This window comes from Lactiplantibacillus plantarum (assembly GCF_014131735.1).
Lineage (GTDB): Bacteria > Bacillota > Bacilli > Lactobacillales > Lactobacillaceae > Lactiplantibacillus > Lactiplantibacillus plantarum.
This window is the reverse complement of sequence record NZ_CP039121.1, coordinates 2998914-3056584: the sequence shown is the minus strand read 5'-3', so window position 1 is coordinate 3056584 and position 57671 is coordinate 2998914. Positions and strand designations below refer to the sequence as shown.

The 57671-nt window shown below is 43.9% G+C and carries 58 protein-coding genes and 1 riboswitch (1 of these 59 only partly in view); of the genes, 31 read left to right on the top strand and 27 right to left on the bottom strand.

Translation table 11 applies throughout. From position 1 onward, the window contains the following. Nucleotides 1-382: 382 nt before the first annotated feature. From E5260_RS14445 to E5260_RS14435, 3 genes are all read left to right on the top strand, one after another. Nucleotides 383-1006 (top strand): histidine phosphatase family protein, encoded by a 624-nt coding sequence (locus tag E5260_RS14445; protein ID WP_003641797.1) that lies wholly within the window; start codon nt 383-385, stop codon nt 1004-1006. A 260-nt stretch (nt 1007-1266) separates the two neighbouring features. Then, nucleotides 1267-2256 (top strand): aldo/keto reductase, encoded by a 990-nt coding sequence (locus E5260_RS14440; RefSeq protein ID WP_025015646.1) that lies wholly within the window; start codon nt 1267-1269, stop codon nt 2254-2256. A gap of 501 nt (nt 2257-2757) precedes the next feature. Next, nucleotides 2758-2979, top strand: a complete 222-nt coding sequence (locus E5260_RS14435; protein ID WP_003641799.1) for a hypothetical protein — start codon at nt 2758-2760, stop codon at nt 2977-2979. Between the two features lie 2 nt (nt 2980-2981). Here E5260_RS14435 and E5260_RS14430 read toward each other — a convergent pair whose 3' ends face one another. Then, nucleotides 2982-3332, bottom strand: coding sequence for an iron chaperone (locus E5260_RS14430; RefSeq protein ID WP_003641800.1), 351 nt, complete (start codon nt 3330-3332; stop codon nt 2982-2984). Continuing rightward, nucleotides 3319-4191 (bottom strand): NFACT RNA binding domain-containing protein, encoded by an 873-nt coding sequence (locus tag E5260_RS14425; protein ID WP_003641801.1) that lies wholly within the window; start codon nt 4189-4191, stop codon nt 3319-3321. Before E5260_RS14425 ends, E5260_RS14430 begins: the two co-directional genes overlap by 14 nt. 176 nt (nt 4192-4367) lie before the next feature. Here E5260_RS14425 and E5260_RS14420 point away from each other — a divergent pair, with 176 nt between their 5' ends. Beyond that, nucleotides 4368-5555, top strand: a complete 1188-nt coding sequence (locus E5260_RS14420) for an acetate/propionate family kinase (protein ID WP_003641803.1) — start codon at nt 4368-4370, stop codon at nt 5553-5555. A 118-nt stretch (nt 5556-5673) separates the two neighbouring features. Beyond that, the gene (locus E5260_RS14415) at nt 5674-5865 is read left to right on the top strand and encodes a hypothetical protein (protein WP_003641804.1); all 192 of its coding nucleotides are present in this window, start codon (nt 5674-5676) and stop codon (nt 5863-5865) included. A 138-nt stretch (nt 5866-6003) separates the two neighbouring features. On the opposite strand, the gene E5260_RS14410 is transcribed toward E5260_RS14415, so the two are convergent. After that, entirely contained in the window at nt 6004-6354 is a 351-nt protein-coding gene (locus tag E5260_RS14410) for a fluoride efflux transporter FluC (RefSeq protein WP_003641805.1), read from the bottom strand. Then, on the bottom strand, nt 6354-6737 hold the full coding sequence (locus E5260_RS14405) for a CrcB family protein (RefSeq protein WP_003641806.1): 384 nt from the start codon (nt 6735-6737) through the stop codon (nt 6354-6356). Before E5260_RS14405 ends, E5260_RS14410 begins: the two co-directional genes overlap by 1 nt. A 299-nt stretch (nt 6738-7036) precedes the next feature. On the opposite strand from E5260_RS14405, the gene E5260_RS14400 reads away from it, so the two are divergent. Together E5260_RS14400 and E5260_RS14395 are read left to right on the top strand one after the other, a co-directional pair. Further along, nucleotides 7037-8557: an ABC-F family ATP-binding cassette domain-containing protein gene (locus E5260_RS14400; RefSeq protein ID WP_003641807.1), complete on the top strand. Its 1521-nt coding sequence runs from the start codon at nt 7037-7039 to the stop codon at nt 8555-8557. Between the two features lie 415 nt (nt 8558-8972). After that, complete coding sequence (locus E5260_RS14395; RefSeq protein ID WP_229103143.1) at nt 8973-11108, top strand: tetratricopeptide repeat protein; 2136 nt, start codon at nt 8973-8975, stop codon at nt 11106-11108. Between the two features lie 152 nt (nt 11109-11260). Here the strand turns inward: E5260_RS14395 and E5260_RS14390 are convergent, their stop codons facing one another. Genes E5260_RS14390 through E5260_RS14380 form a run of 3 tightly spaced genes read right to left on the bottom strand, consistent with a single transcriptional unit; the run spans nt 11261 to nt 13922 of the window. Continuing rightward, complete coding sequence (locus E5260_RS14390; RefSeq protein ID WP_003641809.1) at nt 11261-11920, bottom strand: energy-coupling factor transporter transmembrane component T family protein; 660 nt, start codon at nt 11918-11920, stop codon at nt 11261-11263. Then, a complete protein-coding gene (locus tag E5260_RS14385) occupies nt 11917-13323 on the bottom strand; it encodes an ABC transporter ATP-binding protein (RefSeq protein WP_003641810.1) in 1407 nt (468 codons plus the stop codon). Before E5260_RS14385 ends, E5260_RS14390 begins: the two co-directional genes overlap by 4 nt. Before the next feature lie 29 nt (nt 13324-13352). After that, complete coding sequence (locus tag E5260_RS14380; protein WP_003643692.1) at nt 13353-13922, bottom strand: ECF transporter S component; 570 nt, start codon at nt 13920-13922, stop codon at nt 13353-13355. Between the two features lie 102 nt (nt 13923-14024). Then, a riboswitch (TPP riboswitch) is annotated at nt 14025-14118 on the bottom strand. Between the two features lie 144 nt (nt 14119-14262). On the opposite strand from E5260_RS14380, the gene E5260_RS14375 reads away from it, so the two are divergent. Both E5260_RS14375 and E5260_RS14370 read left to right on the top strand, forming a co-directional pair. Continuing rightward, entirely contained in the window at nt 14263-14748 is a 486-nt protein-coding gene (locus E5260_RS14375) for a glutathione peroxidase (protein WP_003643693.1), read from the top strand. A gap of 50 nt (nt 14749-14798) precedes the next feature. Next, nucleotides 14799-15629: an aldo/keto reductase gene (locus E5260_RS14370; protein WP_003641813.1), complete on the top strand. Its 831-nt coding sequence runs from the start codon at nt 14799-14801 to the stop codon at nt 15627-15629. A gap of 502 nt (nt 15630-16131) precedes the next feature. Here the strand turns inward: E5260_RS14370 and greA are convergent. The 3 genes from greA to E5260_RS14355 form a co-directional block, all read right to left on the bottom strand. Beyond that, nucleotides 16132-16602 (bottom strand): transcription elongation factor GreA, encoded by a 471-nt coding sequence (greA, locus tag E5260_RS14365; RefSeq protein ID WP_003643694.1) that lies wholly within the window; start codon nt 16600-16602, stop codon nt 16132-16134. Between the two features lie 85 nt (nt 16603-16687). Continuing rightward, a complete protein-coding gene (locus E5260_RS14360) occupies nt 16688-17101 on the bottom strand; it encodes a hypothetical protein (RefSeq protein ID WP_003641815.1) in 414 nt (137 codons plus the stop codon). A gap of 12 nt (nt 17102-17113) precedes the next feature. Next, nucleotides 17114-17317 carry a helix-turn-helix transcriptional regulator gene (locus E5260_RS14355; protein WP_003641816.1) on the bottom strand — a complete coding sequence of 68 codons (204 nt, stop codon included), beginning with the start codon at nt 17315-17317 and terminating at the stop codon, nt 17114-17116. A gap of 379 nt (nt 17318-17696) precedes the next feature. Between E5260_RS14355 and E5260_RS14350 the strand changes: the two genes are divergently transcribed. Then, nucleotides 17697-18410, top strand: coding sequence for a glucosamine-6-phosphate deaminase (locus tag E5260_RS14350; protein WP_003641817.1), 714 nt, complete (start codon nt 17697-17699; stop codon nt 18408-18410). An 89-nt stretch (nt 18411-18499) separates the two neighbouring features. Here the strand turns inward: E5260_RS14350 and E5260_RS14345 are convergent, their stop codons facing one another. Next, nucleotides 18500-19708, bottom strand: coding sequence for an MFS transporter (locus E5260_RS14345; protein ID WP_003641818.1), 1209 nt, complete (start codon nt 19706-19708; stop codon nt 18500-18502). Between the two features lie 45 nt (nt 19709-19753). Further along, the gene (locus E5260_RS14340) at nt 19754-21259 is read right to left on the bottom strand and encodes an FAD-dependent oxidoreductase (protein ID WP_003641819.1); all 1506 of its coding nucleotides are present in this window, start codon (nt 21257-21259) and stop codon (nt 19754-19756) included. A gap of 249 nt (nt 21260-21508) precedes the next feature. Between E5260_RS14340 and E5260_RS14335 the strand changes: the two genes are divergently transcribed. After that, the gene (locus E5260_RS14335; protein ID WP_225443018.1) at nt 21509-22306 is read left to right on the top strand and encodes a helix-turn-helix domain-containing protein; all 798 of its coding nucleotides are present in this window, start codon (nt 21509-21511) and stop codon (nt 22304-22306) included. Between the two features lie 56 nt (nt 22307-22362). Here E5260_RS14335 and E5260_RS14330 read toward each other — a convergent pair whose 3' ends face one another. Beyond that, nucleotides 22363-23778, bottom strand: a complete 1416-nt coding sequence (locus E5260_RS14330) for a C69 family dipeptidase (RefSeq protein ID WP_003641821.1) — start codon at nt 23776-23778, stop codon at nt 22363-22365. Nucleotides 23779-24139: 361 nt separating this feature from the next. Here E5260_RS14330 and E5260_RS14325 point away from each other — a divergent pair, with 361 nt between their 5' ends. The 4 genes from E5260_RS14325 to E5260_RS14310 are packed head-to-tail and all read left to right on the top strand — an operon-like array spanning nt 24140 to nt 29713. Beyond that, on the top strand, nt 24140-25978 hold the full coding sequence (locus E5260_RS14325) for a PTS mannitol-specific transporter subunit IIBC (protein ID WP_013355133.1): 1839 nt from the start codon (nt 24140-24142) through the stop codon (nt 25976-25978). Nucleotides 25979-26014: 36 nt separating this feature from the next. Then, nucleotides 26015-28090 carry a BglG family transcription antiterminator gene (locus tag E5260_RS14320; protein ID WP_003641823.1) on the top strand — a complete coding sequence of 692 codons (2076 nt, stop codon included), beginning with the start codon at nt 26015-26017 and terminating at the stop codon, nt 28088-28090. Between the two features lie 14 nt (nt 28091-28104). Next, nucleotides 28105-28554 (top strand): PTS sugar transporter subunit IIA, encoded by a 450-nt coding sequence (locus E5260_RS14315; RefSeq protein ID WP_003641824.1) that lies wholly within the window; start codon nt 28105-28107, stop codon nt 28552-28554. 1 nt (nt 28555) lies between these two features. Next, nucleotides 28556-29713, top strand: coding sequence for a mannitol-1-phosphate 5-dehydrogenase (locus E5260_RS14310; protein ID WP_003641825.1), 1158 nt, complete (start codon nt 28556-28558; stop codon nt 29711-29713). A 262-nt stretch (nt 29714-29975) separates the two neighbouring features. Here E5260_RS14310 and E5260_RS14305 read toward each other — a convergent pair whose 3' ends face one another. Then, nucleotides 29976-30527 (bottom strand): MerR family transcriptional regulator, encoded by a 552-nt coding sequence (locus E5260_RS14305; protein ID WP_003641826.1) that lies wholly within the window; start codon nt 30525-30527, stop codon nt 29976-29978. A 180-nt stretch (nt 30528-30707) separates the two neighbouring features. Between E5260_RS14305 and trxA the strand changes: the two genes are divergently transcribed. After that, nucleotides 30708-31040 carry a thioredoxin gene (gene trxA / locus E5260_RS14300; protein WP_003641827.1) on the top strand — a complete coding sequence of 111 codons (333 nt, stop codon included), beginning with the start codon at nt 30708-30710 and terminating at the stop codon, nt 31038-31040. A gap of 94 nt (nt 31041-31134) precedes the next feature. Here trxA and E5260_RS14295 read toward each other — a convergent pair whose 3' ends face one another. After that, nucleotides 31135-31461: a hypothetical protein gene (locus E5260_RS14295; RefSeq protein ID WP_003641828.1), complete on the bottom strand. Its 327-nt coding sequence runs from the start codon at nt 31459-31461 to the stop codon at nt 31135-31137. A 290-nt stretch (nt 31462-31751) separates the two neighbouring features. Here E5260_RS14295 and E5260_RS14290 point away from each other — a divergent pair, with 290 nt between their 5' ends. Next, nucleotides 31752-32306 (top strand): hypothetical protein, encoded by a 555-nt coding sequence (locus tag E5260_RS14290; protein ID WP_003641829.1) that lies wholly within the window; start codon nt 31752-31754, stop codon nt 32304-32306. Between the two features lie 64 nt (nt 32307-32370). On the opposite strand, the gene E5260_RS14285 is transcribed toward E5260_RS14290, so the two are convergent. Both E5260_RS14285 and ndk read right to left on the bottom strand, forming a co-directional pair. Next, a complete protein-coding gene (locus tag E5260_RS14285) occupies nt 32371-32772 on the bottom strand; it encodes a hypothetical protein (protein WP_003641830.1) in 402 nt (133 codons plus the stop codon). 241 nt (nt 32773-33013) lie between these two features. Next, nucleotides 33014-33478: a nucleoside-diphosphate kinase gene (gene ndk, locus E5260_RS14280; RefSeq protein WP_003641831.1), complete on the bottom strand. Its 465-nt coding sequence runs from the start codon at nt 33476-33478 to the stop codon at nt 33014-33016. A gap of 234 nt (nt 33479-33712) precedes the next feature. On the opposite strand from ndk, the gene E5260_RS14275 reads away from it, so the two are divergent. Together E5260_RS14275 and E5260_RS14270 are read left to right on the top strand one after the other, a co-directional pair. Then, nucleotides 33713-35059, top strand: a complete 1347-nt coding sequence (locus E5260_RS14275) for a DUF2252 domain-containing protein (protein ID WP_003641832.1) — start codon at nt 33713-33715, stop codon at nt 35057-35059. Between the two features lie 299 nt (nt 35060-35358). Beyond that, entirely contained in the window at nt 35359-35907 is a 549-nt protein-coding gene (locus tag E5260_RS14270; protein ID WP_003643701.1) for an NADPH-dependent FMN reductase, read from the top strand. A gap of 139 nt (nt 35908-36046) precedes the next feature. On the opposite strand, the gene epsC is transcribed toward E5260_RS14270, so the two are convergent. The 4 genes from epsC to map form a co-directional block, all read right to left on the bottom strand. Then, nucleotides 36047-36589, bottom strand: a complete 543-nt coding sequence (gene epsC / locus E5260_RS14265; protein WP_003641834.1) for a serine O-acetyltransferase EpsC — start codon at nt 36587-36589, stop codon at nt 36047-36049. A 4-nt stretch (nt 36590-36593) separates the two neighbouring features. Then, nucleotides 36594-37739, bottom strand: coding sequence for a trans-sulfuration enzyme family protein (locus E5260_RS14260; protein WP_003643702.1), 1146 nt, complete (start codon nt 37737-37739; stop codon nt 36594-36596). Between the two features lie 11 nt (nt 37740-37750). Next, nucleotides 37751-38662 carry a PLP-dependent cysteine synthase family protein gene (locus E5260_RS14255; protein WP_003641836.1) on the bottom strand — a complete coding sequence of 304 codons (912 nt, stop codon included), beginning with the start codon at nt 38660-38662 and terminating at the stop codon, nt 37751-37753. A 612-nt stretch (nt 38663-39274) separates the two neighbouring features. Continuing rightward, a complete protein-coding gene (gene map / locus E5260_RS14250) occupies nt 39275-40066 on the bottom strand; it encodes a type I methionyl aminopeptidase (protein WP_003641837.1) in 792 nt (263 codons plus the stop codon). Between the two features lie 361 nt (nt 40067-40427). Here map and pnuC point away from each other — a divergent pair, with 361 nt between their 5' ends. The 7 genes from pnuC to E5260_RS14215 all read left to right on the top strand — a co-directional run bounded on the left by pnuC (nt 40428) and on the right by E5260_RS14215 (nt 48880). Continuing rightward, nucleotides 40428-41216, top strand: a complete 789-nt coding sequence (gene pnuC, locus E5260_RS14245; RefSeq protein WP_003641839.1) for a nicotinamide riboside transporter PnuC — start codon at nt 40428-40430, stop codon at nt 41214-41216. Nucleotides 41217-41414: 198 nt separating this feature from the next. Then, entirely contained in the window at nt 41415-41693 is a 279-nt protein-coding gene (locus E5260_RS14240; protein ID WP_003641840.1) for a DUF2089 family protein, read from the top strand. After that, nucleotides 41686-41973, top strand: a complete 288-nt coding sequence (locus E5260_RS14235; RefSeq protein WP_003641841.1) for a hypothetical protein — start codon at nt 41686-41688, stop codon at nt 41971-41973. The genes E5260_RS14240 and E5260_RS14235 overlap by 8 nt, the downstream gene beginning before the upstream one ends. A gap of 315 nt (nt 41974-42288) precedes the next feature. Continuing rightward, nucleotides 42289-43008, top strand: a complete 720-nt coding sequence (treR, locus tag E5260_RS14230) for a trehalose operon repressor (protein ID WP_003643703.1) — start codon at nt 42289-42291, stop codon at nt 43006-43008. 24 nt (nt 43009-43032) lie between these two features. Next, entirely contained in the window at nt 43033-44676 is a 1644-nt protein-coding gene (gene treC, locus E5260_RS14225) for an alpha,alpha-phosphotrehalase (RefSeq protein ID WP_003641843.1), read from the top strand. Between the two features lie 16 nt (nt 44677-44692). Continuing rightward, nucleotides 44693-46690 (top strand): glucose PTS transporter subunit IIA, encoded by a 1998-nt coding sequence (locus E5260_RS14220; RefSeq protein WP_003643705.1) that lies wholly within the window; start codon nt 44693-44695, stop codon nt 46688-46690. Nucleotides 46691-46909: 219 nt separating this feature from the next. Further along, nucleotides 46910-48880, top strand: coding sequence for a glucose PTS transporter subunit IIA (locus E5260_RS14215; RefSeq protein WP_003641845.1), 1971 nt, complete (start codon nt 46910-46912; stop codon nt 48878-48880). A gap of 41 nt (nt 48881-48921) precedes the next feature. Here E5260_RS14215 and E5260_RS14210 read toward each other — a convergent pair whose 3' ends face one another. Next, on the bottom strand, nt 48922-49704 hold the full coding sequence (locus tag E5260_RS14210) for a hypothetical protein (RefSeq protein WP_003641846.1): 783 nt from the start codon (nt 49702-49704) through the stop codon (nt 48922-48924). Nucleotides 49705-49950: 246 nt separating this feature from the next. On the opposite strand from E5260_RS14210, the gene E5260_RS14205 reads away from it, so the two are divergent. Both E5260_RS14205 and lpdD read left to right on the top strand, forming a co-directional pair. Further along, a complete protein-coding gene (locus E5260_RS14205; RefSeq protein ID WP_003643707.1) occupies nt 49951-50514 on the top strand; it encodes a UbiX family flavin prenyltransferase in 564 nt (187 codons plus the stop codon). A gap of 2 nt (nt 50515-50516) precedes the next feature. Next, the gene (lpdD, locus tag E5260_RS14200) at nt 50517-50927 is read left to right on the top strand and encodes a gallate decarboxylase subunit LpdD (protein WP_003641848.1); all 411 of its coding nucleotides are present in this window, start codon (nt 50517-50519) and stop codon (nt 50925-50927) included. Between the two features lie 294 nt (nt 50928-51221). Here lpdD and E5260_RS14195 read toward each other — a convergent pair whose 3' ends face one another. Then, complete coding sequence (locus E5260_RS14195; protein ID WP_003641849.1) at nt 51222-51662, bottom strand: Rrf2 family transcriptional regulator; 441 nt, start codon at nt 51660-51662, stop codon at nt 51222-51224. A gap of 184 nt (nt 51663-51846) precedes the next feature. Here E5260_RS14195 and E5260_RS14190 point away from each other — a divergent pair, with 184 nt between their 5' ends. Together E5260_RS14190 and E5260_RS14185 are read left to right on the top strand one after the other, a co-directional pair. Then, nucleotides 51847-52536 (top strand): TetR/AcrR family transcriptional regulator, encoded by a 690-nt coding sequence (locus tag E5260_RS14190; protein ID WP_003641850.1) that lies wholly within the window; start codon nt 51847-51849, stop codon nt 52534-52536. A 203-nt stretch (nt 52537-52739) separates the two neighbouring features. Beyond that, on the top strand, nt 52740-54101 hold the full coding sequence (locus E5260_RS14185) for an Nramp family divalent metal transporter (protein ID WP_033608073.1): 1362 nt from the start codon (nt 52740-52742) through the stop codon (nt 54099-54101). A 131-nt stretch (nt 54102-54232) separates the two neighbouring features. Here the strand turns inward: E5260_RS14185 and E5260_RS14180 are convergent, their stop codons facing one another. The 4 genes from E5260_RS14180 to E5260_RS14165 form a co-directional block, all read right to left on the bottom strand. Further along, nucleotides 54233-54880: a hypothetical protein gene (locus E5260_RS14180; protein ID WP_003641852.1), complete on the bottom strand. Its 648-nt coding sequence runs from the start codon at nt 54878-54880 to the stop codon at nt 54233-54235. A gap of 55 nt (nt 54881-54935) precedes the next feature. Further along, nucleotides 54936-55241, bottom strand: coding sequence for a hypothetical protein (locus tag E5260_RS14175; RefSeq protein ID WP_003641853.1), 306 nt, complete (start codon nt 55239-55241; stop codon nt 54936-54938). Between the two features lie 40 nt (nt 55242-55281). Beyond that, nucleotides 55282-55533, bottom strand: a complete 252-nt coding sequence (locus E5260_RS14170) for a hypothetical protein (RefSeq protein ID WP_003641854.1) — start codon at nt 55531-55533, stop codon at nt 55282-55284. 300 nt (nt 55534-55833) lie between these two features. Beyond that, complete coding sequence (locus tag E5260_RS14165; RefSeq protein ID WP_003641855.1) at nt 55834-57234, bottom strand: MFS transporter; 1401 nt, start codon at nt 57232-57234, stop codon at nt 55834-55836. Between the two features lie 91 nt (nt 57235-57325). Here E5260_RS14165 and E5260_RS14160 point away from each other — a divergent pair, with 91 nt between their 5' ends. Continuing rightward, nucleotides 57326-57671 carry the 5' portion of a MerR family transcriptional regulator gene (locus E5260_RS14160; RefSeq protein ID WP_003641856.1) on the top strand. Its footprint extends 47 nt past the window's final position, so only the first 346 of its 393 coding nucleotides appear in the window; the start codon lies at nt 57326-57328; the stop codon falls past the right edge of the window.

Genomic DNA, 57671 nt, shown 5'->3' with positions numbered 1-57671 from the left:
AAAAATCCTCGCTTTCAGTAGTTTAATCAAGGTAATAAAAAAGTCCTCGCAGTCGGTTTCGACTACCAGGACGGATAATAACGAGATTAAGCAATTCCACCTGGTAGCGAATGTCTTAGCATCCGTGCTCAGGCTGATTTGCGTACGCAAAATTAGGCCGACACAGATGGGTGTGTAGACCAGGAGGAACTGATATGATGATTGATAGGATTAGTTAGAACCATCAGTTGGACACTCCTTCGTTAAACTGGTGTTAGCACCAGTCGGTTAATTGCGTTGGTATTAATTTAGCAAGCACGTAACCATTTGTCAAGCTAGATAATGAGAAAAGGCTGTGGCACAATTAGTATTATTAATAATAATTTAATCTTGGAGGCGCACGATGACAACCTTTTACGTGGTACGACATGGACAAACAGCGGCCAACGCCCAAAATTTAAAACAAGGCACGATTAATACAGCTGTCACGCATTTGAATTCGGTTGGCAAGCAGCAAGCGCAAACGTTGCACGATACGTTTGATATTAGCTTCGCGGATCGGTTGATTTGTAGCCCGCTTGACCGGACCCAGGCCACGGCGGCGATTTTGAATCAAGGCCGGCAACTACCTGTTAGCCAGGACGAGCGGTTATTGGAAATTTCATACGGCCAGTGGGATGGACAGGATAATGATCAGTTGCTAGCGGCCTATCCGCAGTACTTTGATCCACTTTTACAGGACGTTTTGCCAAGCTACGTGGAGGTTGCGACGGATGGCGAGACTTTTGAGCACGTGCAACAACGAGTAGCAGCATTTTTGAAGACAACAGCACAAGCCCATCCAGACGAGCAGATCATTGTCGTGACCCATGGTTTTACCGTCAAAGCCATGGCCTTAGCGATACTAAAGCCGACCGATCCGATGAGCTTACCGGAGCCAGCTAATACGAGCGTCACTAAAGTAATGGTGGATGCTGTCCATGGTCGCCAATATTTAGCATATTATAACCGCCTACCTCAATTCTGACGCGCAATGACTTAACGAACGGGCGATTCCGGGCTACAATAGATGGTGGTTTGAAATAGCCACGCACTGTTGAACCTTATTTCAAATCAAAGTCTAATTAGGCAGCAACAGCAGACATCACATATAAACTCCTAAGTGAGGTGGTCCTAGCATTTGGCGAGGATCGCCCTTTTGTATCCGCTTAAGCGTTTGATCAGTACCAATATTACAGGCGCGGTATAATATAAATAGTATTCAAAAATTAGATGAGGTGAGTAATGATGACATATTCAGCAGCATCAACGCGCTATGACGAATTACCGATTCGACGCGTGGGTAAGACGGGGCTACAGTTACCCGTTGTCTCGTTAGGGCTATGGCGAAATTTTGGGGATGAAGCGCCGTTTGCCAATTCACGAAAAGTGGTTCTAGATGCCTTTGATCATGGCGTTTTTAGCTTTGATTTAGCAAATAATTATGGACCATCGAAGGGATCGGCAGAGCGGACGTTCGGACAAATTATGCAACGAGATTTAAAGCCGTATCGTGATGAGCTCGTCATTACGACTAAAGCCGGATATCCGGCCTGGTCAGGGCCGTATGGGGCTTTCGGCTCACGCAAAACGTTGATCAGTTCATTGGATCGTAGTCTTAAGCAAATGCATTTAGATTACGTCGACATTTTCTACTCACATCGTCCAGACCCTAACATCGATTTGTATGAAACTGCCGCGGCCCTTGACCAGTTGGTTCGTCAGGGGAAGGCGTTGTATGTCGGAATTTCAAATTATGATCGCGACCAAACGGCAACGATGGTTAAGTATTTTAATGAGATGCACACGCCGTTTACGGTTAATCAGTACTCATATAACATGTTGAATCAACAGGCTCAAACAACGGGCCTGATTGACTATCTCGGCCAGCATAATGCGGGCTTGGTGGTATATGGTCCATTAGCTGAAGGATTATTGACGCAGCGCTACTTACAAGGAATTCCAGCCGATTTTCCGATTCATCGAACGAATAAATATTTATTTGATCAGGGGACTGCAGCCGTTGTCAATCAGTTGAATGCCCTGAACAGAATCGCTGAGCAACGGGGACAAACCTTGGCCCAAATGGCTTTGGCTTGGCTACTACGGTCACAGGTCGTCACGAGCGTCATCATTGGTACGACCAATGTCGACCACTTGCACGCTAATCTTGAAGCAACGCACAATTTAACCTTTAGTGATGATGAAGTAAAAGCTATTACCGCGATTCTAAAGTAAATTGCATTAAAGGCCACTCCCCCAATATGCCGGGGAGTGGCCTTTTTATTAGCGCGTCCTGTTTATTAAGGTCAAAAATAGCTCACTCTTAGGCTCGTTAGGTAGACTCCTGTTCTTCAGCAATAATCGCCCTATTTCCGACCTCCGGGGCGGAGCGACAATTGCTGGAACGTAAACCGACATCGATTTGAGCCCGAACCCGCCCAGTCTCAAATACGAGACTTATTCTAAGCTGGCGGCTTTTGAATTTAATGACGGTCATGTTTTGAACTGAGCCATAGCCGTGCGCTAACTTCAACTGACCGAATCCGGGCAATTTTAAAATAATTTGGGCGAATGTTCGGTAACCTCGGTAGTTAACGGCATAATTAGTTAGCTGGTGAAATTACTGATTGGTACAAGTGACCGGCTTATCAACGTCATCAAAATGTAATAGTTTTTATCGAACGTACGTTCTAAAAATGTGCTATGATGGAGCTACTATTTCGATGAGGTGATCTAATGGAACAGCTGAAACCAATTGAAGCGTCGTTATTGCAAGCTTATGAGTTAAACTGCGTGGTTCGGTTAACTTTAAGTGATGGTCATCAGCCGAGTGGCTTAATTGCGGCTGTGGACGACCAGCAGCTTTTTTTGAATCAACAAGCGGGAGTCGTTAAGCCGATTGCGTTGAGTGACGTAACCGCCATTGATTTTCTTAAACAGTCTTGGTGGCAGCGGTAATCCTAAAGGTCGTATTTCGCTATGATTTCGTGACGACGGAATTCGGTAATAGCAGTAATCAATTCAAGTGGTAGGGGCTGATCCAGCGGAAACTGGATGGCCCCTTTGCTTGTTTTATAGGTGATTAATTGATCATGAAAAGTCTCAATTGCACTTGGCGTTGGGTACAAGCCAAAGTGATGTTTGAATAAAGCAAAATGGATGACGTTTTCGTGCCAATAGAAGGTCGGCATCTGGTACTTTAACTGCTCTTGCGCCTCTGGTAAGACCGTTGCAATGGTTTGCTGTAAGGCTATTAATTGCGATTGATAGGCTTGTGGTGTGTTAGCAATATAGGCCTCAATCGGTGTCATGGTGAATATCCTCCTGGTCACGTAATTCAGCGGCTAAAGTGGCATCCGGGATAACGGTGATCGTGCGTGCAGGACCACTAAAGGTGACAAGCCCAGCCTTAGCACCCTTGGGTTTACGCATCTGGCCAACGGTGAGCACATCAACAGGTACGCGGTTCATCTGACGACCCTTACTGTAATAGGCCGTCAGTACGGCCGCTTCCTGCAAGGTTTGTTCACTCGGATGATTACTGTGAATAACCACGTGTGAACCGGGAATTTCACCACCCGCGTGCATCCAGTAGTAATCTTTACGGGCCGTCAATGTTAGGTGGTCGTTTTGACGACTATTTTTACCAACTTCAACCAGCACGTGGTCGTGCGTGTAAAAGCGGCGGGGATGGGCGGGTGTTGGGGCCTTAGACGAGTGTAAAACGTGGGTATGAATCGCGCCCGCAGCAATCAGTGTTTGCTTAAGCGCGGCGACCGCTTGTGGATCATTAGGGTCGAAAGCTGCTTGAGTTGCTAATTGCTGGTATAGTTCGGTCTTGGCCGTCGCCAAATTTTGTTGAACGGTCGCTTGACCGCGTTTGCTTTTGTGATAACGATGAAAATAATCCTCGGCATTTTCAATAATTGATTTTTTAATATCGAGTTTAATACTGAGTTGGTGGCCTTGATAGTCGGGCAATTCGACGAAATGATGGTGCCCCTCGATCTGGCTAGCATACGTCTTCAATAACGTGCCCTTGAGTTGCAAATCACTGACATCAGGCAGGTGGTCTAATGCTTTAGTTAATGATTCGATTTGTTTACGCGTGTGGTGAATTAAGTGCGCTAATCCAGTTTGGACTAGGTCGACATCGGTTGTGGTCGTCATTAATTGGGTTCCTCTAATCTGTAAAAGTTAACGTCTTAATAATAACATGTTCTGGTTAGTTAACAGTGGAAGATTGGGACTAGCGAATGAATTAAGATGTCAAATGACACGATTGAAAAAAGTTGAGCAATTTTCAGAAAAGTTCGGTATTCTATTACATGGGAGTTGATTGAGAAATGCAAAAAACATTAATTATTAACGCAGGTAGTTCATCATTGAAATGGCAATTATTTGCTATGCCTGCTGAAACGGTGGTTGCTAGTGGTCTCGTTGAACGGATTAGTATGCCCGGTTCAATTTTCACCATCAAGTATGGTGACCATCAAAAGTTTGAAACGACAGTCGATAATTTAGATCAAAATCATGCGGCGCAGATGTTATTGGCTGAATTACAGCGATTAGCAATTATTGACTCATTAACGGAAATTACGGCAGTTGCTCACCGAGTCGTTGCGGGTGGCGAAACGTTCAAGCAAGCAGTTGAAGTGACGCCAGCGGTACTCGAGGCCATTAAGGGGCTTAGTGACTTTGCACCATTGCATAATCCGATGGAGGCACGTGGTATTGAGACGATGGCTCAGGCTTTACCGACCGTTAAACAGTACGCGGTATTTGATAGTCAATTCTTTACCGATTTACCAGAAATGAATGCAATTTACAGTTTGCCATATGAATTGACCCAAAAATACCATATTCGCCGTTACGGTGAACATGGTATCTCGCATGGTTACTTAACCGGTCGGGCTGCAGAACTGCTGGCTAAGCCGAAAGATGACCTCAACCTGGTGACGTTACACTTAGGTAGTGGCGCGTCATTAGCTGCCGTAAAAAATGGCCGGGCCTTCGACACATCGATGGGCTTTACGCCATTAACGGGTGTCACAATGGGAACGCGCGCGGGTGACGTTGATCCGGCCGTATTGCCATTCCTCATGAAAGCTTTAAAGATCGATGATCCGAATGAAATCATGATGATGCTTAACAATCAGTCTGGGTTGTTAGGAATCTCAGGAATTTCACCAGATATGCGTGAAATCCGTGCGCAAGAAGCCACGAATCCCCAAGCCCAACTAGCTGTTGAAATTTTTGTCAATCGGATTGTTAAGTATGCCGGTAGCTATTTGACAGAATTAAAACGGGCGGATGCGCTGATTTTTGCGGGCGGCATTGGCGAGCATAATGCGACCTTGCGCCAGCAAATTATTGATGAACTGAGCATCTTTGGTGTGACCCTGGATCCGAAATTAAATGAAGCGGGTCAAGAAGGACTCATCAGTGGCGCAGATTCCAAGATTAAAGTGATGTTGATCCCAACTAACGAAGAATTAGCGATGGTGCGACAAGTTGCGGCGTTGCAAAATTAAGCTTCTCTTAATTTACGACTGCAATCAGTCTGCCGCTGTATAGCGCGTGCTATACTAACTGGCAAGGTACCCATGATGGGACTTGTAAGGAGGGAAGCTCTCTTCGCAGAGCGCATAGATGATCGGTTTATTGATTGCTTTAGTAATTGGTTTATGGTTGCTCAAAGTTATCTTTAAAATTGGTTTTAAAATTATCGGTTGGGTGTTCATGATTGTGATTGGGTTGTTTTTATTTAAAATCGCATTATGGTTAGGCCTGATCGTCGTGGCGATTGCCGGCGTTGCATTATTCGGAAATGCCACCACGTAATTTGAAAGATAAAGATGAGCGTTGTTAAAACTAGTGTCATCGGCACGCTAGCCGTAAAGGCGGCTTGTTGGAACTAAATAGTCATTGAACAAAAACAGGAAATCTCAGTTAGTTTTGTGAGACTTCCTGTTTTTTGAGTTAGATTAAAGTTCCGAGATAAACCATGACTAGGCCACCGACGAGACTCAAGCCAAAGTATTCCCAGGCGACCCGTTGATGGTGGTTACGGCCGAGCAACACGAGTTCGTTGATCATTGTTGAAAAAGTCGTATAGCCACCCATAATCCCAGTTCCTAGAAAAATCTGCCAGTTGGGCGGTAATGAGCTGGTTAAAATCCAACCGAGCAATAAAGCGCCGGTTAGATTGATAAATAACGTGGCAATTGGTAACGGCCATCGATTGAGAGGTAGTGCTAAGCGCATGATGCCGTAACGACTTAAGGCCCCTACAGCTGCGCCGGCACCGGCCAATCCGACTAGGACTAACATTAAAATTCCTCCTTTGGTAGCCAATAGGTGCTAAGGAAGTTTCCAGCTAGCCCCGCTAGCAAACCCAACCCTAAGCTAGCAGCGACATAACTTAAAGCTAAAACGCTATGACCACTTTGAAACGATTGTAGCGTTTCAAAAGTGAAGGTGGAAAAAGTAGTAAAGCTACCAACGAACCCGACACTCATACCGATAACAATATCTTCAGAGACGGGTAACCGCGCTGGTAACAAGTTAGTAATCAGGCTAAGAACAAATGCTCCCACAATATTAATCAGACACGTTATCCAGAAATGCTGTGGCCAAGTGACGAGCAAACTAAGCCCCTCCCGGAGACCACCACCTAGCATTGCGAAGCCGGTAATTGCAATGATCTTTTTCAAGCTGACACCTGCTTTCTGAAAGTAATTTTAGTTTACTGAAAAAACTTTTAAAAAACAATGGTTCTTGCAAATTGAAATTAAACATGCTAATCTACAAAGTAACTTATAAAACACGAGGTATTCAGCCAATGCGCAACTAATTAATTCTAGTAACTGAACAGAGCCATGCCTAGCATAGGGGTGGACTGTCCGTTTTGGGATTAATTAGGGTGCTGGTGGAATCAATTGCCAGCGTTCTCATTTTGAGGACGCTTTTTTGTGCCATAAATTAGTCCCTGCAACTAAGGGGATGCTTATTAATGACAATGATTAATTTAAAAAATATTCAAAAAGATATGGCGGGACGGCCACTATTTACAATTGACCGATTAGTCGCCAATGCCGGGGATAAAATCGGCGTGGTTGGCCGGAACGGTGCTGGTAAATCAACACTGGCCCATTTACTGACGGGTACTGATCGTGATTATACGGGGCAAATTATGGTGGACGAGCCAGTCAGCTATGTTGCCCAAATCGCACCGACTTTTGACCAAAGTGGTGGTCAAGCTATGCTAACCAGAATTCGGCAGGCTTTGAGCGCCCGGCCAACAATTTTAATTCTAGATGAACCGTCATCTAATTTGGATGAAACACATCAGCAATGGCTTATTAATCAGTTACAACGTTTTCGTGGGTTGCTGTTGTTGATTTCACATGATCGGCAATTATTAAATGCTGTGACGACACAGACTTGGGCGGTTGAACACCAAAAATTCACCGCATATGCAGGCAATTACGCATATTATCAGACGGTAAAAGCGCAGCAACTCGCAACTCAGAAAGTCGCGTATCAGCGCCAAAACACTCATCAGCGTGAGTTACTAGCAGCGCAGCGTCAACGTAATGAAAAAGCCCAGCGGATTCGAAAAGGCAATCGGCGAATGTCGCAAGTAGAGCGTGCCAAGACGAAAGCGACTAGGGAAGCTACCGCGGCCAAGATGGAACGAACGGCTAAACGCATGGTCGCCCGAGGACAACGGGAACCGCAAGTTGCTAAGCCCTTTACGACTTCAGGCTTTAAGTTAGTCGCGACAGATTTTCCGACGTTTACAGGTAAGACCGTGGTAACTGGTCTTAATGTCACATTGGCTGAATATGGAAAAACGTTGTTAGCACACGCTGACTTTCAAATCAGGCCACATGATCGGGTCGCTATCGTGGGGCCCAACGGTAGCGGTAAGACCACATTACTGCGTGCAATTTTAGGTGGCCGGGTGTCAGGATTACGATTGGCTCCGGCGGCACGAGTCGGAGTATTCAACCAAGATATGACAGTGCTCGACGGTAAACAGTCAGTGTGGCAAACGGTGCGGCAAGTCAGTCAGCTACCGGATCAAACGATCCGTAACGTCATGGGCGCGTTGGGCCTGCCAGCACGCTTTTATCCGCAACTGGTATCGGCGTTAAGTGGTGGTGAACTAGTTAAATTACAGCTAATTCGTATTTTAGTCGGTCAATATAACGTTTTAATGTTAGATGAACCAACCAATTATTTGGATGTGGACGCGCTGGATGCGTTGGCCGATTACTTACAAAATTATCCTGGAACCGTAATTTTTGTTTCACATGATGAACCGTTTTGCCAGGCCGTTGCTACTCGGGTATTGCAATTCGAGACGCACCAATTAGTTGATCCTGACAAAGTTGTTAAAGCGCCGCAACCGGTAGAAGCTGACTTAGCAGTACTTCAGTTCAAGTATGATCAATTAATGGCAGACCCGACGTCTTCTACAGCTACTATTCAGGCATTACAGCAACAAATTGATCGGCTGAAAGCATGACACGTTGTTTAGCCTTGAAGCATTCCCAATTTCCATACACAGAAATCCTTTTGAAATTTCCTTTAGGTGTTAAATCGGAGGCTATCAGTTTGCGATAGGTGTTAACAAAAACTATAGTAAAATTTTAGTTATATTAAGTTGAACCCCAAAGATTGACATAAATCGAATTTTAGGGGTTCAATTTATTTATGTGATGTTTGCTGATTTTGTGAGTAACCTATACTCTGAGTCATCATAAATTTGTTTGACAGTCGATAAATTTAAAATAATCATTATAGATCTTGGTCTATTTGCCAATCCGGTCAAAAAATAATAGTCCTTATTCAATTGTGATAGCATTTTTACAATGGATATTATTATGGTAAAATAATTCAAATATAACATATGGTTTGTTTGAATAATCAACTAATTTATTTTGACAGTTAAATGGGGTGTGCCAAAAATGAAAAATGGCGATCTAGGCGGGGCAAATGCTGCTATAGGATTTCGACATCAGTATTATAGTGCGATTGATGCGGTAATGGAACATATAGATGATGCGGACTTTAAAGGTATTCGTTTAGAAGGTAAAAATGATTTTACTTTGGTTTTTAATCAGACTAATATTTCTGTTCAGGTGAAATCCAATAATCCGACTATTTGGGGACTAGGAAAAATAGTAAATAAGCTGCCGCTTAATATGGAAAAATATTTGATTTATTTATCGGGCCTAACTCCTAGTGTAAAGAGCCTTATTAGTAAGTTAAGAATTGTCAAAAATGATCCTGAAGAATTAGAATCGTTAACAGATATTTTTACTCAAAAGATGAATCTTGATCCGGAAAGAATCAAAATAATGTTTTTATGTGACTTTAGAGTTTATCCAAGCCATGGCGAGGAACAACCGGCCTTAGGTCGTATTGCACAATGGGCAAGTAAAAATAGAATTAATTGTGATGTAGTTGCAACGTTGAATTCACTTATGGAATTATTTAGCAAATTGAGCACGGAGTGGGGGTTTGTATCAACTGAAAAATTAAAAAAGGTTATCGAAAACAATCGTTATATACCCGAATTTTCAGCCTTGGCAATGAACCAGGATGCTCTAGGGTTTAATTCCGACTTATTAGATGCAATTGATTATTTTTTAAATAATGTAAGTTCGAATCAAAATACAGTGGGAGCGTTAAGAAATCTAAGATTATTAGTGGTAAATAATAATTTAGACATGAGACTGGCTGCTAGAAATTTGGCCGATGAGAATCCTCGATATGAAATTTTACGTGCTGGAGTTTCTTTATTCACAAGTGGAAAAATTGACTTTAATGTTAACATAAATTTGGTGCCAGCTCGATTATTGAGCTTTTTGAAGTTAACTAGAGGAATAGCTGCACTTAATACAGATGATTATTCAGCTACAATTACCGACTTTGAGGATATACAGACTAATAAAATTATAGTGCATACGAATTTACCGTATTTGTGTGGACTATGCCAAGTTAACTTAAAAGACTATTCAAATGCAACTAAGAATTTCAAAATTGCAAGTCGTTTGGGTAGTTCAATAGTACGTGCAGATGCTTATTGTCAACTATTTATGTTAAAGCACCAAGAAGATCCTTTTTTTGCCGACTTTTATGATTTGGATTGTGCAAAAGAAATTTTACCAACATATTCACGTAGTTATGTATTAGCGATTAAACAGTATGTGTTTCTGGGGAAGTTTGATGACGCTATGCGTGATTTTAGATACCTGCAAATAAATAGCCTGAGTCCAAAGACGAAGCGTGAAGTTTATGAATATATTGCCATAGCTGAATCTCATAGCGAAAATATACATGTTAAAACAGCCATGGTTGACTATTTGAAAATACTTGTGAAACAGAATCGTTTTAAGCTAAAGGAAGGTCGCACTATAGGGTTTGTTTTTGTTGCGGCTTATTTTACGGATATATACAGAGTTTACGCAATAAAAGGTGGATATGGCTTAGATATGGGACGGCAATGTATAAAAATTGAGGCACGTTCAGATATTTACGCATCAAGGATCGGCTTGCATACCATCGTTCCACCTGTTGAGGCTCTTTTAAATCTTAGTCTTAGTGACGAAGTGAAGAATCTTGAAGAGTATTATGGAAAAAGTATATCTGACTTAACTGTTGAAGAAAGACATCGTATTGTTGATTCAGCGGCTTTTCAACATAAATATGGTATTTCAACATTGCTTGTTCTCGAAAATACAGCAGATGATAACGAAAAGCTTCTAAAATCCGAGCATATAGGCGTGAATCACGAGTACCCAAATATAATTGAGTATGTAGGAGATAATCAGGTAAATGCCAGTATTAATCTTGAATTCTATTTTGAAAAAACGACTGGAACAATTGATATTAATGATTTCCATTGTATTTTTCATATTGACAGAGTAGGAAAAAGTACTCATGAGTTCAAACGGCGTTTAAGAAAGAATGGGTTTCATCAGGTGATTATCCTTATTCCCGGGAACAAGAAGCAAAAAGAAATTTTATTATATTTGCCTGATTCGTGTGTTAAAACTGTTGATCACGACTGATATGAAAACATTATTGTTATGTTTCAATCGGAAATTTGGCAAAAAAGGCCGGTCTGTAAAAATCTTCGGATTATGACAGACCGGTCTTTGTTATGGAGACTGTATGTTACAGTCTCGTTTTAATTTAGTTTCTGTTTAGTGCATGCTGCCAGCTAGCGCCACGGAATGACGAAGACGCCGACTTGTAAAAGCAAGACGCCGCTAATCACAATGGTCCAATCCAACTTAGTCAGTGGAATCTGACGATAGTGAGTGCGGGGTGCATCTTCGATAAAGCCATGGGAGCGCATGGCCTGGGCAAGGTTCTGCGACCAATTGATAGAGACCAAAATTGCTTTAAAGTAGAGCTGTGGTGACCAGAAGGACAGGACTTGCCCACGCATCAGACCAGCAGCCCGAATCACTTGAACTTCGTGCTGAATCCGAGGTACCAAGTTATACGCGGCGAGGACGCCATATGCAAATTTGGCGGGTAAATGCCAGTTCTGCTCAAGCGAGTCGGTTAATTGTAAGACGTCAGTCGTGAGCGTAAAAGTAGCGCCCGTAAAAACAAACGCATAGATTCGTGTGAACAGGACCCAGGCCATCAAAGTCTTGTCACCGCTACCGTTAATGTACTGGGTACTCCAAAGTCCAATTGCTGGTAGCAACGGAATGAGTAGTAACCACCCTAATGTTCGAAGCCGCGTTCGGTGACCGAGCAGGTAAATCAGTGCCAGAATAATCAGTGCCACGTTCAAACTTACAATTGTCGTGAATGAAATTTCTAGTGCAATGATGAGTAGTAATAATAATTTCATGCTAGGATTCATGATTGCACCACCCAATCTAAATGGTGATTTTCAAAGTGTAGCTGATAGTCAATCAATGGCATTAGGCCGGTTAACTGGTGACTGATAATAATCAGTGTCTGCTTAGTTGCCGCTTGGGTGGTCTGTAATAACGCGACCAGGGCATTGATCGAATGCAAATCCAGCCCTTTTAAGGGTTCATCCATGAGTAGCACTGGCGACTGCATGATTAACATGAGCAGAATTTGTAGTTTCTTTTTCTGTCCCTCACTCAAAGTATAGATGACTTGTTCATCACGACCGGATAAGTTGAGTTGCACTAAGGCCGTTTGAATACGGTCCGCGGTAAAGTAGTCGCCATACGCATAGCGTTTACTTTGAGCCAGTTCTTCAGCGACCGTGATGTTTAAAAACTGGGTCTCAGCGTCCTGGAAGAGCAAGGCGACATGGCGAGCATAGCGTTTGCGTTTTAGCTTATCGATAGGTGTGCCTTCGTAACGAATTTCGCCAGTATAGGGATGCAGACGGACGAGGGCTTCAAATAACGTGGATTTACCGCTACCGTTAGGACCCGTGATCAGCGTATTGTGTTGTGCCAACAATTGACGCGTTGTCGGTACTAATAGTTGACGATCACCTGCCTGTAAAGTGACGTGATCAAGTTGAAAACAAGGGTGTTCAACGCGTTGCGGTGCTGACCATGACCGTTGTGGCTGCTCAGTAAAGGCTGAAAATAACTCAGACCAGGTGGTGCGGTCAATGAGCTGTAAGTGCTGGTCCTTGATTTGGACGACTTGATCGACGAGCCGTTCGTAACCTGTTAGGTCATGATCCGCCAAGATGATTGTCTTCCCATGTTGATTGCGTAGTTCCACGAGTCGGTCTAACAAGACGGCTCGTGCGGTCGGATCGACACTGGCAAAGGGCTCATCTAGTAGAATGACATCGCTATCCATAGCGACAATGATTGCAAGGGCCACTTTCTGTTTCTCGCCACCGGATAAATGATTTAATAGTCGTGACTGTAAATTTCGGATACCAACAAAGTCAAGCGCACTAAGTAAGCGGGCCGGTATTTGGTCACGGGGCACTTGTAAGTTCTCAAGTGCGAAAATTAGTTCATTTTCAACGGTATCCATGGCAAACTGCTGATTAGGATTCTGAAACATCATGGCAACGTGCTGAGCGCGCTGATTAGCGGTGCTAGCAGTTAATGACTGACCATCAAAGGTAATGGTGCCGTAATCTGGAGTCAGGGGTAGTAAGCCTGCAATCAGCTTTAGGAGCGTCGACTTACCTGTTCCCGATGGCCCTGTCAATAGGATGAAGCTTTGCCGTGGTAGTGTTAGGTTAACGCGATCCAGAATGGGTGTCGACGCCTGTGGATAGGTGTAAGTTAAATTATTCAGCGCGATACTAGCCATTCGAGAAAGCCTCCATTTTATAAAGTGTATTAATGCGTTGATTTTAAAACATGACTGCGATCAAGTAGGTCCGTGATGGTTTTAGTTAACAGACCCCCGAAAACAAACATCGAAATAAAGCGAACGACCACGTATAAAATCAAGAGCCATAGCTGTAATTTATAGTAACCATTACGGGCAAGGTCCCAGCCAAAGGTGACCACAGTAGTTGTTGCGGCCGCAGCCGTTAAGCCTAACCAGTCATAGTGTTTGTAGCCAGTGACGATATAACCTAGTTCGGCCCCAAATCCTTGCACGACACCAGAAATCAATGTGGTGATTCCCCATTGACCACCGAAAAACATTTCGACGGTTGCTGCGAGGAGCTCACCTAGCGTTGCCGAACCCTTTAGTCGAATGAGGTAGCCAGCTAACATGCCGGGCATGCACCATAAGCCAAGTAGTAGTTCATTAGCCAGACCGCTTAGACCAAATGGTGTCAGGGCCGCACTTAAAATGTTATAAACAAAATTAGTCCCCATAAAGATGGCACCAAAGAAAATACCAATTAGTGCCAGTAAAATAATATCGTTCAAGTACCATGATTTAACCCATTTCATTGTTAAATCCTCCCAAAAGTAGTTTGTCATTCACGCATCCAAGCGACAAAAAACGCCTACCACGATTATCGGTGGCAGGCGGCTAAGTCTGAATTGATGGTTCCCCAAATAAAAGCATTGCTCCCTGCGCTGGCATTGTCCAGATTCAGGTTCAATGGGTATTATCTCAGCCGTGATGGCACCCCAGTTGCTATGAATGATACGTTTAGTGTAACGGATAATGACATTCAGTGCAATCAATTTTCCGGAAACTAAAGCAAAGTATGATGAAAAGTCACAATTTTGTGGTTTACTATGGATAAAGCAATGTATTTGGTTAATATTCTTAGGAGGGATCTCGATGGCAGAATCAGTGTATGATTTTACAGAAACTGAGATGAGTGGTGCGCCACTTGACTTGTCACAATATCGCGGTCAGGTCTTGCTAATCGTGAATACGGCTAGCAACTGTGGCCTGGCGCCACAGTTTAAAGGATTAGAAGAACTTTATCAGAAGTATCAGCAGGAGGGCCTAGTGGTCTTGGGATTGCCATCCAATCAATTTCATCAAGAAAAGGCGGATGACGATGAGATCCATGACTATTGTCAACGGCACTACGGGGTAACGTTCCCCATGACCAAACGGGTGATGGTTAATGGTGATGACGCTGATCCGTTATTTACTTACCTCAAACAGGCGGCGGGACATGGCCGAATCAAGTGGAATTTCACAAAATTCCTGATTGGTCGTGATGGCCGTGTGCTCGAACGCTATGCCCCAACGACACGGCCGGCAACATTTGAAGCAGCGATTCGTGATGCCTTGGCTGATCGTTCAGAAAATTAACGATAAATTTAACAATGATCGTTTAATTTAAAAGAAAGAAGTGGCTTAAGTTGGAAACTTATACGTTACGTGATGGTTTAACAGTACCTAAAATTGGCTTTGGAACATATAAACTGAATGGTGCTCATGGTGTGCAAGTGATCGACTCAGCGATTGATCGCGGCTACCGATTATTAGATACGGCCTTTAACTATGAAAATGAAGGTGCTGTTGGTGAAGCGGTTCGGCGTTCGTCAGTACCGCGTTCGGAACTCTTGATTTCATCAAAACTTCCTGGTCGCCACCACACCTACACGGAAGCTATCAATACGATTCAAGAATCATTATATCGAGCTGGCCTGGATTATTATGATTTATATTTGATTCATTGGCCTAATCCTAAGGAGGATCATTATGTTGAAGCTTGGCAGGCACTGATTGATGCCCAGAAGTTAGGCTTGATTCGTTCGATTGGGGTCTCGAATTTCTTACCAGAACATTTAGAACGATTAAACAAAGAAACGGGTGTTTTACCCGTCATTAATCAGGTCGAATTACATCCGTACTTTAACCAACAGGCACAACGGGATTATGATCAAGCACACGGTATTTTGACGCAAGATTGGAGTCCCCTTGGCCGGGCCAGTGAGATGCTTCAAAATGAGACGCTCAAAGAGATTGCTGCGCACTACCATAAAAATGTTGGTCAGTTGATTTTACGGTGGGAACTACAGTTAGGGACCTTGCCGATTCCAAAGTCGTCAACGCCGAGCCGTCAAGCAGGTAATATGGACGTGTTTGATTTTGAAATCAGTGCAGCTGATATGGCAACAATTAATGGTTTGAGCCAAGTGGATGGTCGCTTGAATAATCAAGATCCAGCAGTGTACCAGGAATTTTAATTTGAATGATATAAAAAGATAGCGACGTTGTGATGATAACTCGTCGCTATCTTTTTATGGGCAACTGCTTGTTGATGATTGGTTTGTGATATCAGCGTAATCGCAATACATGGTGCAGTAGCGATTGGCTGTTTTCATCTTGAAAGGTCGTGGTAGTATGACAAATACGTTTCCCACACTAGGAAAGGTTTTCAGCCGTGGTCACTCTACCTGTTCGGTTTGCTTTCTTGCAAATCATTTTGAGCATCGCACTAGCGATGTATCAGGTATGGAACTCCAGAAACAAAAAATAGCCACCCCAAAACTTTGGCCGGTATTGGGTGACTGTTCTTTGATTATCTAAATTTAAAGCCAACTGCTCTTAGAGCGGGCCTTGATTCAAGTCGGTATTAACGTATCGGCTTTTTTACTGCCTTTATTTAACACGTATGCGCTTCAGAAAGTGTATTTTTGATTCAAAAAAATAAAGATAAGCTTCCAATCGATTGGCATAACTATTTTATTACGCGCGCTTAACCGCGATTACCTTAACTTGATAAGCCCCGTTCGGTGCGTTCACAGTGACCACATCGTCAACAGTATGATTAGCGAGCGCTTGACCGATGGGAGATGTGAATGAGATTTTTTGTTGTTCGAGATTGGCTTCCTGTTTTCCAACTAATTGATAGGTGATTTGGTCATGATCATCCAGAAATTCGATGGTCACGAATTTACCGATATCGAGTTGATTGTTGTCAGCTGGTTGAACGATTTGGGCGTATTGCAACTGCTTGTTGAGATAACGCAGGCGGCTTTCTAAGCGACCTAAGTCCCGTTTGGCACTACTATATTCGGCATTCTCAGAACGGTCACCTAGTGCCGCAGCCGCAGCCAGAATTCTGATTCGCTCGGGCCGTTGTTGCTTTAAGTCTTCAATTTCCTGTTCGATGGCATGGTAACCAGTCGAAGTCATTTTGTTAAAAGTTGGTTCCATAGCAAAAACCTCGTGTCCGTTGAATTTCTGGGAATAGTTTACCGCAAATGTGATTAGAATGGTACCGTCTAGGTGATATCTGATGTTAATCACGATCGCGCAGGTGGTTGCTATACAGCATGATACCGCTAGTGACGGTGGTCAGGGCGATACCAGCGATCAGACTAATGAACGGCTGATTTATCGCAATCAGGAAGTAGAATAGGGCGGTGAAACCGATTAGTTCAATGAGTGCCCACAGGCCAAGGTAGCGCCATGACCGTTTGGGTTTGTCTTCTATTGGGGTGCTGACATTAACAGACAAAATGATCATGGTAAAAACGGCAATCATCAGGACAATATACAACGGATTGTCGTACGTAAAGGCTTTCTGAAGATTGTTTTTTTGCCAGCCTTGCCAAAATAAAATCAGTAAGATAGCACTATTTTCAATTAACAACGTGGTACGGATGTTCTTGAAATTTTGTAAAATTAAACGTTCGTCACGAATCTTTTTCATGGCAGGGATCTCCTAACTGGGTTCGACCCAAAAGACAGTATCGAGTGTTTGGTTGAGTGCGTGACAGAGGTTGAGGCAGAGTTTCAGTGATGGGTTATAGGTGCCCTTTTCAATCAAACTCAGGGTTTGACGGGTGATGCCAGTCTTGCTGGCGAGTTCTTTTTGTGAGAATCCGGCCATTAACCGGTATTGCTTGACATGATTCGCGGTTAACATCTCCCTTTATGTAATATATATCTTCCATACAAAGCTAATTTTAGCAGTTACCAATTGCAATGTAAATGTTGGATAGTTTGATTGAAATGTGAACAAATAAATGGTTGGCGTAGAGGTATGAGCGCAAAAAAATAGCCAATGACTTTGCAGCCTTGGCTAGTCGTGGAATTTCTCACGTTCCACGGAGTTACGAACATGTTAAGTATAGGCAAAATTATCGAAAAATACAATTAATTTATTAAAGGAGTTTGGCTTGACAGTTTAACAATGATAACGATTGCAAAAAATAAAAGTGAAATATTTCAGACAAACCTCTTGAATTTTAGTCTAGACCAATATACAATTGGACTATACCAAACAAAGAGGGAGTCAGTTAATTATGAAAGTTATCGTAGTAAAGGATCAAGCTGCCGGCGGAAAAGAAGGTTTCAAAGTATTTAAGAATGCTTTAGACAATGGTGCGAAAGTATTTGGGTTGGCAACTGGTTCGACACCCGTTACAACTTACAAAGAAATCGTTAATAGTGACTTAGATTTCAGTGACTGCACATCCGTTAACTTGGATGAATACGTTGGGATTGCACCAGACAACGACCAAAGTTATAAATACTTCATGCAAACTCATTTATTCAATGACAAGCCATTTAAGGAATCATTCTTGCCAAACGGTTTAGCTTCAGATCCAGAAGCTGAAGTTAAGCGTTACGACAAAGTGATTGACGAACACCCAATTGACTTACAAATCTTAGGGATTGGCCGTAATGGTCACATTGGTTTTAACGAACCAGGTACTCCTCGCGATATTACGACGCACGTGGTTGATTTAACTGAATCAACGATTGAAGCTAACGCGCGGTTCTTCGCCAGCGAAAATGATGTTCCTAAGCAAGCCTTCTCAATGGGCTTAGCTTCCATCATGAAGAGCAAGCACTTATTGCTCGAAGCATTCGGCGAAAACAAGGCTGATGCGGTCAAGGGTATGATTGAAGGCCCAGATACCCCTGAATTACCAGCAAGTATCTTGCAAAACCATCCAGACGTTACCGTTATCATTGACGAAGCGGCTGCTAGCAAGTTAAGCAAGAAGTATTAATTTTAATTAAGCTAAAAATGATTTGAAAGCCGTGCTTCATAACGATTGCGTTGTGAAGCACGGCTTTTTAACTTTGTCGGTCAAGTCGGTTATTGTGCCGCCGTTACTAATTTTTTCTGGAACTGAAATCCCATACATAGTACACCTAGGATCAGCGCAATAACGCCGCTGACTACGAAGACGTTAATACCCATACCAGCAACTAATTTAGTCAATGGATTAACGATGAAAGGACTGACCACACCCCCGATTGAGTAAATCGCGACGTACACACCTAGGGCCATCGAAACACTGTTTTTGCCAACTGAAATTGAGATCAAATATGGAAATTGTCCCATGGCGATACTCATTGCGGCACCCACGATGAAGCTACCTACAAAGGCTAACCATAGCGAATGTCCAAGACCGATTAACAGGTAGGACAGGCCGTATAAGATAAACGAGATTGTGATGGATGAGTATTTGAACCGCTTGCCGATAACGCCAACAATCAAGCCGCATAGCATCCCCCCAATTAATGAAACGGTTGACGTCAGAGCGGCTTGTGAGGTTGCGCCAAGTTTTTCTTCAGCAACAAATAGTGAAATGTTGTTGTTCAAAACATTATTTAAGAGTAACGTGCAGAATCCCCAGAAGGCACAGAAAAAGACGTATTTGTTGAGCTTAATTTGTTCACCGGTATCCTGATCGTTGGCTGCATTGACTGCTGCCGGATGCATCGGCACTAATGTTAAGATCACAATCAAAATAAGTGCTGAGAATAAGTAAATCCAATAATTATTTACCCAACCGTTCGTTGCAGCTAGCTGGCCGCCACCCATGATGAAGACAATACCACCGAGATTGGTGAAGGTGGTTGTTAAACCCATAGTGGACTGGCGTTCGGTTTCTGGTAGCATTTGAGAAATTAAGACTTGTGATAAATTGGTGCAGGCGCCTTGACCTAGACCGACTAAGCACGAGCAAAATAACAAAAACATGAAGTTTGTGTGGAAGGCTAATGGTAGAAAACCACCGATAATTACTAAGATTGCCGCACTAAGGGTTAATGTTTTGAGATTGAGCTTGGTTGCCGTTAGTTTGCCAATAATCAACCCTGCTAACATCATAAATAGATTAGGCAATGATGTTAACATCTGGACACTCGTATTACTGAGTGAAAAATTGGATGCGATTGCTGCATAGGATGGGGTAATTGCGAGTGCCGCCATGCCCATTGAACTGACTGCAAGAACCCCAATCCGGGTCTTAGAAACGTAGCTTTTACCTGGTCCCGATATCGATTTTGTTGTTTCCATGCTGGACATCCCCCTAAATAAAAGACTCAATATTGGATTTATGATTTAGTTGACAGTGGCGAACTTTGCTTTGACGTAAGCCGCGGCACTTGTTCCTGCAATTCGGCCCGACGTCCAAGTAAAGCCAGAGGCAAGGCCTTCAAATGCAGGATAGCTGTGTCCCTCATAGTAACCACCAGCATTGGCGCCACCAGTATAAAGACCGGGAATAGGTTTGAAATCGTCATCTAAAACGGCGAGATTTCGATTGACCCGAACACCACCGACCGTACCAAGATAGGCGGCTTGGCAGATGAAGGCGTAGAAGGGACCATCACTAATTGAATAATCCAAGGACTGCAAGCGCTTACTGAATTCGCTGTCGTTTTTGGACGCGACAGCTTGATTATAAGTAGCGACGGTCTGGCTCAATGTTGAAGGATCCATACCAGCATTAGTGGCTAGCTCAGTGAGTGAGTTCCCCTTAAAAGCTGTTTTACCAGTGACAGCATCTTCAGCTAATGCGGTAAAGTCACCACTGCCAGTCGCTGCGCCCGGTCCTGCTTGAGACACTTCTTCGCGATTGCGGTTGGTGGTGAATGTATTGAGCGTGGCCTGATCCACGATAAAGAGATATTGACCACCCTGAGACCAAGCAGCGTTCGCCCATTCAACGGTATCGTAGACCACATCTTCGTTGGTGAATCGTTGTCCCTGCATGTTGACCCATAGTTGAGGGGTTAATAATAATTGGGTTAATGGATTACCGGAAAAACCAGCAAGGTGTTGCTGAGAAGTCTTTTGAGTGACTTGGGATTTAGCTAGTTGCGCAGCATGAATGAGCGCATGGCTGTCGATGTCAGTACCGCCAGCTTTAACCATAGCAGCCAGACCTTCACCGTTATTTGGAACACCTAAGGTTCTTAGATGCGTGGTGTGCATGGTTCGAGCAACTTTTTCACGATCACCACCGTACCCACCGGTTGCCACAACGACTGCGTGGGCGGTGATTGTTAGCTGGTCACCTGAAGCGGTCATGGCTGTTGCGCCAGTGACTGCTCCGTTGGTAATTACCAGGTCAGTAAAGGTCGTATTAAAGTGAAAATTGACACCGGCAGTCGTTAATGTTTGTTGGATGCGCTGATAGCTCTCGTCTTTATGTTGGTACATATGATAGGAACCCCCACGATAATCATTATTACGATGCGCAAACTGAGTCGTATTGGCAGTTGGGTTGAGTTTGATTTCCATTCCCATTTTTTCCAACCAGGCTAAGGTATCTGCCGAGCGGTTAACGATCCGCGCAAGTAGGGTACCATTGGACAAATAGTGATTGTAGTCGGCTAATTGTGTAATGGCCTCCTGAGTTGTTAGGTGCATACCGGCTTCCCGTTGTTCACGGCTATTAATGGCGAAAAATCCACTTGAGATTTTTGTGTTACCGCCAATTTGTGATTGCTTTTCAATAACGGTGACTTTAAGTCCATGGGTCACGGCTGCGTATGCAGCGGCTAGTCCTGTACCACCTGTGCCTGCAATGAGGACATCAGTATCAATTGTTCGATTAGTCATAATAGTTGCACTCCCTTATTCGAATTTACAAAGTTAGTATAAAGCTAAAATATGCACAAGTTGATAGTGTATAATATCCTTATTAATATGTTTATATATCTTTTAAGGGATTGACAGGTGATAGTGATGGCTTCTATAAATACGGTAAATAGCAATTATCAATTGAAAGAAAGCGATTTTATTGGTCTACGCCGTAATGATCTTTCAAGTTCACCAAATTGCAGTTCAGAGTTTCACATTCGCTTTATCGTGAGCCACGATTTCGCTGAATTAACATTAGCCGGAAAGTACGTGGCACTGTCCCCAGATGATATTGTAATGGTTTCATCTGCGCAGCCAATTAATATTATTAATAGGGGGGCACCAGTAAAGTTAAGTGTTTTTTCGGAACGTCTGCATGCGCCTACGCCATTAAACTTGGTGGTTGTCGGAGATAACCCAATGGTTCATGATTTAATGAATGCGGGTGAGCGGACATTGCGGTTTATTGTTTATCGCCAATTGCGAAATCAGATAACCCAACGGTACTTTGATTTGTTGACGGAGTTAGAACGGCAAGATTTGCAAGATGTTTTTATTGATTATCAACGAGAAATGACGGTGGGATTGTTAATGACGGAACTATTGCGGCATCATGAGGAACGCATCTCGATTACGGATTCTTATTTTCCTGGTAAAAATATTCGACATGTTAATGCTGATACGCAATCAGGGATGATTTTTACGTATTTAGTCGCACATAACGCAGATGCGACGTTAAAAGAAACGGCATGTTACTTTGGATATGATAAAAATTATTTTTCAAGGCTGTGTCGACGACTGTTCAACAAGAGCTTTTCGGAACAATTAACATTTATTCGTATTGAACTGGCCAAACGAATGCTGGCATTTTCTAATAAGCGAATTGAACAAATTGCAGCTGAATTAGGCTATAAAAATAATAGTAGTTTCTTTACTGCGTTCAAACGCGAAGTGGCGATAACTCCCAATGATTATCGTGAGCAGCATGGGTATCGGTTAGCACATCAGCATATCAATGATAATTAAAAACACAAAACGACGTGCTACTGAAATGTTCCAGTAGCACGTCGTTGATGATTTTTTTATAGATTTTGTCCTTTTTCCCAAGTCGTTTTCGATAACAACAGCCCTTGCTTAACCAAAGTATCAAACAACGCATGGGTCCGGTTGGAAATTTCGGCGGCGGTTTCGCTATTGGCTTTGGTCAAGAAATCGGTCGGATTGCCGGCAATGGCTGCGTCGGTTGCGGCAACCCGGCCACGGGCATATGATTGGCACCCGTCGCGATAGGCATTGACCGTTTCAGCAAATTCATGCCAGTGTGGTTCAATCAAGACGGAGAGCGTTTTTGATAACCAGTAGACGTTATCAACGCTGACCGTGCTAGTTGTATTGCGATAATCAATCGGCGTGTCATTGATGTTGGTAAAGAAGGGCACGTATGGGGCGTAAGCGAAGAAACCTAGTGCGATCCATTGAATGGCGGCTTGCTTAGCAGGCACGTCATTCCGGATTTGCAGAATAGATGAGCACTGATTGCGATCCATCGCGATAGACCGGTAACGTGTTTGTTCACGGGCGTTACCAGAAGCGAAAGTGCCAAATGGATCGTAAGGCGTCCCGTTATAGTGTGAAGATAAGAAGAACTGAACGTCTTCAATAGCCAATTTTTTGCTTGGTTGTCGGAATAGCGGCATGTTTTGATCAGTGGGATTCTGTTCGATTTCGGGATTAAATAGTTTTTGACCATACCATGTTCGCGGAGTGTTGTAATAAGCATCCGCCTCACTTTGGGTACCAAAGATTTCACGGAAATTAAAGTGACCGGGTGTTGGGTTGAGGTGATACTTTTCAACGAAGTCCACTAAATCACTGGCACCTAGGAAATTGTCGGTATCGTTGAGATCCATCTCTTGCACCACGGTTTGGTTGGGAACAATTGCGTAGGTGTCTTCGGGCATCCGAACTGCCCCCCAATGGTGACCACCAGCGGTTTCGAACAACCAGATATCGTCGTGATCGTTAAAGGCGATACTGTTGCTTTCACCAGTTCCGTATTTTTCAATTAGGGCACCTAAGCGTTGGACACCTTCCTTAGCACTTTTAATGTAGGGTAAAACGAGGGTGACCATGGCTTCTTCATCTACGCCATCATGGACGAGCGGATCATAACCGAGTACGCGGGCATTGGTGGCAGTGGTTTCAGTTGCGCTCATCCCGACATTTAATTCGTTGATCCCAGCTTCCTCGTACTGCCCATCGCTTTGATCGGCTTGGGGGGTTGCGGTGTAGCGGTAGGCATGGTCAGGCAGCGGAACGGTGACGCCGGTAGTTACGGAAGTGTAGCTGGCGTTAGTTTGGTCGTGGGCTTCGTGCACAATAAACTTAATCGGATTAATTGGGCCGTAGCCATCTTCGTTGCGGGCAACGATGGTCGAACCATCCATGCTAGCAGCTTTCCCAACCAATATTTCGGTACAATCAGTATCTTTTTTCATTACATAGGTCACTCCTTAGTTAATTATAAGTATAGGAGCTTGCGAGGGGATTTCAACGTTAAATCGTATTCGTAATCATTTAAATAATAAAATGATGAGAGAATTGCCAGGTGTTTTCTGCATAAAATGTTGAATTTAATTGTGAAAATGAAATCATAGCTGACGAAACAAGTTTAATTAGTCTGCTGGTATTGCCGATATAAAAGTGTTTATCGATACTGTGCCAAATTTTAACTTTGTGAATTAGTGAGTTTAATTGTGGCACAGTTTCCTGTGCCACGGGTCTAACTAGAAGTTCTTGAAACCGCTTACCACGATGGATATGATTAAGTTGTTAAGAAAAAGGAAGGAGCTTTACCTAATGAGTGAAAATGTAAATACGAATGCAACCCAAAGCGCTCCTGTTGCGAAAAAGAAACTGGGCGTTAAGGCACGCGTTCAAAAATTTGGGAGTGCACTAAGTAATATGGTTATGCCGAACATCGGCGCCTTCATTGCTTGGGGCTTAATTACCGCCATCTTTATGGCTGGTGGTTGGTGGCCTAATGCTGGATTAGCTAAGATGATTCAACCAATGGTCCATTATTTATTGCCATTATTGATAGCGTTTACTGGTGGGACTTTGTTTGCCGGTCATCGTGGTGGGGTCGTTGGTGCGATTGCCACTATGGGGGTCATCGTTGGTTCTTCAATCCCAATGTTTATCGGTGCCATGATTATGGGGCCTTTAGGCGGTTGGTGCATTAAGAAGTGGGATGACGCCATTTCCGATAAGATTAAGAGCGGGTTTGAAATGTTGGTTAACAACTTCTCCGCTGGGATTATCGGGATGTTACTAGCAATCCTGGGTTACTTTGCAATCGGCCCATTGGTTGCTGGTGCAAGTGCTGCTATGGCTGCCGGTGTTGACTGGATCATTAAGATGAAGCTATTGCCATTAGCCAACGTCTTCATTGAACCAGCCAAGATTTTATTCTTAAACAATGCGATTAACCAAGGTATCTTAACACCGCTTGGGATTCAGGCTGCATCTAGTGCGGGTAAGTCAATTCTGTTCTTGCTAGAACCAGATCCAGGTCCAGGTCTTGGGGTCTTATTAGCCTTTGCCTTGTTTGGTAAAGGGACTGCTAAGGCTTCTGCACCCAGTGCGATTATTATTCATTTTCTTGGTGGGATTCATGAAATTTATTTCCCATACGTATTAATGAAGCCAGCATTGTTCCTAGCTGTTATCGCTGGTGGGGTTACTGGGACAGCCACATTCAGTTTACTAAACGTTGGTTTACGTTCAACACCTTCACCTGGTTCCATTATTTCATTACTATTAATGTCACCAAAGAGTATTTCTAACTACATTGGTTTAATTATCGGGGTAACGTTAGCAACCTTAGCATCATTTATCGTTGCCGCAATTGTCTTGAAACGTGACAAGTCGACCGGTGATGATGACTTAGCCGCTGCTCAAGGTAAAATGAGCGACATGAAGAGTGGCAATGCTGAAGCTGCTAGTGCGACTGACGCTGAACCAGCTGATGTGATTGCTTCATACAAAGATGTTGACCATATTATTTTTGCCTGTGATGCCGGAATGGGATCATCCGCAATGGGGGCTTCCTTATTACGGGATAAAGTCAAGAAGGCTGGCATTAGCATGTCCGTCACCAACACGGCGATTAGCAATTTGAAAGACGAACCTGGTTTATTAGTGATTACGCAAAACGAATTAGCTGATCGGGCGGCTCAAAAAGCACCACACGCCTTACGGTTAGCCGTTGACAACTTCTTGAGTAGTCCAAAGTATGACCAAGTTGTGGTTAACTTAAAGGCTCGTGATCAAGTTAGCGATGCTGCACCTGCATCCGCAGCACCACAAGCAACGACGGCTGCACCCGACGACCTACCAGCTAACTTAGATTTGAGTGTTGTTGATGAAATTGTCTTTGTTCACCACGATGGTCATTTAGGAACAGCCACAATGGCAACGTCCTTGATGAAGGATCGGGTCAAGAAAGCCAACAAGCATGTGAGTGTTAAGAACTTAGGAATTGACGAATTGGCTGATAATAATAGTTTATTAGTTGTTTCAAGTGCAGAAGCAGCTAAAAACTTAAAGACCCGTTACACGCAGGTCCAAGTATTAATTACTGACGATCTATTGAGTTCACCTAAATATGATAAGATGGTATCAGAATTGAAATAAAATGATATTATTACCATTATCGTATGAGGTGGCATCATGGTTAAGTTTACACAACGTCAAGATGAGTTGCTACAGCTGCTACTAGCGAATCCCGCCGGCCTTTCAATGAGTCAGATTGAAACCGGTCTCAATAGTAGTCGCCGAACAATTTATCGCGAGTTCAGTAATTTGGAATTGGTATTAGCCAATGCTGATTTGAAAATTGTTAATGAGAAGCATCACTTTCAACTAAGTGGATCGCAGACGGCCCTGGCCAAGTTTCAAAGCCAATTGACAGCAGAGCGGAAGATTGCACCGGCGTTTGACTCACAAACGCGGCAAAACGCCCTAGCTTGTCGGTTACTGATGACGGGCCATTCCGTAAAATTAAAAGAACTTGCGCTTGACTTTGATGTGAGCGTTGCAACGATTTCAAACGATTTGACGGCATTAGCAACACCATTCGCTGACTACGACTTATCAATTGAACGGTTGAAGTCCCGGGGGATTCAGGTGGCTGGGACTGAGGGTAGTATTCGCAATCTGTTTGCCACCATTTTGAATAATGAAATCAACGACTACGAGTTTTTTAAAACAATCGGGAAGTTGAACCAAGGCTTAGCAATATCAGCAAGTGATGAGCAATCGTATTTTTTGAACTTACTGGACGCCCAAACGTTGATTATCTGTTATCAAGCAGTGCGAAGTTTGAAGAAAAAGTACTTTTCTTCGGTGCCGGATGGTCAGCTACAACAGTTGATCATCACGTTGACGACGGGAGTAATGCGGTTACAGCATGAACGTCGGGTCACGTATTTGCGCGGGATCAATCGGGATGATTTCTTGAAATATCAACGGATTGCTCTGGCAATTATGACCCAACTACCCGCTGAGATTAAGACGGTGGTGACGGGAGCTGAAATTGATTTTCTCGCCCAGCAAATTAAGGGCTTGACGTTTCGAATCGATCAAGACGCGTCGCTATCGAATTATGATTTGCAACTAACGTATCGGGTCAAAAAGTTTATTGACGCGGTTGCGACTAACTTTAACTGGTCGTTTGGGACGGATGACCGCTTGTTGAATAACTTGACGGCGCATATGCAAATTGCCCTACAACGTAACGGTGTTAATGGTCCCGTGCCGCCAACCGCTGAGTTACAAGAGGTCCGTGAACAGTATCCTAAGCTGTATTCGGCGGTGGTGCGCGGCTTCGCAACGATTTTTAAAGACCAGGATTTTACAACTGATGAGTTGACGTACTTGTTGATTCACTTTGCTAGTACGTATGAGCAACAGTTGAGTCACCAAGCACTCAAGGTTTTGGTCCTGTGCCCGAATGGGATGACGACGGCGCGAATTTTGAAAACGCGACTGATGCGGTTAGTACCTGAAATCACGGCTATCGAGGTTGCGCGGATTGGTAATTTAGGCCAAGTTAATTTACAAGACTTTGACATGATTTTATCCACGACAACGTTACCGGGATTTAAGTTGAATTACCGCGTTGTCAGCCCACTGTTACTAGAAAACGAAGTCACTGCCTTACGGGAATATATTCATCAGTATTTTCCAAGCACCAAAGTGATCGATTCACCGGTTGATGAGCCGACGAAAATCAACTTGGATTTTGACACCGTTTACCAACAGATGACGATTGCTAAACAGATCTTAGACCGTTTCACTATCACGCCGATTCGCAACGATGATGAGACGGTGGCCGAGATGCTAGTTAAGATCACGCGGCATATTGATTCGAACTTGATTCATGATCCGCTAGAAGTTGCGGGCCGGTTGTTACACCGCTTAGGACTGGCGCCGGTCGGTATTCCCAATACGAACTTGGCGTTGGTGCATACGTTAAGTCAGGAAGTCACCGCACCATATTGTGCGATTTTCGAACTTGACCAGCCATTACCATTTAAGAGTATGGACAACCAATCGATTCGGTTGCAGCGAATCGTCCTAATGCTCGGGCCCGCCAATATCAGCGATTTTGAAAATCGGTTGATGGGTAAGTTAAGCGCACTAGTCATTGAAAGTCAGGCCAATACGCAGACGTTTATGACTGGCGATCGCCAGCAACTTTATCAATTAATTAGTAAAGCATTTTTGAACGAACTAACGAAATAGCGTAGGTGAAAACAATGGAAGCTTTAGATAAGAAAATGATTGCGTTGAACCAGCAAGTGGCTACGCAAGAAGAAGGCATCCGCTTAGCCGGTCAACTATTGGTCGATGGCGGTTGTGTCGAACCAGAATACATTGATGCAATGCAGGCTCGTAATCAGGATGTCTCCGTATATATGGGTAATTTCATTGCCATCCCCCATGGTACTGAAGATGGCATGAAGTATATTAAAAAGACCGGGATTTCCGTGGTCCAAGTACCAATGGGTGTGAGCTGGGGTAATCCAGATGATAACGATGATGATAAGACTGTAACGGTTATCTTCGGGATCGCTGGGTTGAACGGTGAACACTTGAACCTCTTGTCTCAGATTGCCATATACTGCAGCGACGTTGCCAACGTTGCTAAGTTAGCGGACGCTCAATCTGAAGATGAAATCATAAATCTATTAAAGGAAGTTGATTAGCATGTTAGACGTACATTTTGGCGCAGGGAATATTGGTCGGGGCTTCATTGGCGAAACCTTGGCTGACAACGGGTTTAAGATTACTTTCGTTGATGTTAATGATACTTTGATTGACGAATTAAACAAACGGAATGGTTATACCATTGAATTGGCTGCAGAAGGTCAAAAACATATTGAAGTTCACGATGTTAAGGGTATTAACAACGGTAAGGATCCTAAGGCGGTTGCTGAAGAAATTGCCCAAGCCGATATGGTTACGACTGCGATTGGACCTAAGATCTTGAAGTTCATCGCGCCATTAATTGCTGACGGGTTAAAGTTACGGCAAGCTGACAACAATACGACACCAATTGATATCATTGCTTGTGAAAACATGATTGGCGGGAGTCAGTCATTAAAGAAATCCGTTTATGAATCATTAAATGAAGACGAACAAGCTTGGGCTGACCAAAATGCAGGCTTCCCCAATGCCGCTGTTGACCGGATCGTACCGCTTCAAAAGCATGATGATCCATTGTTCGTTTCAGTTGAACCATTCAAGGAATGGGTTATCGACAAGTCCCAGATGAAAAACCCTAAGATTCAATTAAAGGGTGTTGATTATGCTGACGACTTGGAACCATACATTGAACGGAAACTCTTCTCCGTTAATACTGGTCATGCCACCGTAGCCTATACTGGTAACATGAAGGGCTACAAGACGATTGGCGAAGCGGTCAAGGATGACAGTGTTGTTGACCAAGCTAAGCACGTTTTAGGTGAAACCGGCGACTTGTTGATTCAAAAGTGGGGCTTTGATCCTGAAGTACACCATGCTTATCAAAAGAAGATTTTGAGTCGGTTTGAAAACCCATATATCTCTGATGATATTGAACGGGTCGGCCGGACACCAATTCGGAAATTGGGTTTCAACGAACGTTTCATTCGCCCAATTCGGGAATTGAAGGAACGTGGTCGCGATTACAGCGCCTTAGTTGATACAGTTGGTGAAATGTTTTTCTTCAACTATCCTAATGATAGTGAAAGTGTTAAGTTACAACAATTATTGAAGGATGAACCAATCGAACAAGTCATTCGCGAAACAACTGACTTGAAAGATGAAGATTTAGTTAATGAAATCAAAGCTGCGTACGAAAAGCACTTAGCTGCAACAAAGTAGTTCGATAAAAAAACTAATTACTAACCGCCATGGTAATTAGCTGCAAAAGGCGCCCAGAAATTTAATTCTGGGCGCCTTTTGCGTCTTGCCTGACAAAGAAGCACTTGATAGCAGCCATCGCTGGGCGAGTTAACTGGAACGATGAACGTGTAGGTAGCTTATTTTTAAGACTGGCAGCACACGTTAATTTGGATGGTAGGTAATGCTAACTGTTGCCCTACCGAAGTAAGTCTAATGAGCAAGTATGTTGACCAGCATACGGCTACTTTTCCCAGAAATGCCACCAAGGTTTGGCCGCTTGACTGGCTTGTTGATCAAGTTGGTCAAGGACTTGGTTTAAGCGGTCACTGAGTGAATCTAAGCGCCGGATGATCATTTCTTGCTGCTTATAGAGCTCAGCATTAGTCGGGCCATCTGGCTTGGCCGCTGGTGCCATTTTGCTGGGATCGACGGTGGTTGTCGTGATGAGGGGCGACTTGGTGGTAGTTGCAGGCGCTGATTTCTCAGACTGAGTCGTCGTTGCCGCCGGTTGTTTGGATGTCGGGACCTTAGCACCAAACGCCCGTCCTAGCGCAGTGGCTAACGTTGTGCCCTGTTCAGCGAGTTCGATGGCCGCCTGAAAAGTTTTTAAATCAGCGGCTGTATATAAGCGATGACTGTTATCGGCCGGGCGGAAGCGATTTTCATCGTTAAGCTGTTTTTCAACCATGGTGCTATATTTGCGCAACGTCACGGCTTTAATACCGAGTTGTTCAGCGGCGACGGAAGCGACTAATTCGGAGTCCTGTTCGGGACTGATTGTTTGTGTGGACACAAAAATTCCTCCTTTAGGTTATATCGTTTCTATAACGCTATTATATCGAATTTTTGATTGGTAGAACACCGATATACCAAGATTTTGTGACCTATGTACGTGATTCAGACCCGGAAGTCATAATTTTGTGGGAAAACATGCTATGATAGAACGAAAATTAATTGGAAATGAGGATTAGATATGATCGAACCAGTCGATAAGACGACTTTTGCGACGGTGGCTGATGGTACCGCGTTAACTGTGGTTGATTTTTGGGCGGATTGGTGTGGCCCTTGCAAGATGCAGGAACCAGTGCTTGAAGCGTTAGATGAACTGTACGATGGGCAAGTGAAATTTGCTTCGCTCGACGTTGATCAACATCAGGAAATTGCGCAACAATTTGAGATTATGAGTATTCCGGCGTTAGTGATATTCAAGAATGGCCAGCCCGCTGAAAAGGTGGTTGGTTTTCATCCCCAAGCAGCATTGAAGAAATATCTGGATCAAAAACTAGCCGAAGTGAAGCCTGCCTAACGAGCGTTATTTAACGGTAGCTGTTGAAGCAATCAATAAGTCCCCCCAGAAACGGTTACCGCATCTGGGGGACTTATTTTTCTTGGTGAGTAATTTACGCGTTATGACGTAATTGATAAGCTGCCCATGTGCTGAAAATGGCAATGCCAAGAATTGCGAGGTTAATGAGAATCGTTTCTGTCAGTGGCTGGGTTGATGGGGAGAAATACCATTGTTCTAGTAAAGAAGTGTACAAAAACACGGGTGCGTAGAAGAAGCGGAGCCATCGTTGCTGGCGGTGTAACCACACCAGCGTAATTCCCGACAACCATATCAGTACTGATATAACAACCGTTGTCAGTGGACTAACTAGCATCGTCAGTGTGGCGATTATGGCTAGCAGATAGGGTGTTGTCATAAGTGGGTTCTTGAATGAGTTCATCAGTAGTGCCTCCTTATTGAAAAAGCTAATGCTCGTCTAAGTATATCGCGATAATCAAAATGTTTGTATTGCCATCATAAAATAAAATATTTAAATAGTGATTTTGACAATAAATCAGTTTAGCTGTCAAGTTAGAAATCGTTAATAGTTTAAGGGGAAGCGCAACTAGAAATGGCGAGTTGGTGCGACTGCCCTATTAATAATTAAATTATTACCGGCTTTGCCAATATAATTAGCTAAGACCATGTTAAATTAAGTAGCGTAATTATGGTAAAGTGGGGGGCTAATCATTGAAAAAATTGATTTGGGCATTACGGGTCGGTATCGTCCTCTTTGGTGCTTGTTTGGTGTGGGAACAAGTGCAGCTTGAACGGCATACAAGCCAGCGCCGGACCTATCATCAACGTCGGCTGCAGCGTAGTACCGCAGCAACGTTTAAGGCAATCCGTCAGCCACAACTTAGTGATTTTCCGGCAGCTAAGGTGGAAGCCGCACAAGTTTGGCTACACCTGAAGGGGACTCGGGTCATCAACGAGGCAACCCCGTTACATATCCGCAAAATTGCGGCCGGACAGCGAATTCAGCCAGACGATCCGCACAGCGCGGTCTATCATCACCAAATGACCCAGATTTATAGTGATGATTTACAAGATGCTACTAATAGTGTGATATACGCGCGGAATGCGGATAATACTGTATTGGTTGCGCATAGTCGTTCGGGGCAACGCTCGCAAGTGGGTCCGGTTGCCCAAAATGTTCACACAGCAATGCCAGCCGTTCAAAAGATGAAGATTCCGGCTAAACCATCCGCGACACTGCTTAAAGTCGTTCAACTGATCATTTAATATGGGGCAATTTAAAAGGCTAACCCACACGGTGGGTTAGCCTTTGGTGCGTGATGCTGGCCAGCTAATAGTGGTCATAGAGTTGCTCAATTAAGTCATCACTATTGGTAATGAGCTGGCGATTTAGTGAAATCAGATAGTCTGGTTGTGCTGGGTGAACGGCGTTGTAGAGCGTGTCTTCAATGAGACAGCCAGTCAGCGTGAACGACCGCTGCCGACCTTGAACAATGATGGTGAAGGAACGTCCACGACTAGTTACGATGACATTCAATCCCATTAAGTGGGTTAGGTTCAAACCTAACGTTGCAGTTGAATCAATTAATCCTGGTGTGCCAGTACGTTTAATCAAGACTAGGCATTCATCAATCCGTCGTAGCGAATTAAACATCGAAAATTTACTGGTGTTGCGCGGGTCCGATTTGACAGCCCGCGGCCGCCGTACATATGGTCCAACGACTATGTTCATAATGATTCCCCCAAACCATTTAGTTGATTGGTTTAATCATAACTAGTGCGAACGATTAGTGCGAAAATTTCGGCGCGTGTTGGCAGTTAGTTGGGGCAGTTTACGGGTTATCTTTGGAAGCTTTACTAACGTTGTGACGGAAAACATCCAGTGTATACAAATTCGCAATTACTGGACGCAATGGCGTTCAGACCATTGATCAGTAATTGCGAATTGCGTAATCGTGATGTTAAAAATGAAGCTAGGCTTTTACTTTGTTGTCTGCTTTTCGTGCTTTAACGGCTAATTCGGGAAACCAAATTGCAATTTCGTGATGCGCATTTTCACGGCTATCTGAGGTATGGATAATATTTCGTAAAATACCGTCTGGATATTCATGAGAGAAATCCCCCCGAATTGTGCCAGGTTGTGCTTCGGCAGGCCGGGTGCTACCAGCTAAACGATGCACCGCTTTGACGACGCCAGTACCACTTACGATAATGGCGACGAGTGGACCTTCCATCATGTAGGTCTCGATTTCCTTAAAGTAAGGCTTACCAACCTTCTCACTGTAATGTTGTTGAAGTTGCTCCGCGGTTGCTTTAATAACCTTTAAGGCGGCAATTTGATAACCCTTGCGTTCTAACCGGGTGATAACCTCACCAATGTGTCCTTCACTGACACCATCGGGTTTAACTAGGACCAATGTTTTTTCAGAATTTGCCATAATACGTGACCTCCTCGCTTTTTGAAAGCGGTATCATTTATAACTTAAATTGTAGGTGACTTTGAGGGGTACGTCAACTAGAATCGCCGTTTTATCATGAAAATTGCTTGTAAATTGGCGTCAGCTGGTCAATAATTGGGACGCGAGAAGCGGGCTCAACTAGCTGAATTATTTTCTATCGTTGGAAGATATCGCTATAATAAAATTAGTAAATCATAAAAGGATTTGATACTCATGCCACCACTTGATTTAACTCATATTCGACAACATCATACGGTTGCTGAATTAATTGCGCTAGGAAAGGCGCGGCGCCAAGTCACCCCATTTGAAAAATTAGGGACATTTACACCGGTGAAACGAAACGCCAGTGATTATCTGAAACATGTGCGGGAGATGCTGGTACCAGAACTATTGCCATTGCGGCGTGAACGAATGTCTGCTTCGGCTTTTGCATTCTTCCGGGGATCAGTTGAGTTAATGGATTACGATTTGGATTACCAGTCGTCCACTGAAATTCCCGCCGTAGTTTGTGGCGATGCTCATATTGGTAACTTTGGATTCTATGCGTCACCAGAACGGCGACTGGTATTTGACCTAAATGACTTTGACGAAGCTGGCGTCCATCCGTGGGAATGGGATTTACGTCGGTTATTAGTTAGTGTGTTGCTAGCTGCTCGTGATTCTAACTTTAAACCAAAAAAGGTCGAAAAATTGATACAGGCGGCGAGTGCGAGTTATCGGGAAGCACTCAAACGGATGTTTGATCAGACGACGTTAGACCGTTTTTATCGCGATAACGAAGTTCAGGCTGTCTTGAACTTCGGTGGTGCTCCCGAAGATACGGCCGATTTAATTGCATCCTTGGTTAAAAAGGCTCAAAAACGTAATTCAGAACAAGTTGTGCGTAAGTTTACGGTCACTAATAGTCGCGGTGAACGGCAATTTAAGGAGAACGCGCCCCGTTCTGTCCATATTGATCGGCAAACTTATCAAGGGCTAAAGGCCGGAATTAGCGAGTATTTATTGAACGTACGGACCGATGTCGCTTTGCTGTTGTCGCAATATGAAGTTACTGATATTATTCGGCATAGTGTGGGCGTCGGGAGTTTTGGGTCACTATGTTACTTGGTTCTTCTGACGAGTACGGATGGTAGCCATATGGTGTTACAAATCAAGGAAGCTTTACCAACGCGGAAAGTCGGGAGCCAGTCGCGGCCAGCGTTAACGGCCGCCATGGAATTGACGGAAGGGCAACGGATCGTCAGTTCGCAACGCATTTTACAAGCAACCTCGGATGCGTTCCTAGGCTATTTCCAAATGGAAAATAAGAGTTTTTATGTTCGTCAATTTCGGGATATGAAGGAATCCATCGATATTCCAACCCTAGACTGGGGTCAATTCCAAGCCTATGCAAATACGTGCGCAATGATTTTGGCAAAGGCTCATGCGCAAAGTCCAACGGCGGCCATGATTCGGGGATACGTTGGTAATTCGGCGAAGTTTGATGAAGCCATGGCTAAATGGGCCACGGCGTATGTTGAACAAGTTGATAATGATTATCAAGATTTCTTAGATGTTTGATGGTTTAAACGAAGAGTTGATCAAATATCGCACTGAAACGCGTGACGATTAGACGTGTATTGAAAATAAAGAAAGGGTCATCGGAATCATTGATACTCCGATGACCTTTTCTGTCGGTAATTAGACATAGACTAAAATATTTTTCTGGAGCGTAAGTCTTGATTTAACAACGTTTTTTGGCGATTGAACAAGTGATTTTGAAAATTGATAGGCTAAAATGGTTGCACTTTTTCAACAACTTGATATACTTACTATTAGTAAGTGAAACGAAGAAATTAGTTTTGAAAGGATTGTTTGATATGACAAAATATGGTGTAATTGTAGGTTCTATTCGTAAAAATTCTTATTCTAAAGGGGTCGCTGAAGCCATCGTTGCTGGGTTACCAGACGACGCTGAAGTAACGTACTTAAATATCGCTAAGTTGCCACTATATAACCAAGACTACGATGCGGATTCACCCGTAGAATATACAGAATTTCGTCAGGCCGTTGCGGCTCAAGATGCGTTCATCTTTGTCACACCTGAACATAACCGTAGTATCCCAGCAGCCTTGAAGAATGCTTTGGACGTTGCTTCACGTCCATGGGGTCAAAGTGTTTGGGGCGGCAAGCCTGCTTTGGTTGCTTCCCAATCGATCTCTGGTATCTCTGGCGTCTTAGCACACCATGTTTTACGTCAATCCTTGGTCTTCTTAGACATGCCAACGATGCAACAACCAGAATTGTACATCGGTAATACTGATAAGTTGGCTGATGAAAATGGTCATATCACAAATGAAGGCACCCAATCATTCTTAGCTGGTGCTGGTAAGCAATTCAGCGAATTTGCAGCGAAGTTTGTCAAATAATTGTGGATAATAAATAAATTTTCAAAGTAACGTAAAAACGTACTTATAAAATCAATTTTGATTTTATAAGTACGTTTTATTGTCGACACAATAACTGATACGAGCAAACGGTTATTCTAAGCCGCAGTTTTGATAAGAATCAAGCTTGATTGCTGGTTGTTTCATGATAAGCATGCAATTGAGTGGCAACTAGATGGGCCGGGTTACCGACCGCAGTAACGTGGGCGGGAACGTTGTCTAAAACAATCGCACCAGCACCAATTTTACTGTTGGCGCCAATCTTAATAGGGCCCAAGAGTTGGGCGTGGGCACCAATGAAAGCACCGCGACAAACATAGGGATGCCGGCGCCCAGCTTGTTCGGTTTTACGTGCGCCTAAAGTGACGCCGTGTAAAATTGTAACGTCGTCTTCAATGACCGCCGTTGCACCAATGACAGTACCAATACCATGGTCAAAGAAGACCCGGTGACCAATTTGCGCGGCCGGGTGAATCAGAATCCCGGTACGCCGGGCCGCATGTTGGCTCAGCAAGGCGGCCAATAATGGTAAACGGTGTGTTTCAAAATAATGGGCAACCCGGTACCAGGCGAGCGCGTGAATACCAGGATAGGTCAACATAACTGTCCGCAAATTGATCGCGGCGGGGTCACGATTGAGAATGGCACGAGCCGTCTGAAACACCAGCTTAATCTGCCTGAATGCTAGCGAACCCGCGCTCAAGGTCTGCTAACAAATCGTCACTGGCTTCAACACCGACTGATAAGCGAATCAGCTCGTCTTTGATGCCATTCTGTAGCCGAATTGTGCGTGGGATGGCACCGTGAGTCATTAAGGCTGGAATTTCAATTAAACTTTCCAATGCTCCGAGACTTTCGGCGAGCGTGATGACTTGTAAATGTTCAACGAAGGTCTGGGGGTTCATTCCTGGTTGTAATTCAAACGAGATCATTGCGCCGAAGCCATTCATCTGTTGCTTGGCAATCGAAAAATCGGGATTATCAGGATCGCCTGGATAGTAAATCTTAGCAACTGCTGGGTGAGACTTTAAGTAAGTAAAGATTTTAGCGGCATTATTCAGGTGGGCTTGCATGCGCAATGCCAGAGTCTTCATACCACGTTGTAATAGCCAGCTTTCTTGCGGGGCCAAAATACTACCGATGGCATTTTGCAAGTAGCCGATTTTTTCGCCAAGTGCTGGCGTCTTGGTGACAACCAAGCCACCGATAACATCACTGTGACCACCGAGATACTTGGAAGCACTGTGTAAAACAATGTCAACGCCTAAATCCAGGGGCTTCTGGACGTATGGGGAGGCGAAGGTGTTGTCGATGATACTCAGTAAATCGTGTGCTTGCGCGAGCTTCGCAATGGCAGCAATATCCGTAATGTGTAATAACGGGTTCGTCGGTGTTTCCAAATAAATCGCCTTAGTTGTGGGGGTAATTGCGGCTTCAACGGCGGCCAAGTCACGCGTATCTACGGCTGTAAAAGTCATGCCAAAGTGTTTCAAAACGGCGTCGATCAAGCGGAAGGTGCCACCGTAGACATCATTTCCCACAATAATGTGATCACCAGCCGAGAATAGTGAGAAGACGGTATTAATGGCAGCGGAGCCAGAAGCAAATGCGAAGCCAGCGCTGCCATGTTCGAGGGTGGCAATTAATGCTTCGACGGCGGCCCGGGTTGGATTTCCCGTCCGTGAATATTCGTATTGATTTTGACCGATTTTTGTTTGGCGGAAGGTCGAGGCCATGTAGATGGGTACCGAAGTCGCGCCAGTAGTGGCGTCCTCACTGATACCACCGTGAATTAATTGGGTTTCAAATTTCATTGTTAAAGTCCTCATTTCGTATAGATTTTTTGGCTCAGATAACGCTCACTACTGTCTGGAAAGATGGTCACGATATGACTATTGGCAGGCAGGTTGGTGGCAAGTTGTAAACTAGCGGCTAGCGCAGCGCCGCTAGAACTGCCAATCAGTAAACCGTGGTCACGGGCTAGGTGTCGAACTTGGGCAAAGGCATCATTGTCCGCGATGGTCAGTGTCTGGTCGATGCGAACCTGATCGAAAAATGGTGGGATGAATTCGACGCCGATTCCCTCGGTACGATGTGCGTGAGCTGGTCCACCATTTAAAATGGAACCTTCTGGCTCAACGACTACGGCTTTGGTTGCTGAATCTTGGGCTTGAAGATAAGCCGCTACTCCGGCAAATGTCCCACCGCTACCGGCTCCAGCGACGAAGGCGGTTATAGGTGCAGGCATGTCCGCCAGAATTTCTGGTGCCAGTGTGTGGTAATAAGCCGCGGGATTAGCCGGATTCTTGAATTGCATGGGGACGTAACTGTTGGAAATCGTTGCGGCTAGTGCCTCAGCTTTGCGAATGGCACCTTTGATTCCTTCCTCGCTAGGTGTATGAACAATTTCAGCACCCAATGCTTGCATTAAAACTTGTTTTTCCATACTGAACTTTTCTGGGACGACTAAGATGGTACGTAGGTGGTGCGCTTGAGTTGCTAAGGCTAAACCAATTCCGGTGTTACCAGCAGTTGGTTCAATAATCGTTGTCTTGGCGTTAACCCGGCCCCGTTGCAAGCCGTCTTCAATCAGATAGGCTCCCAGCCGGTCCTTAATACTGCCGCCGGGGTTGAACATTTCAAGCTTGGCATAGATGTGACTGTGATTTGGAACCTCGATGGGTAACGCCATCAGGGGGGTGTGGCCGATAAGTTCTTGAACGTGCTGAATGAGCATATAAATTCCTCCAATCGCTGCGGTGGGGTGCCAAAAGCGACAAAAAAGGCGCGAGAATTCGAATGAATTCCTCGCGCCCAGTACAATATCCAGCCATGCTGGACATTGATTTTTAGGATGACACTCCTCAAAAAGTCAATGCTTAACAGGCCGAACATCGCGATAAGCGCGCAGTTCGGCAACAACAGTTATTCAAAGCACTACTTGTTAATTGAGTCATGTCTGATCCTCCTCTGGATTAATTGGGACTAACTATACAAGATGATTTTGAGCGCGTCAAGTGGTGAATGACGATTTGCAATAAGCGGTAAAAGATGAAGATTGGCTGAGAACGTTATTGAATCAGCGTTAGTTTTGCCAAACGGTTGTCATTAAAATAAATATATTAGGTGGTTGAATCAGTTGATTGTGACCGAGGATAAAGATGTTAAAATTTATCCAATATCAGTTTTTCATGTCTTATAATCAAGACGTTTTCCAAGACACATATAACTAGTTTTATTCTGACAATAGCTAGTGAACGTGCTGTTGATAATAACTAAAACAATCCCACCCTGATTAGCAAGTGACTAAACTAGGGTGGGATTGTTCGTGATTATAATTTAAATGATATTACTTATTCCATAAGTATTTAGCATCAAAATCATTATCGAATGATGATAAAATCTTAGGACCGTCATCGGTAACGACAAGGGTGTGCTCGTATTGGCAGCTAAGACTGCCATCTAAAGTGCGAACAGTCCAACCGTCATCGGCAGTTTCGCCAGAACGCCAGTCACCAATATTGACCATTGGTTCGATAGTAATGGTCATACCAGCTTTTAGACGGGTGCCGTGACCAGCTTCGCCATAATGTGGAACATCAGGCTTTTCGTGCATCGTCGGTCCAATACCATGACCAATGTATTCGCGTACAACGCCGTAACCCATTTCGTTTTCAGCGTAATTCTGAATAGCCCAGCCGATATCACCAATTCGGTTGCCAACAACGGCTTGGTCAATACCGAGGTATAGCGCTTTATGGGTCACTTCCATGAGTTTTTTAACTTCGGGTGATGGTGTACCAGCAACAAAGGCGTGGCAAGAGTCACTAAGGTAGCCATGGTAGTTAATAACGGTATCAACTTTTAATAAGTCTCCATCTTTGACCAAGATATCTTTACTAGGACAGCCGTGACAAATCATGTCATTGACGCTGACACAAGTTGAGTACTTATAACCTTCAAAGTTGAGTTCGCCAGGAGTAGCGTCGTGTGCAACGATGTATTCGTAGGCAAAGTGGTCAACATCCCAAGTCGTAATTCCGGGCTTGATGTAGTCTTCAAGGGCGTGAAACAGGCCAACCATGATGTCACCGGCAGCTTGCATCCCTTTGATTTCGCGATCTGATTTAAGCGTAATCATGAGGTTCCTCCAAAAAAATTAATTATATTGTGATGCTAAAAGTTTGTTCCTCTCCAGTATACTGCAAGCATTGTATTGCGACAAAACGCATTGTTTTGACCTGATATTGACAACGCTATCAGTAGGCCGAAATCAAAAAAATATAAAAAAATCAGCACGCCAAAAATACCAAATTGCCGGGGCGCAGTTGGATTAATTGTAAACAATTCAATATAAATTTGGAATTTTACCCTTTTCATCGGCCAAGATAATGATACAATATATTGTGTTGTTTCAAACGGAAACACTACATGTAGTAGTGTGACGTGACTGGTTGGCCAACTAGACACCTACAACCGCATATGAAAACGGAAAGAGGAGCATGATTTTGAGTAATTATTTTAAATTCTTATCACACCAACTAAAAGGTTGGCCACAACAGAACTACTATCTATTCTATTTTAGCCTAGGATGTCAAGTAATGACGTTAGTAAGTGCGCCAATTACAGCATTGTCTATTTTAACATTTATTGGGACCACTTTGGGTGTTCTTTGTGTGTTAGCCATTAATGCGGCTAAGTCAGTCAATGGATTATTAGGCGTCATCTCCGCCGCTTGCTTCATCGTAGTTGGTTTTTCAGCTAAGAACTATTTAAGCATTGGGGAACAATTAGCCTACGTCGTAACGCTTGATATTCCAGTACTATTAAGTGCTAATTGGAACGTCAACATGGTTTCAAAGATTCGGAAGTTTACGGGTAAGACGTGGATCGTCGCAATTGTCGCAACTTTAGTTGTTTATGCCATCTCCGGCTATCTTATTGGTGCCTTAACTGATGATCCCCGGCCATGGGTCGATGCCATTAGTTTTGCGATTTGTTTAACGGCCGGCGTTATTTGCTTCCTCCGTTACAACAACCAGTATTTCTGGTGGATTGCCTCTGGTTTAGCACAAATGGTCCTCTGGTTCATCTCGTTCCGTCAAGGTTCGGCGACACTAGCAATGTTCATTAATAGTTCCGTTTATCTGATGAACGATGTCTTGGCTTTCACTGTTTCACCTTGGTATAACAAACATGAACGCGCTCGGTTGATGGCCGAAGAACAAGCAGCTAGTGATGCAGCTAGCGCGGATGCTAGTGATAATCAGGCATTTGGATTGAATCACTAAAGGTCAGCTAATAAATTTACTGAGACTAGTAGCGTTAATATTCTAAATAAGGCGAGTACTGTAATTCTTTTGGATTAGAGTACTCGTCTTTATTTGAATAGCTCCGGATTGTATCAGTTATCAAATATATGCTTTTTTATTGACATTATAATAAACAATGTTAAAGTTTAATAAACAATATTAAAAAAGAGGGATGCTATGGACTGGTTTGTGAATTTAGAACGTGAGGATCAGGAATTTGTTAAACAATTGGTTATTGCCTCAGGTTCTCTAAAACAACTCGCTAAGATTTATCAAGTGAGTTATCCAACCGTGCGAATGCGGTTAAACACGATTATTCAAAAAATTAACTTTATTGAGGACAACGGTGCAAATACGTTTGAAACGAAGGTTATGAAATTGGTAATCGATGAGAAATTATCGTTAGAGGTAGCAAAACAGATTATTACTGACTTTAGGGAGGAACAACATGAGTGATTTTAAAGGAATTCTGATTGGTATGTTGGTCGTTGCAGTGCTCTATATGTTAGATCGATACTTACCAAGGTGGTTTGGGGCAATTCCGGGAGCTGGCTTTTTAGGCTTTATTATTTACATTGTTTTTACAAAAGAGGTCTCTTTATTATCAATAGTAACCGTATTGTTAGTTGGCGAAGCCGTGCTGAATGGTATCTGGATAGATGCACTCGTGAACCGAAAGAGAAAAATGAAAAAAGAAGTAGCAACAATGAAAGCGAAAGATTTATTGCGAAAATAGTAATATTAATGAAATCATCAGATATAGAATCGACATTGGTTGGAGATTGCTGTTAGCGCTCTGCGAATGTCGATTTTTTATTATGGTGCGGACTATCCTGCTAGTTCAACCAATACTGTATAGGTGCTGGCACTTATTATGAAGCAGTTATTGAATACTGAAATATAAGCTCGGATTTTGTGAACTCTAGACATGTCTAGACTTGATCTGGCTGGTATAATCTACAAATTTAATTGGGTTATTACTTAAATATTGACAACTTGTCTAAACAAGTCTATATTCATAAATGAAAACGATAACAAAGGGGTGGTTGCCGTGAATAAAGCGGCCTTAGTTTATCAAGATTTGCTCCAGAAAATTGATGCGGAGGTTTACCCGATCGGGAGTTATTTGCCGAGTGAACATCAACTTTGTGAGCTATATGGGATTTCACGTGAGACTGGGCGCAAAGCATTAGCGACATTGGCTGAGGATGGCTATATTCAAAAAATTCGTGGTAAAGGGTCCATTGTGATTGAGCATCGACAGTATGAATTTCCAGTTTCTGGCATTGTGAGTTATAAAGAGTTAGCCGAAAAGTTACACATTAAGACGCAAAATATTGTTTATGACTATCAACCGGATGCAACGTTACCGGTTGCTGACTTTACGTCACTTGGTACCGAATTGACGGAAGCGCCAGTGACGGCCATCAAACGAGTCCGAGTGATCGATGGCGAACCAGCTATTATTGATAAGGATTATATTTTGAAATCGATCGTTCCGAAAGTTCCCAAGCAAGCGGCGGAAGACTCACTGTACGCGTATTTTGAAAATCAGCTTGGGTTGACGATCGGTTACGCGACGAAGGAAATTACGATGGCGCCGGCAACTGATGAGGACCGCGAACACCTCGCTATTAGTAAGGGCGCCTATGTGGCAGTTGTTCGAAGCGTGACGAGCCTCACGGATGCGCGAGCGTTCCAGTATACGGAATCACGACACCGGGCGGACCGCTTTAGTTTCCGCGATTTTGCTCGGCGAACTAAGAAATAAGATCTGGCATGAGAGGGATAGCGCATGAAATTATCAGAACAAGTGATTTATCAGATTTATCCGAAGTCGTTTTACGACAGCAATGGCGATGGCGTCGGTGATTTACGAGGTGTTATTGAAAAGATCGACTACCTCAAAAAGTTGAATATTGACATGATTTGGTTTAATCCGTTTTTTGTCTCACCACAAAATGATAACGGTTACGATATTGCAGATTACTACCATATTGACCCCATGTTTGGCACGATGGCTGATTTTGAAGAACTCGTTGCAAAGCTGAAGGCAAATGGTATCGGGGTCATGTTGGATATGGTTCTTAATCATACTTCAACTGAACACGAGTGGTTTCAAAAGGCTTTGGCGGGTGATGAGAAGTATCAGAAGTTTTACTATCTCCGTCCTCCCAAGGCTGATGGTAGTCTACCGACCAATTGGGAATCTAAATTTGGTGGTCCGGCCTGGGCGCCGTTTGGTGATACTGGTTTGTACTATTTACATTTATATGATCCGACTCAGGCCGATTTGGATTGGCATAATCCGGCCGTACGACAAGCGTGTGCCGCCGTTGTCAATTTCTGGCGGCAAAAGGGCGTGCAGGGTTTTCGTTTCGATGTCATCAACGTTACCGGTAAAGCTGAGAAGTTGGTGGACGCACCTAAGGGGGTCCCTAGCAAGACGTTGTATACTGACACCCCCGTTGTTCATGATTATTTAAAGGAATTGAACGCGGCAAGCTTCGGCCAGGATGTAGATAGCGTCACAGTGGGGGAGATGTCTTCAACAACCGTTGCGAACAGTGTTGGTTATACTAATCCGGCTAATCACGAACTCTCAATGGTCTTTAATTTCCATCATTTGAAGACGGATTATGTTGATGGACGGAAGTGGTCCCGAATGGCCTTCGACTTCCCACGATTGAAGCAATTATTAGATAGTTGGGCCGGTGGAATGGCAGCTGGTGGTGGCTGGCAGGCTTTGTTTTGGAATAATCATGATCAGCCACGAGCGCTGAATCGCTTTGGTGACGCCGGTCGTTATCGTGTCAAGTCCGCTGAAATGCTGGCGACGGTCATTCACCTCTTGCGTGGGACACCATTTATCTATATGGGTGAGGAACTCGGCATGACTGATCCGGACTATGACAATATGGCTGATTACGTGGACATTGAGGCATTAAATGCTTATCGGGCTTTAATTCGTAGTGGGTACAGTCATCACGATGCGTTTACGATCGTTAAGACCAAGGCGCGCGATAACTCGCGGACGCCGATGCAATGGGATGATAGTGCCAAGGCTGGTTTCACTACTGGTAAACCGTGGTTGACACCGACTAATCAGGCGACGATTAACGTGGCCCATGAATTGGCTAGTGGCGAGATTTTTGACTATTATCAACGGCTCATTAAGCTAAGAAAAACGATGCCGATCGTCGCGGATGGTGGTTATCAATCGTGGCGCTTAGATGATCCGCAAGTCTTCGGCTATTGGCGGACATATCACCAACAAAAGTTATTAGTGCTTAATAATTTTTATGGTCAGTCAACAACGGTGACACTTCCGGAAGAAATGGTCGGTGCACAGGTGTTACTTTCCAATTATCAAGATGTTAATGTCACAGCACAATTGACGATGCAATCCTATCAAGCGGTTGCGCTGTTGTTAGGTTAAGAATGGAGGAATGGGTATGGCAAAGGCACAAACAGTAACAATTTTGTCGCCGGTCAATGGGGACGTTATTGCGTTAAATAAGGTTAAAGACCCGGTCTTTTCAGCCGGTATGATGGGACTGGGCTTTGGCGTTCAACCTTCAAGTGGAGAAGTTGTTGCACCAGTCAGTGGTCAGGTCACGATGGTGGCTGAGACGAAACACGCGATTGGGTTCACAACGCCTGATGATCATTTGGAAGTATTAGTGCATCTCGGAATCGACACGGTTGACTTAAAGGGTGCCCCGTTCACGGTCAAAGTGGCCGCGGGCGATGATGTTCAGGCGGGGGACGTGATTGCCACCATGGATTTAGCTGCTATTCAAGCCGCTAATCGTCAGACCACAGTGATTTTAGCAGTGACTAACACTAGTGATAAATTGGAATCGTTGGACGTCGTTACGGGGGCAAAAGCTGCCGGTGACGTGACAGCTACGGGCCGTCTGAACGCCAACACATTTAATGCTAAGCGGCAGAATCGATTACCAAAAGCGGGTAAATATGATCAGTTAGCCGCGGACATCGTGGCTAATGTTGGTGGTGTCGAGAATGTTAGTAGTTTGATTCACTGCATTACTCGCTTGCGTTTTTATTTGAAAGATGAGAGTAAAGCCAATGATGACGTCGTGCGGGACTTAAAAGGGGTCATCGACGTAGCAAAAGCGGGCGGTCAATATCAGGTCGTGATTGGTCCTGCTGTCACGGATGTCTATGATGCGATCATCAAGCAAATCGGACCGGGATTTTCAAATGATTCGGAGACGGCTAAAGCTGTTGCTGAGACTGCCGCAGCAGCTCAGCGGCCAACGACGCCGTGGGGCAAAGTTAAATGGGGTATCAGTAATTTAATTGGTGTTATCACGGGTTCAATGATTCCCGTCATTGGATTATTAGCAGCCTCTGGTATTTTAAAAGGAATTCTTGCGTTACTTACCACGTTTAATTTAGTTAGCCCGACCGCACCAACGTACGTGATTATTAATGCGATGGGCGACTCGGTCTTTTACTTCCTGCCAATCTTCGTCGGTTTTACGGCTGGTAAAAAGTTAGGGGCAGATCCGGTGATTATGGGAATCATCGGTGGGGTGCTGACTTATCCAGCTATTGTAACGATGGCAAGTGGTAAAGCGACGAGTACGCTTTTAGGAATGGGGATCAACGCGAACTTCTTTGGCTTGCCGGTACACGTTGCCTCGTATACGTATTCAATTTTCCCGATGATTGCGGGGGCCTGGCTAGCAAGTAAGTTGGAACCATGGCTAAAACGGGTGATTCCAACGGTATTACGAATGATTTTTGTGCCATTATTTGAAGTTGTGATTGTTTCCGGTGCGATTCTATTATTCCTTGGTCCAATTATTACTGTGCTTTCAACGGGATTGGCAAATATTATTGTGTGGGTCTACAATTTGAGCCCTGCGATTTCTGGCTTAATCATTGGTGGCTTCTATCAAGTATTGGTGATCTTCGGGTTGCACTGGGCGGTTATTCCGATTGTGGCCAACGATATTGCAACGACGGGTCACAGTTACTTGAACGCGATTGTTTCAGCGACGATGGTTGCCCAGGGGGGCGCAGTATTCGCAATCGCCTTAAAGTCAAAGCTGGCTAACATTCAAGAACTTGCTTGGCCAGCAACGATTTCAGCCTTCTGTGGTGTTACCGAACCAGCCATGTACGGGATCAACTTGAAATATGGTCGGGCCTTTGTGACTGCCAGTATTGGGGCGGCAGTTGGTGGCTTCTTGACCGGCTTGATGAATGTCAATATGTGGGGCTTTACGGGTTCACTGATTGGCTTCACGTCCTTTGTTAATCCGAAGGGCTTGGACTTTAGTTTTTATGGTTTCTTGATTGCATCCGCAGCCACGATTGTCGTGTCCTTCGCTTTAACTTGGATGTTTGGTTTTAAGGATGAGGATGCAAATGCAGTTAAAGTAGCGCCTAAAAAGCGACACTTAGGTGCAACCGCCTAGTTAATGGCGACGTCAAATAATTAATCAACGTTAGGATAAACAAGTATTTTTCCGATTCGGAAAAATGCTTGTTTTTGATATTTAGTCGCCCTAACGAAGTGATGGTAAGTGATGGAGATTGGTCTAATTGTGATGATAGAATTTTAATGGATCATGATTGGACGTGAGACGGTCGTCTTAAGGATTTTTGAAGGTTAGGTTAAGGGTTTTACATGGGGGATGATGATTATGGGAAAAATCGATGAAGTAGCCATTTTAGCACCAGTTACTGGTCAAGTATTGTCATTGGCAACGGTTCCGGATCCTGTTTTTGCGGCGGGAAGGGTAGGGCCGGGATTTGGTGTTCAGCCGACAGCTGGTCACATCTTGGCACCAGTTAGTGGTCGAATCACAGTAGTCGCAACAACCAAACATGCAATTGGCATGGTGACTACGACTGGCCTCGAAGTGTTGGTACATCTGGGTGTCGATACGGTGGCACTCAATGGGGCACCGTTTGAAGTTCACGTGAAGGTCGGTGATAAGGTGACGGCTGGCACACTACTAGTCGACATGGATTTAGCTGCTATCGAGCAGGCCCACAAACCGACCACGGTGATCATTGTCGTGACGAACGCTCAGCGGGTACTCACTGACTTGACGCTAGCCCCACTGCCACAAGCTGTCGCGGCCGGTGCAGTCGTCGCAACGGCTCACTTGATAACAGTGACAAAAACCGCGTCACCGGTAGTGGCAGCGGTGCCGCAGTCAACGACGCATTACTCGGCATTAGCCACGGCAATTGTAGCCAATGTGGGCGGCCAACAAAATATTAATAGCGTGATTCATTGTATAACACGGTTGCGATTTTATTTGAAGGATGAAGCACTAGCGCACGATGCGGTTATTGCGAACTTGGACGGCGTCATTGATGTTGCGAAGGCCGGTGGTCAGTATCAAGTTGTGATTGGTCCGGCAGTCAACGATGTTTTTGATGCAGTGATCGCACAACTAGGGCCTGAATTTGCGGACGGAGTGCCAGTACCACCGGTTCAGGAGGCATCAAGTGACGTTAATTGGCTAAGCCACGTGCGTAATGGCATTAGTGGTGTCATTGGTGTTATGACCGCGGCAATGATTCCAGTGATTGGCATTTTGGCAGGTTCAGGGATTTTAAAAGGAATCTTGGCCGCGTTAACGGGCTTCAAAGTCTTGGCGGTCACGAGTGGGACGTACATGGTATTGAACGCGGTAGCTGATGCAACGTTTTACTTTTTACCAGTTGTCCTAGGCTTTACTGCTGCCAAAAAGTTAGGTTCAGATCCAATCGTGCTGGCGATTGTCGGTGCTGTTCTTATCTATCCAAGTCTGATAACGGCAGCTAGTAAGGGAACCACGGCCCAAATCACGTTCTTAGGTGTTCCGACGCATTTAATGTCGTATTCGGCATCCGTGTTCCCGATGATTGTGGCTGCATGGCTAGGCGTGTACGTTGAGCGGGGGTTAAAACGAGTTGTTCCGCTGTATTTACGGAGCGTCTTTATTCCGATTATCGAAGCCCTGATTTTGGCGGTAGTGGTATTAGTGGTGGTCGGTCCCTTAATTACGATTATAAGTAAGGGCTTGGCCAACGGTTTGGTCGCCGTCTATAATTTTAGCCCGGCCTTATCAGGATTGGTTATTGGCGGTTTATACCAGACGATGGTCATTTTCGGGCTCCACTGGGGCATTATTCCCATTGTGATCAATGATATTGCGACGAATGGACACAGTTATTTGAATGCAATCCTCTCGATTACCATGGTCGCTCAGGGTGGTGCGGTGTTAGCCGTCTTCTTAAAGTCTAAGGATAAGCACCTAAAGGAGATCTCACTGGCAGCTGCAATTTCAGCCTTTTGTGGTGTTACCGAGCCGGCGCTATACGGAGTCAACTTGAAATACAAACGGGTCTTTGTCGTTGCTAGTATTGCGAGTGGTCTAGGTGGCTTACTGACCGGTCTGTTACGCGTTAATAACTATGCTTTGTCAGGGTCGTTGATCGGTTTCCCCGCGTTTATCACCCCGGGTGTCGGCATCGGGTCAAACTTTTATGGTTATTTGATATCCCATTACGGGACACTAGTGATTGCAACGATGTTAGTTTATGTATTTGGCTTTTCGGATAAGTTGTTAGGTCCTAAGGAAAACTTAAAAGCGACTAATAATCAGTAACTAAAATAAGGCTCCTGCTGAACGTAGCGGGGGTCTTATTTTTATGAACTAATCGCTTGCAAGCGTGCTTGTTGTCGAATCGCTTCAACATAAATGCGGACAAAGTCGGTGCCATACAGGACTGCTAGTTGCTGTTCCAGATTTGGTGTGGGTGGCAACACCTTTAGCAAGGGTCGAATCCATTGATTGGTGGGCAATAGTCGCAATAGATGGTGGCTGGTGAACTGTGAGAATAGGAGATTGCGGCCGAAGTATTGTCCAAGATGATTTTGGAAAGCTGGTTGCTTAACTGGCACCAGTTGGAGACTGCTGTTATTCATGTTGCCTAGTAACAATTTGGCCTGACCAAAGTCGTCACGAAGGTCAAAATGCTGATTCTTGTAGGCCTTAGCGATTTCAGGTGCTAATTGGACCAACCAAATGAGCTGATGTTGTTCCAAATGCAGAATCAAGCGCAGTGTCATAATATCAGTTGTCGTGAGTTGATAACTGTATTGTTGCAGAGTGGCTGGTGTTAATTCTTGACGCAAGGTCCGTTGAACGGCGTCAAAATTACCAGCCTCCCAACTAATGGTTAATTGATCATGGTTCGTCAGCCATAGCAAATGATCCGCGATCCGCAAGGTCAAAAAGCGCGGGGCAGCCGTCCCCGGCGTCTTTAGCATTAGTAGCCAGTAAGAGCTGGCACTAGAACGCGCAAAATTGCGTGCTAAGACGTGCGCACAGGTTGGCAAGGCTAATTGGACAGCCAATTGTAAGCGTCGCCGGTCAGTAGCAGTATTAACAAACTGGTGTGGGTCGTGTGTGATTCGTCGTTTTGCCATAGACATCCCTCCCTCATTAATACACTACCTTAATTATAGGCCAAAAAACGTGGTGTGGCGCATTGAATGTTTGGTTTTAATGATAAATCAAATGTTATTAGAGTCGTTTGATTCGCTGATATTCCAGTTAAGAATATTAACCAGTCAAAACTCGATTTGTTTCAACCAATCGCGCAGGTTAAGATAAAGATGAAGGCTTAATTGAATCATAATATCATTAATCTACAGAAACGGGGCGATGTTGTCATGAAACGAATTGTTGTGGGAATCACGGGAGCGTCCGGTACGATTTACGCGGTCGACTTATTAGAAAAGTTACATCAGCGGCCAGATGTTGAAGTTCACCTGGTAATGAGTGCGTGGGCTAAAAAAAACTTGGAGTTAGAGACTGATTACTCGCTCGCGCAGCTGACGGCGCTCGCGGATGCTACTTATCGGGCTAATGACCAAGGCGCAGCGATTGCCAGTGGTTCGTTTTTGAATGACGGAATGGTCATTGTCCCAGCTAGTATGAAGACGGTAGCGGGGATTGCGTACGGCTTCGGTGATAATTTAATATCGCGGGCTGCTGATGTCACGATTAAAGAACAACGTAAACTTGTGATTGTTCCACGTGAAACACCGTTAAGCGTGATTCATTTAGAAAATCTAACAAAGTTGGCAAAACTCGGTGCCCAAATTATTCCACCGATTCCCGCTTTTTATAATCATCCACAGTCCATTCAGGATCTGGTCAATCATCAAACAATGAAAATTTTGGATGCGTTTCATATTCATAATGAAACTGATCGCCGTTGGGAGGGGGATTAAACATGGCAACTTTTACGACTGAGCAGGCCGGGTATCAAATACAAGCAACACTCCAAGTGATTGGATATGACTTGTTGATCGTCGTTACCGGTGGGACCAATCCCCATATTGGTGACGTGACCACACTAACTGCCAGCACGGTTCCCGAAACGGTTAAGTTTCCTAGCCATGATGGTCGCTTCCATAAAGATAACTTTATTTCGGAACGAATGGCCAAGCGGATTCAGCGTTATCTAGATGGAAGCTGTACAATTACTGCGGGAATTCATGTCAACCAAATTACTAAAGCACAAATAGCAGCTGCGGCACCAATGACGGATGACCTCAGCCGCCAGATTATTAGCTGGTTACAGGCCCATCCCGTCCAGGCTGAAAAGCCGGAATATTATGGACAAGATGAGCAACCGCGGTAGATTCGTGACGCATGGGGTGTCGAAAACAGCGCAATATTGTCTTTGCGCCCTATTGCTGGATAATATGCACCGAGCTGGCCGTTTATTGTTATTAAAGTTGTACTAGATGAAATAATTCAACAAAAAAATTGCGCTTCAGATGTTGATTCTGAAGTGCAATTTTTTGTCCAAGTTAGGCATAAACATACTAGCATGTTTGTATTTAAACGGAGTGGCTTGCAGGGTGAATTATAACTTTAGTATCGACATGCGCGCTGGCTTCCGCAATCGCACACCGTCAGCTAATCTGGCAGCTTATTTGTGGGCATCTTTCTTTGCTTGTTCCACTAAAATGTTATCGACCACGTCTTGTAAGCTAGTCTTAGCTAACCGTGCTTCGGCTGCCGTTTGCGCGTCTTGATAGTATTGTTTCAGAACGGTTTGAATATTGCCACCAACAATACAATCCGGATTGGTCTTAGGATCGACGGCGAGTAGTGGCTTATCGCCTTCAATTGCGTAGAAGACGCTGAGCAGTGAAATTTGACTTAAAGGTTTGGCGAGTGCCGGTTGAGCAGTACCGGGCGTTGTTGTGATTAGTCCGGCTTGTCGAAGCTTGCTCATCAATCGGCGAACAACGACTGGACTAGTTTCAATGCTGCGGGCAATGGCGTCACTTGTTAATTTAGTATCTGCGTAAATTTTAATGTAGGCCAGTAAATGGATCGAGTCGCTAAAGCGGGTTGAAACACGCATATAATCACTTCCTGTAACTTAATTGGTTACTATGATTATAAATAAATCCACTTATAAAAGCAATTAACGAGTTTAGTAAAGCTAATGATGTAACTTTTATAAAGATGGTTGTTTTGGGGGACCGAATCAGTTATGATGTAAATGCCAAAATTGAGCAGTTACTGCAAAAAAGGAGCTTATCATCATGAGTGAAATTGAAACCATCCAGGCCTATTATGCGGCTTCATTGGGGAAGGATGGTCGTATTACCCGGACCCAACGGCAAATTTTAGCCGCCGCGCTCGACTTATTTGCAGAAAAAGGTTATGAAGAAGTTGGCACTCGGGAGATTGCAGAGCGGGCCGGTGTCGCTGAAGGAACTTTATTTCATAATTTTGTTAATAAGAACGGTATTCTGGACGCCATTATGCAGCCGATTGTGCAGAATATTTTGCCAACGATGTTGAACACTTTGGACCAGGCAATTTTAGATAGTCCTAACCAGACTTTGCAAGCATTTGTTGTCGCCCTTGTGCGCGATCGGGTCGCATTTGTCACACGTAACCGAGCCTCCTTAGCCGTCATTTTGTCCCAATTTTTCAATAATGCTCAGGATCGAGCGGCCGTCTTAGGGATGGTCTCACCTAGCATTTTGGCGCAGGCGAATGAAGCGATGGATCGCTTGAAAGCCGCTCGAGAATTAGTTGATTGGCCGAATCGCATGATTTTACAATTGGTGTTTTCAACCATTGGGGGATATTTAGTCGAACAGGTTCTCTACCCACAACTGGATGATTTGAGTGATGAGCAATTGATTCACTATCTCAGTGATTTTTTAGTTAATGGTTTGAGCCCACGGAGAATCCCCTTACAAGATGATAATACCGCGTCATAACAAGCTTTAGGGATGCCAAAGTAATAATTAATAATAGTTGACTAATAGGTTAATGGTGCTATACTACCAATTGGAATTAAAGTGAGTGCTCAATTAAGGGGACGCACTGTTGAGGATCACGTAGTAGTCCACAACCTGAATTCTAAACCAATAGAAGAGAGGGTTTCATAATGAAATCAGCAAAAACGAAGGATCACGCTAAGATGAAAGCTGCCGAAGAAAAGGCGATTCATTCAACGGGTGCCGATAGTAAGAGCTTGGACGAAGTCAATGGGAGTGTCCGGGTCCCTAAGGATGCCAGCTTCTGGCGAACTTTAATTGCCTACACTGGACCGGGTGCACTAGTTGCAGTTGGGTACATGGATCCTGGGAACTGGATCACATCAATCGCAGGTGGATCACAGTACAAATATGCATTACTTTCTGTGATCCTGTTATCAAGTTTAATTGCCATGTTGCTACAAGCCATGGCCGCTCGTCTGGGAATTGTGACGGGTAAAGATTTAGCACAATTGACGCGGGAACGAACGTCAAAAGGAATGGGGATTTTTCTCTGGATTATTACTGAACTAGCGATTATGGCGACCGATGTTGCTGAAATCATTGGTTCTGGGATTGCTTTGAAGTTATTATTCGGATTTCCATTAATTGTCGGTATTTTGATTACCACTGCCGATGTCTTGATTCTGTTATTATTAATGAAACTTGGTTTCCGGAAAATCGAAGCAATTGTGGCAACGCTGGTTGCCGTGATTCTCTTCGTCTTCCTGTATGAAGTTATTATTTCACAACCTAATATTCCAGAAATGTTAAAAGGGTATGTCCCAACTAGTCGGATTGTCAGCAACCGTTCTATGCTATTCCTAGCACTCGGAATTGTTGGGGCAACCGTTATGCCGCATAACTTGTACTTGGGATCATCAATCTCACAAACACGTCAAGTTGACCGGAGTGACGAAAAAGAAGTTGCCAAGGCTGTTAAGTTCACGACAATCGACTCCAATATTCAATTGTCAGTCGCGTTCGTTGTTAATAGTTTGCTATTAATTCTTGGCGCCGCACTGTTCTTTGGAACTAAGGGGGATCTTGGCCGGTTCGTTGACTTGTACAATGCACTTGGCGATAGTAAGGTCGTTGGCTCGATTGCGAGTCCGTTACTCAGTATGCTCTTTGCCATTGCGCTGTTGTCTTCTGGTCAAAGTTCTACGATTACGGGGACGTTATCTGGTCAGATTATCATGGAAGGGTTTATCCGTTTGAAGATGCCACTCTGGGCACAACGGTTACTAACTCGGTTAATCTCGGTTACACCAGTGTTGGCTTTTGCGATTTATTATCATGGCAATGAAGCGAAAATTGAAGATCTGCTGACGATGTCGCAAGTCTTCCTGAGTATCGCGTTACCATTTGCCATGATTCCGCTAGTCATGTTCACGAGTAATCGGGCGCTGATGGGGAACTTCACCAACCGTGTCTGGGTTAAGTGGACGGCTTGGATCGTGACGGTGATTCTAATCATCTTAAACATTTACCTTATTTTACAGACTATCGGTCTGGTTAAATAATCAAACATTAAAATGAGCTTTCCAGGGATTGCAAAGAATTCCTGGAAAGCTCATTTTGTGTTTTGGGAACAGCTGCAATGCAAGATACCGATTCAAAGCGCCAAGTGCTAATACGTACCAGTAATTGGCGATTAACCGACTTTGGATTGCCAGTCTTGCTTAGTTGGTATGATGGTAAACGGGGTCGCAGTGATGAGGTCCGTGAGGCAGGGGAGCAATCCGGTCTCAAGGTTATATAAATCGTGAACGTGTGCGCTAGTTTGACCGTGCTCAGCCATCTTAAGTAGTTGAGGCTGGGTGAACTGGAGTTGACTGGCTGGTAGAATCAGGTCCGGTTGGCTGCGGCGTGTCAACGGTTGGGCGTGGTCGTGAACCAGGTAAGCAAAATTAGGCGCCGTATTGAGAATTAGCGTTAAAACGCTGATTTCATGGGGATCTAATTTGGTTGCTAACTGGTTCGTTTGACTAGGGGAATAAACCATGGCGGCGTAGATTTGAGGCGCCAGCTCGGGTAATTGGCGGCTAGGCGGTGTCAGGGTGACCGTCAGTCCCAATTGCCAGCTGGCGAGCAACAATCCCGGAATCGTTACGACTTGTGCGGGGCTCAGTAGAATGGCTTGTCCGGCATGCACGTTCTGTTGTTGCAGACTAGTTTCACACAGTGCGAGGTCTTCTAAAACATCGGCCCCGGTATACCAGTTGCCATTTAGATCTTTCAGAACTGGTTCGGCATATTGACGTTGTAATTGGCGGGTAATGGCCTTAGTCAGCTGACTCATCGCGGGGCCTCCTTTAAGGGTTTAAGTGACGGGGCGGAAATTAAGGGTGGCAGTACTACTTTGCGTTAGTGAGATACTTCATCTTAGTGATACTCTGGCTACTAGCGTCAATGGTTGCTAACACTTGATTTTGGGTGGATTTAACGACAAGCTTAGTTGGCTGTGGTGTTAAATCATGTTTCGGCTGGTGGGTCGTGGTACCCGTTGCGAGTTTAGTATCACGAGTAACTTTGTTGACGAGTGTGGTGGATGTCACTTCAGGATTTGTTGTCGTCGTGTCAGCAGAGGCGGAAACGGAAGTCGCAAAGAGGGTTCCGGCAGCCATTAGAGTAAGGGTTAGTTTTTTGAATGTGTTTTTCATAATAATCGAACTCCTTTTAGTTGTTATTATTAGTGAATGATTATTGGGCAGCTGGCATTAACCAGTCGTTAGAGAGTAGTTGATGGAAGTGACGACCAAGTGGGACCCATAATTGCGAACGGCGGATGTTTTTTAACGTGTCCCAGAATAATGGATCTTGTAGTTGTTCATCACTAAGTTTGACTTTAACGAATTCGCCCTCTTCAGTTTTCGCAATCACCAGTGGGTAGGTCACCTTAACCAATTGAACGGCGGTGATATTTTTAATTTTTGGATCAGTATCTAATAACATATCTACATAGCTCCTTAGTTGTTGTGAGTCATTCTATTTTTATGAGTTAATTTTTAAAGTTGGTTTGTTTAATTGAATGACTATAGTTTACCGGCATATCGCCGTGGGAACTATCGACTTTCCATAAACTTTATCTAAGAAATTCTTAGATTCAGACTTAGAATATAAAAAATACCATGAAAATTGAATCTGAGCAGGTAATACTTTGGCAGGATCAAGTACTAGTTAAATTAACAACCGTTTCAAGACTGTTAATGTCCTTAAAACGGTTGTTAAGAGTTTATTTGTAAATGAATTAGCTTAGTGTGCAGGGCGGTTAATAATACTAATGGCAAAGCCTAATAAAGCACAAATAAGAGAAACACTAAAGGACCAGGTTAAACCATGGGCAAACCAAGCAGGATGTGCTGGCAAGTAAGTACTAACTCGATATCCAGCATCGATGCTCATTGTTGTAAATAGTGCAAGAGAACCAAGTGCGACGCCTAAAATATTGCCAATATTATTTCCCAAAGACTGTAGAGAACCCGCTACTCCTAGCTGATTTTGTGGGACGACTGACATTAGTAATGTGTTATTTGGTGCAATGAAAAATCCAGTGCCGATACCGTTGGAAATTAACAAAGAAATAATGAGGGTTAATGAAGTATGTGAATCTAGGAATAAGAAGCCAATTTGCGTAATTATAATTAGGACTAGGCCGGTTAGTAGAACAAGCTGTTGAGAGAAAAGATCACTCAACCAGCCACCAAGTGGGGCAGCAATAGCCATAATAAGTGGAAAAATCAGCATTAATATTCCAGTAGTACCAACTGACCAGTTCAAATAATCTTGGAGATAGAGTGGGAATATAAAGCTGAACAGTGCATTAATAAGTGGTATCAGCATTCCGACTAGCAATGCTAAGCTGAAGGTACGATTCTTAAAAATGGATAGTGGTAATAGCGCATTTTTTCGATGCTTTTCCAAATAAATAAAGTATAGTGTAAGTGCTAATGTGATAATGAAGCCAATGATAATTAGCGGCTGCCTGAAACCAATAGTCTGCCCTGCTTCTAATACAACAAAGAATAGTGTGATGATAATGAATAGAATCCCTGCGCCCCAACCATCAAGTTTAGTGGCTTGTTGCCGGCCATGATTTTTGGGAAGAAATAGGTGGCCTAAAATAATGGCAATGATTCCAAGTGGAATGTTAATCATAAAAATAGCATTCCAAGCAAACTGCTGTAGTAAAAAGCCACCTAAGGCAGGTCCGGCAACAAAACCAGCGGAAATAAACATTGTATTGATACCCATGGCAGTTCCCCGGGTGTGATTATCAAACAGTTCCGAAATTAAACCATAGCTGTTTGAAAGCGTTGCGGCAGCGCCAACTGCTTGCACAAAACGAGCCAATAGTAGAAACTCAAAGCCGAAGTTGACACTGGCCATTAGTGAGCCGATAGTAAAGCTATACATACCTAAAGTAAAGATTCTACCTTTACCCCAAATATCACCAAGTTTACCGAATGTTACCAGTAAGCCTGATAGAATGACCATATAACCCATCACGGTATATGTGATCTGACTAATTGGAACCGCAAGTGATTTTGACATGATAGGTAGTGCGATATTAATGATTGATGCATCGAGATTAGCCATAATTGTAAAAATACCGATGACAATCATTGCTAACCAAGAACGAGTTGTTGTTTTCATGATAAAAATTCAACCTCCTATTTTTTGAACATTTGAAAGTATAACAAGTTCGTGTTACACTAACGCAAGCAAAATTTAGGAGGATACGAGTATGTTTACAATTACGGCGACCGCTCAGAAATATGGTGTGTCGAATAATGCACTACGTTACTATGAAAGTGTTGGTCTAATTGGCCCGATTAAGCGTGATCAAAATGGTATCCGACAATTTTCGGCTAGTGATCAAGAGATGGTTAACCGAATTGTACATCTCCGGCAATTAGGCGCGTCAATTAAAGAGATTCAGCAATACAGTTTCCGTCCTGAAGAAGTAACACTAGAACGTACAGTTGCACTAAAAAAATTTCTGTTACGTTTAAACGGAGATCTAGAAGCACAAGAGGCGCAAATTAAAATAGAAAAACAATATTTAAAAGCAAAAATAGAACATTTGGATG

What these genes read in the sequence shown, in the direction of transcription:
- E5260_RS14360 (WP_003641815.1), bottom strand. Translation starts at nt 17,101, where the DNA reads ATGAAAAAGATTCGTGACGAACGTTTAATTTTACAAAATTTCAAGAAC.
- map (WP_003641837.1), bottom strand. Translation starts at nt 40,066, where the DNA reads ATGATTACGCTTAAATCAGATCGCGAAATCAAAGGGATGCAAGCTGCC.
- E5260_RS14435 (WP_003641799.1), top strand. Translation starts at nt 2,758, where the DNA reads ATGGAACAGCTGAAACCAATTGAAGCGTCGTTATTGCAAGCTTATGAG.
- E5260_RS14350 (WP_003641817.1), top strand. Translation starts at nt 17,697, where the DNA reads ATGAAAGTTATCGTAGTAAAGGATCAAGCTGCCGGCGGAAAAGAAGGT.
- E5260_RS14260 (WP_003643702.1), bottom strand. Translation starts at nt 37,739, where the DNA reads ATGAAATTTGAAACCCAATTAATTCACGGTGGTATCAGTGAGGACGCC.
- E5260_RS14295 (WP_003641828.1), bottom strand. Translation starts at nt 31,461, where the DNA reads ATGAACTCATTCAAGAACCCACTTATGACAACACCCTATCTGCTAGCC.
- E5260_RS14285 (WP_003641830.1), bottom strand. Translation starts at nt 32,772, where the DNA reads ATGAACATAGTCGTTGGACCATATGTACGGCGGCCGCGGGCTGTCAAA.
- treC (WP_003641843.1), top strand. Translation starts at nt 43,033, where the DNA reads ATGAAATTATCAGAACAAGTGATTTATCAGATTTATCCGAAGTCGTTT.
- E5260_RS14375 (WP_003643693.1), top strand. Translation starts at nt 14,263, where the DNA reads ATGGCAGAATCAGTGTATGATTTTACAGAAACTGAGATGAGTGGTGCG.
- E5260_RS14165 (WP_003641855.1), bottom strand. Translation starts at nt 57,234, where the DNA reads ATGAAAACAACAACTCGTTCTTGGTTAGCAATGATTGTCATCGGTATT.
- pnuC (WP_003641839.1), top strand. Translation starts at nt 40,428, where the DNA reads ATGATTTTGAGTAATTATTTTAAATTCTTATCACACCAACTAAAAGGT.
- E5260_RS14400 (WP_003641807.1), top strand. Translation starts at nt 7,037, where the DNA reads ATGACAATGATTAATTTAAAAAATATTCAAAAAGATATGGCGGGACGG.
- E5260_RS14425 (WP_003641801.1), bottom strand. Translation starts at nt 4,191, where the DNA reads ATGACGACCACAACCGATGTCGACCTAGTCCAAACTGGATTAGCGCAC.
- E5260_RS14270 (WP_003643701.1), top strand. Translation starts at nt 35,359, where the DNA reads ATGACAAAATATGGTGTAATTGTAGGTTCTATTCGTAAAAATTCTTAT.
- E5260_RS14420 (WP_003641803.1), top strand. Translation starts at nt 4,368, where the DNA reads ATGCAAAAAACATTAATTATTAACGCAGGTAGTTCATCATTGAAATGG.
- E5260_RS14190 (WP_003641850.1), top strand. Translation starts at nt 51,847, where the DNA reads ATGAGTGAAATTGAAACCATCCAGGCCTATTATGCGGCTTCATTGGGG.
- E5260_RS14430 (WP_003641800.1), bottom strand. Translation starts at nt 3,332, where the DNA reads ATGACACCGATTGAGGCCTATATTGCTAACACACCACAAGCCTATCAA.
- E5260_RS14380 (WP_003643692.1), bottom strand. Translation starts at nt 13,922, where the DNA reads ATGAAATGGGTTAAATCATGGTACTTGAACGATATTATTTTACTGGCA.
- E5260_RS14330 (WP_003641821.1), bottom strand. Translation starts at nt 23,778, where the DNA reads ATGAAAAAAGATACTGATTGTACCGAAATATTGGTTGGGAAAGCTGCT.
- E5260_RS14170 (WP_003641854.1), bottom strand. Translation starts at nt 55,533, where the DNA reads ATGTTATTAGATACTGATCCAAAAATTAAAAATATCACCGCCGTTCAA.
- E5260_RS14210 (WP_003641846.1), bottom strand. Translation starts at nt 49,704, where the DNA reads ATGGCAAAACGACGAATCACACACGACCCACACCAGTTTGTTAATACT.
- lpdD (WP_003641848.1), top strand. Translation starts at nt 50,517, where the DNA reads ATGGCAACTTTTACGACTGAGCAGGCCGGGTATCAAATACAAGCAACA.
- ndk (WP_003641831.1), bottom strand. Translation starts at nt 33,478, where the DNA reads ATGGCAAATTCTGAAAAAACATTGGTCCTAGTTAAACCCGATGGTGTC.
- E5260_RS14195 (WP_003641849.1), bottom strand. Translation starts at nt 51,662, where the DNA reads ATGCGTGTTTCAACCCGCTTTAGCGACTCGATCCATTTACTGGCCTAC.
- E5260_RS14440 (WP_025015646.1), top strand. Translation starts at nt 1,267, where the DNA reads ATGACATATTCAGCAGCATCAACGCGCTATGACGAATTACCGATTCGA.
- E5260_RS14445 (WP_003641797.1), top strand. Translation starts at nt 383, where the DNA reads ATGACAACCTTTTACGTGGTACGACATGGACAAACAGCGGCCAACGCC.
- E5260_RS14315 (WP_003641824.1), top strand. Translation starts at nt 28,105, where the DNA reads ATGGAAGCTTTAGATAAGAAAATGATTGCGTTGAACCAGCAAGTGGCT.
- E5260_RS14275 (WP_003641832.1), top strand. Translation starts at nt 33,713, where the DNA reads ATGCCACCACTTGATTTAACTCATATTCGACAACATCATACGGTTGCT.
- E5260_RS14235 (WP_003641841.1), top strand. Translation starts at nt 41,686, where the DNA reads ATGAGTGATTTTAAAGGAATTCTGATTGGTATGTTGGTCGTTGCAGTG.
- E5260_RS14325 (WP_013355133.1), top strand. Translation starts at nt 24,140, where the DNA reads ATGAGTGAAAATGTAAATACGAATGCAACCCAAAGCGCTCCTGTTGCG.
- E5260_RS14240 (WP_003641840.1), top strand. Translation starts at nt 41,415, where the DNA reads ATGGACTGGTTTGTGAATTTAGAACGTGAGGATCAGGAATTTGTTAAA.
- E5260_RS14385 (WP_003641810.1), bottom strand. Translation starts at nt 13,323, where the DNA reads ATGGCTAGTATCGCGCTGAATAATTTAACTTACACCTATCCACAGGCG.
- E5260_RS14175 (WP_003641853.1), bottom strand. Translation starts at nt 55,241, where the DNA reads ATGAAAAACACATTCAAAAAACTAACCCTTACTCTAATGGCTGCCGGA.
- trxA (WP_003641827.1), top strand. Translation starts at nt 30,708, where the DNA reads ATGATCGAACCAGTCGATAAGACGACTTTTGCGACGGTGGCTGATGGT.
- E5260_RS14410 (WP_003641805.1), bottom strand. Translation starts at nt 6,354, where the DNA reads ATGTTAGTCCTAGTCGGATTGGCCGGTGCCGGCGCAGCTGTAGGGGCC.
- E5260_RS14415 (WP_003641804.1), top strand. Translation starts at nt 5,674, where the DNA reads ATGATCGGTTTATTGATTGCTTTAGTAATTGGTTTATGGTTGCTCAAA.
- E5260_RS14255 (WP_003641836.1), bottom strand. Translation starts at nt 38,662, where the DNA reads ATGCTCATTCAGCACGTTCAAGAACTTATCGGCCACACCCCCCTGATG.
- E5260_RS14205 (WP_003643707.1), top strand. Translation starts at nt 49,951, where the DNA reads ATGAAACGAATTGTTGTGGGAATCACGGGAGCGTCCGGTACGATTTAC.
- E5260_RS14220 (WP_003643705.1), top strand. Translation starts at nt 44,693, where the DNA reads ATGGCAAAGGCACAAACAGTAACAATTTTGTCGCCGGTCAATGGGGAC.
- E5260_RS14180 (WP_003641852.1), bottom strand. Translation starts at nt 54,880, where the DNA reads ATGAGTCAGCTGACTAAGGCCATTACCCGCCAATTACAACGTCAATAT.
- E5260_RS14345 (WP_003641818.1), bottom strand. Translation starts at nt 19,708, where the DNA reads ATGGAAACAACAAAATCGATATCGGGACCAGGTAAAAGCTACGTTTCT.
- E5260_RS14215 (WP_003641845.1), top strand. Translation starts at nt 46,910, where the DNA reads ATGATGATTATGGGAAAAATCGATGAAGTAGCCATTTTAGCACCAGTT.
- E5260_RS14185 (WP_033608073.1), top strand. Translation starts at nt 52,740, where the DNA reads ATGAAAGCTGCCGAAGAAAAGGCGATTCATTCAACGGGTGCCGATAGT.
- E5260_RS14320 (WP_003641823.1), top strand. Translation starts at nt 26,015, where the DNA reads ATGGTTAAGTTTACACAACGTCAAGATGAGTTGCTACAGCTGCTACTA.
- E5260_RS14340 (WP_003641819.1), bottom strand. Translation starts at nt 21,259, where the DNA reads ATGACTAATCGAACAATTGATACTGATGTCCTCATTGCAGGCACAGGT.
- E5260_RS14390 (WP_003641809.1), bottom strand. Translation starts at nt 11,920, where the DNA reads ATGAATCCTAGCATGAAATTATTATTACTACTCATCATTGCACTAGAA.
- greA (WP_003643694.1), bottom strand. Translation starts at nt 16,602, where the DNA reads ATGGAACCAACTTTTAACAAAATGACTTCGACTGGTTACCATGCCATC.
- E5260_RS14355 (WP_003641816.1), bottom strand. Translation starts at nt 17,317, where the DNA reads ATGTTAACCGCGAATCATGTCAAGCAATACCGGTTAATGGCCGGATTC.
- E5260_RS14310 (WP_003641825.1), top strand. Translation starts at nt 28,556, where the DNA reads ATGTTAGACGTACATTTTGGCGCAGGGAATATTGGTCGGGGCTTCATT.